The sequence below is a fragment of the Actinotalea fermentans genome (assembly GCF_007991475.1).
Taxonomy (GTDB): Bacteria; Actinomycetota; Actinomycetes; order Actinomycetales; family Cellulomonadaceae; genus Actinotalea; species Actinotalea fermentans.
The window spans coordinates 1-55107 of the sequence record NZ_BJYK01000011.1 but is presented as its reverse complement, the minus strand read 5'-3'; the positions used below and the strand labels follow the sequence as shown (position 1 = coordinate 55107).

At 75.3% G+C, this 55107-nt stretch carries 54 protein-coding genes and 1 riboswitch (1 of these 55 only partly in view); of the genes, 37 read left to right on the top strand and 17 right to left on the bottom strand.

Annotated elements, in window-relative coordinates; genetic code table 11:
- The 5 genes from AFE02nite_RS15580 to AFE02nite_RS15560 form a co-directional block, all read left to right on the top strand.
- Positions 1–257, top strand: partial view of a hypothetical protein gene (locus tag AFE02nite_RS15580; RefSeq protein WP_222594419.1) — the 3' end only. 913 nt of this gene lie to the left of the window's left edge; the window shows 257 of its 1170 coding nt (coding positions 914–1170); its start codon lies beyond the left edge, outside the window; the stop codon is at positions 255–257.
- A complete protein-coding gene (locus AFE02nite_RS15575; protein WP_222594418.1) occupies positions 254–1612 on the top strand; it encodes a multicopper oxidase domain-containing protein in 1359 nt (452 codons plus the stop codon). Before AFE02nite_RS15580 ends, AFE02nite_RS15575 begins: the two co-directional genes overlap by 4 nt.
- Complete coding sequence (locus tag AFE02nite_RS15570) at positions 1609–2046, top strand: hypothetical protein (protein WP_034248181.1); 438 nt, start codon at positions 1609–1611, stop codon at positions 2044–2046. The genes AFE02nite_RS15575 and AFE02nite_RS15570 overlap by 4 nt, the downstream gene beginning before the upstream one ends.
- A gap of 46 nt (positions 2047–2092) precedes the next feature.
- Positions 2093–2461: a ferredoxin gene (fdxA, locus tag AFE02nite_RS15565; protein WP_052113963.1), complete on the top strand. Its 369-nt coding sequence runs from the start codon at positions 2093–2095 to the stop codon at positions 2459–2461.
- A gap of 121 nt (positions 2462–2582) precedes the next feature.
- Positions 2583–2766: riboswitch (cyclic di-AMP (ydaO/yuaA leader) on the top strand.
- A 2-nt stretch (positions 2767–2768) separates the two neighbouring features.
- Entirely contained in the window at positions 2769–3542 is a 774-nt protein-coding gene (locus tag AFE02nite_RS15560; RefSeq protein ID WP_034248183.1) for a C40 family peptidase, read from the top strand.
- A gap of 31 nt (positions 3543–3573) precedes the next feature.
- On the opposite strand, the gene AFE02nite_RS15555 is transcribed toward AFE02nite_RS15560, so the two are convergent.
- Together AFE02nite_RS15555 and AFE02nite_RS15550 are read right to left on the bottom strand one after the other, a co-directional pair.
- The gene (locus tag AFE02nite_RS15555) at positions 3574–4488 is read right to left on the bottom strand and encodes a cation diffusion facilitator family transporter (protein ID WP_034248184.1); all 915 of its coding nucleotides are present in this window, start codon (positions 4486–4488) and stop codon (positions 3574–3576) included.
- Between the two features lie 84 nt (positions 4489–4572).
- Positions 4573–5484 (bottom strand): diacylglycerol/lipid kinase family protein, encoded by a 912-nt coding sequence (locus AFE02nite_RS15550; protein WP_034248189.1) that lies wholly within the window; start codon positions 5482–5484, stop codon positions 4573–4575.
- 178 nt (positions 5485–5662) lie between these two features.
- Between AFE02nite_RS15550 and AFE02nite_RS15545 the strand changes: the two genes are divergently transcribed.
- Both AFE02nite_RS15545 and AFE02nite_RS15540 read left to right on the top strand, forming a co-directional pair.
- Positions 5663–6631 carry a phytoene/squalene synthase family protein gene (locus tag AFE02nite_RS15545; protein ID WP_146819991.1) on the top strand — a complete coding sequence of 323 codons (969 nt, stop codon included), beginning with the start codon at positions 5663–5665 and terminating at the stop codon, positions 6629–6631.
- The gene (locus AFE02nite_RS15540) at positions 6628–8160 is read left to right on the top strand and encodes a phytoene desaturase family protein (protein ID WP_146819990.1); all 1533 of its coding nucleotides are present in this window, start codon (positions 6628–6630) and stop codon (positions 8158–8160) included. The genes AFE02nite_RS15545 and AFE02nite_RS15540 overlap by 4 nt, the downstream gene beginning before the upstream one ends.
- Here AFE02nite_RS15540 and AFE02nite_RS15535 read toward each other — a convergent pair.
- Together AFE02nite_RS15535 and AFE02nite_RS15530 are read right to left on the bottom strand one after the other, a co-directional pair.
- A complete protein-coding gene (locus tag AFE02nite_RS15535) occupies positions 8157–8840 on the bottom strand; it encodes an HAD-IA family hydrolase (protein WP_222594417.1) in 684 nt (227 codons plus the stop codon). The two genes, AFE02nite_RS15540 and AFE02nite_RS15535, sit on opposite strands and share 4 nt — an antisense overlap.
- Positions 8841–8853: 13 nt before the next feature.
- Positions 8854–10359 (bottom strand): MATE family efflux transporter, encoded by a 1506-nt coding sequence (locus AFE02nite_RS15530; protein ID WP_146819989.1) that lies wholly within the window; start codon positions 10357–10359, stop codon positions 8854–8856.
- 163 nt (positions 10360–10522) lie between these two features.
- Between AFE02nite_RS15530 and AFE02nite_RS15525 the strand changes: the two genes are divergently transcribed.
- The 3 genes from AFE02nite_RS15525 to AFE02nite_RS15515 all read left to right on the top strand — a co-directional run bounded on the left by AFE02nite_RS15525 (position 10523) and on the right by AFE02nite_RS15515 (position 14475).
- Positions 10523–11077, top strand: a complete 555-nt coding sequence (locus AFE02nite_RS15525) for a YqgE/AlgH family protein (protein WP_034247784.1) — start codon at positions 10523–10525, stop codon at positions 11075–11077.
- 102 nt (positions 11078–11179) lie between these two features.
- Positions 11180–11842 carry a TetR/AcrR family transcriptional regulator gene (locus tag AFE02nite_RS15520; RefSeq protein WP_034247786.1) on the top strand — a complete coding sequence of 221 codons (663 nt, stop codon included), beginning with the start codon at positions 11180–11182 and terminating at the stop codon, positions 11840–11842.
- A gap of 38 nt (positions 11843–11880) precedes the next feature.
- Positions 11881–14475 (top strand): MMPL family transporter, encoded by a 2595-nt coding sequence (locus tag AFE02nite_RS15515; protein WP_034247787.1) that lies wholly within the window; start codon positions 11881–11883, stop codon positions 14473–14475.
- 81 nt (positions 14476–14556) lie between these two features.
- Here AFE02nite_RS15515 and AFE02nite_RS15510 read toward each other — a convergent pair whose 3' ends face one another.
- Positions 14557–15573 carry a zinc-dependent alcohol dehydrogenase gene (locus tag AFE02nite_RS15510; RefSeq protein ID WP_034247788.1) on the bottom strand — a complete coding sequence of 339 codons (1017 nt, stop codon included), beginning with the start codon at positions 15571–15573 and terminating at the stop codon, positions 14557–14559.
- A 166-nt stretch (positions 15574–15739) separates the two neighbouring features.
- The gene (locus tag AFE02nite_RS15505) at positions 15740–17320 is read right to left on the bottom strand and encodes an ATP-dependent DNA ligase (RefSeq protein WP_146819987.1); all 1581 of its coding nucleotides are present in this window, start codon (positions 17318–17320) and stop codon (positions 15740–15742) included.
- A 150-nt stretch (positions 17321–17470) separates the two neighbouring features.
- Between AFE02nite_RS15505 and AFE02nite_RS15500 the strand changes: the two genes are divergently transcribed.
- The 9 genes from AFE02nite_RS15500 (at position 17471) to AFE02nite_RS15465 (ending at position 24721) form a co-directional block, all read left to right on the top strand.
- On the top strand, positions 17471–18538 hold the full coding sequence (locus AFE02nite_RS15500; RefSeq protein WP_034249861.1) for an LLM class F420-dependent oxidoreductase: 1068 nt from the start codon (positions 17471–17473) through the stop codon (positions 18536–18538).
- Positions 18539–18622: 84 nt separating this feature from the next.
- Complete coding sequence (locus AFE02nite_RS15495; RefSeq protein ID WP_146819986.1) at positions 18623–19882, top strand: alpha/beta hydrolase; 1260 nt, start codon at positions 18623–18625, stop codon at positions 19880–19882.
- Between the two features lie 147 nt (positions 19883–20029).
- Positions 20030–20191: a hypothetical protein gene (locus AFE02nite_RS17530; RefSeq protein ID WP_186814585.1), complete on the top strand. Its 162-nt coding sequence runs from the start codon at positions 20030–20032 to the stop codon at positions 20189–20191.
- 155 nt (positions 20192–20346) lie between these two features.
- Positions 20347–20508: a YHS domain-containing protein gene (locus AFE02nite_RS15490; RefSeq protein ID WP_146819985.1), complete on the top strand. Its 162-nt coding sequence runs from the start codon at positions 20347–20349 to the stop codon at positions 20506–20508.
- 8 nt (positions 20509–20516) lie between these two features.
- A complete protein-coding gene (locus tag AFE02nite_RS15485; RefSeq protein ID WP_034249571.1) occupies positions 20517–20690 on the top strand; it encodes a CsbD family protein in 174 nt (57 codons plus the stop codon).
- Positions 20691–20791: 101 nt separating this feature from the next.
- Complete coding sequence (locus AFE02nite_RS15480) at positions 20792–21211, top strand: OsmC family protein (RefSeq protein WP_034249572.1); 420 nt, start codon at positions 20792–20794, stop codon at positions 21209–21211.
- 118 nt (positions 21212–21329) lie between these two features.
- Positions 21330–22496 (top strand): ROK family transcriptional regulator, encoded by a 1167-nt coding sequence (locus tag AFE02nite_RS15475; protein WP_186814584.1) that lies wholly within the window; start codon positions 21330–21332, stop codon positions 22494–22496.
- Between the two features lie 93 nt (positions 22497–22589).
- The gene (locus AFE02nite_RS15470; RefSeq protein ID WP_052114058.1) at positions 22590–23522 is read left to right on the top strand and encodes a phosphatase PAP2 family protein; all 933 of its coding nucleotides are present in this window, start codon (positions 22590–22592) and stop codon (positions 23520–23522) included.
- A gap of 173 nt (positions 23523–23695) precedes the next feature.
- Complete coding sequence (locus AFE02nite_RS15465; protein ID WP_034248994.1) at positions 23696–24721, top strand: permease; 1026 nt, start codon at positions 23696–23698, stop codon at positions 24719–24721.
- Positions 24722–24760: 39 nt separating this feature from the next.
- Here AFE02nite_RS15465 and galE read toward each other — a convergent pair whose 3' ends face one another.
- Genes galE through AFE02nite_RS15445 form a run of 4 tightly spaced genes read right to left on the bottom strand, consistent with a single transcriptional unit; the run spans position 24761 to position 29008 of the window.
- Positions 24761–25729, bottom strand: coding sequence for a UDP-glucose 4-epimerase GalE (gene galE, locus AFE02nite_RS15460; RefSeq protein WP_034248995.1), 969 nt, complete (start codon positions 25727–25729; stop codon positions 24761–24763).
- Positions 25726–27048, bottom strand: a complete 1323-nt coding sequence (gene galK / locus AFE02nite_RS15455; protein WP_146819982.1) for a galactokinase — start codon at positions 27046–27048, stop codon at positions 25726–25728. Before galK ends, galE begins: the two co-directional genes overlap by 4 nt.
- Entirely contained in the window at positions 27045–28172 is a 1128-nt protein-coding gene (gene galT, locus AFE02nite_RS15450) for a galactose-1-phosphate uridylyltransferase (RefSeq protein ID WP_052114004.1), read from the bottom strand. The genes galK and galT overlap by 4 nt, the downstream gene beginning before the upstream one ends.
- A gap of 23 nt (positions 28173–28195) precedes the next feature.
- Entirely contained in the window at positions 28196–29008 is an 813-nt protein-coding gene (locus AFE02nite_RS15445) for a DeoR/GlpR family DNA-binding transcription regulator (protein WP_052114003.1), read from the bottom strand.
- Positions 29009–29115: 107 nt separating this feature from the next.
- On the opposite strand from AFE02nite_RS15445, the gene AFE02nite_RS15440 reads away from it, so the two are divergent.
- Together AFE02nite_RS15440 and AFE02nite_RS15435 are read left to right on the top strand one after the other, a co-directional pair.
- Positions 29116–30174, top strand: coding sequence for a zinc-dependent alcohol dehydrogenase (locus AFE02nite_RS15440; protein ID WP_034248560.1), 1059 nt, complete (start codon positions 29116–29118; stop codon positions 30172–30174).
- A complete protein-coding gene (locus AFE02nite_RS15435; RefSeq protein ID WP_146819981.1) occupies positions 30171–31643 on the top strand; it encodes a xylulokinase in 1473 nt (490 codons plus the stop codon). The genes AFE02nite_RS15440 and AFE02nite_RS15435 overlap by 4 nt, the downstream gene beginning before the upstream one ends.
- A gap of 6 nt (positions 31644–31649) precedes the next feature.
- Here the strand turns inward: AFE02nite_RS15435 and AFE02nite_RS15430 are convergent, their stop codons facing one another.
- Both AFE02nite_RS15430 and AFE02nite_RS15425 read right to left on the bottom strand, forming a co-directional pair.
- Positions 31650–33497, bottom strand: coding sequence for a DEAD/DEAH box helicase (locus AFE02nite_RS15430; protein ID WP_146819980.1), 1848 nt, complete (start codon positions 33495–33497; stop codon positions 31650–31652).
- Between the two features lie 123 nt (positions 33498–33620).
- Complete coding sequence (locus AFE02nite_RS15425; protein ID WP_034248919.1) at positions 33621–34385, bottom strand: TetR/AcrR family transcriptional regulator; 765 nt, start codon at positions 34383–34385, stop codon at positions 33621–33623.
- 71 nt (positions 34386–34456) lie between these two features.
- Here AFE02nite_RS15425 and AFE02nite_RS15420 point away from each other — a divergent pair, with 71 nt between their 5' ends.
- Both AFE02nite_RS15420 and AFE02nite_RS15415 read left to right on the top strand, forming a co-directional pair.
- Positions 34457–35269 (top strand): ABC transporter ATP-binding protein, encoded by an 813-nt coding sequence (locus AFE02nite_RS15420; protein ID WP_052114041.1) that lies wholly within the window; start codon positions 34457–34459, stop codon positions 35267–35269.
- Complete coding sequence (locus AFE02nite_RS15415; protein ID WP_034248920.1) at positions 35266–36108, top strand: ABC transporter permease; 843 nt, start codon at positions 35266–35268, stop codon at positions 36106–36108. The genes AFE02nite_RS15420 and AFE02nite_RS15415 overlap by 4 nt, the downstream gene beginning before the upstream one ends.
- Before the next feature lie 68 nt (positions 36109–36176).
- Here the strand turns inward: AFE02nite_RS15415 and AFE02nite_RS15410 are convergent, their stop codons facing one another.
- Positions 36177–36506 (bottom strand): NifB/NifX family molybdenum-iron cluster-binding protein, encoded by a 330-nt coding sequence (locus tag AFE02nite_RS15410; RefSeq protein ID WP_034250482.1) that lies wholly within the window; start codon positions 36504–36506, stop codon positions 36177–36179.
- Positions 36507–36618: 112 nt separating this feature from the next.
- Between AFE02nite_RS15410 and AFE02nite_RS15405 the strand changes: the two genes are divergently transcribed.
- From AFE02nite_RS15405 to AFE02nite_RS15385, 5 genes are all read left to right on the top strand, one after another.
- The gene (locus AFE02nite_RS15405; protein WP_146819979.1) at positions 36619–37074 is read left to right on the top strand and encodes a hypothetical protein; all 456 of its coding nucleotides are present in this window, start codon (positions 36619–36621) and stop codon (positions 37072–37074) included.
- The gene (locus AFE02nite_RS15400) at positions 37071–38300 is read left to right on the top strand and encodes an NRAMP family divalent metal transporter (protein WP_034246293.1); all 1230 of its coding nucleotides are present in this window, start codon (positions 37071–37073) and stop codon (positions 38298–38300) included. The genes AFE02nite_RS15405 and AFE02nite_RS15400 overlap by 4 nt, the downstream gene beginning before the upstream one ends.
- A complete protein-coding gene (locus AFE02nite_RS15395) occupies positions 38297–38719 on the top strand; it encodes a hypothetical protein (RefSeq protein WP_261765663.1) in 423 nt (140 codons plus the stop codon). Before AFE02nite_RS15400 ends, AFE02nite_RS15395 begins: the two co-directional genes overlap by 4 nt.
- Complete coding sequence (locus AFE02nite_RS15390) at positions 38706–39041, top strand: hypothetical protein (RefSeq protein ID WP_034246291.1); 336 nt, start codon at positions 38706–38708, stop codon at positions 39039–39041. The genes AFE02nite_RS15395 and AFE02nite_RS15390 overlap by 14 nt, the downstream gene beginning before the upstream one ends.
- A 151-nt stretch (positions 39042–39192) precedes the next feature.
- Positions 39193–40539, top strand: a complete 1347-nt coding sequence (locus AFE02nite_RS15385) for a sensor domain-containing phosphodiesterase (protein ID WP_052113696.1) — start codon at positions 39193–39195, stop codon at positions 40537–40539.
- A gap of 28 nt (positions 40540–40567) precedes the next feature.
- Here AFE02nite_RS15385 and AFE02nite_RS15380 read toward each other — a convergent pair whose 3' ends face one another.
- Positions 40568–42277: a DUF885 domain-containing protein gene (locus AFE02nite_RS15380; protein ID WP_034246295.1), complete on the bottom strand. Its 1710-nt coding sequence runs from the start codon at positions 42275–42277 to the stop codon at positions 40568–40570.
- Positions 42278–42467: 190 nt separating this feature from the next.
- Between AFE02nite_RS15380 and AFE02nite_RS15375 the strand changes: the two genes are divergently transcribed.
- From AFE02nite_RS15375 to AFE02nite_RS15350, 6 genes are all read left to right on the top strand, one after another.
- A complete protein-coding gene (locus tag AFE02nite_RS15375; protein ID WP_034246289.1) occupies positions 42468–44390 on the top strand; it encodes an oxidoreductase in 1923 nt (640 codons plus the stop codon).
- 124 nt (positions 44391–44514) lie between these two features.
- Complete coding sequence (locus AFE02nite_RS15370) at positions 44515–45831, top strand: TrpB-like pyridoxal phosphate-dependent enzyme (RefSeq protein ID WP_034246287.1); 1317 nt, start codon at positions 44515–44517, stop codon at positions 45829–45831.
- A 27-nt stretch (positions 45832–45858) separates the two neighbouring features.
- Positions 45859–46851, top strand: a complete 993-nt coding sequence (locus AFE02nite_RS15365) for an SDR family oxidoreductase (RefSeq protein WP_034246285.1) — start codon at positions 45859–45861, stop codon at positions 46849–46851.
- Positions 46852–47195: 344 nt separating this feature from the next.
- Positions 47196–48344, top strand: coding sequence for an LLM class flavin-dependent oxidoreductase (locus AFE02nite_RS15360; RefSeq protein WP_034246283.1), 1149 nt, complete (start codon positions 47196–47198; stop codon positions 48342–48344).
- Positions 48341–48982, top strand: a complete 642-nt coding sequence (locus AFE02nite_RS15355; RefSeq protein ID WP_034246274.1) for a CE1759 family FMN reductase — start codon at positions 48341–48343, stop codon at positions 48980–48982. Before AFE02nite_RS15360 ends, AFE02nite_RS15355 begins: the two co-directional genes overlap by 4 nt.
- 67 nt (positions 48983–49049) lie before the next feature.
- Positions 49050–49289 (top strand): TM2 domain-containing protein, encoded by a 240-nt coding sequence (locus AFE02nite_RS15350; RefSeq protein WP_052113695.1) that lies wholly within the window; start codon positions 49050–49052, stop codon positions 49287–49289.
- A gap of 21 nt (positions 49290–49310) precedes the next feature.
- On the opposite strand, the gene AFE02nite_RS15345 is transcribed toward AFE02nite_RS15350, so the two are convergent.
- The gene (locus AFE02nite_RS15345) at positions 49311–49997 is read right to left on the bottom strand and encodes an AMIN-like domain-containing (lipo)protein (RefSeq protein ID WP_034246272.1); all 687 of its coding nucleotides are present in this window, start codon (positions 49995–49997) and stop codon (positions 49311–49313) included.
- A gap of 101 nt (positions 49998–50098) precedes the next feature.
- Between AFE02nite_RS15345 and AFE02nite_RS15340 the strand changes: the two genes are divergently transcribed.
- Positions 50099–50956 (top strand): transglutaminase-like domain-containing protein, encoded by an 858-nt coding sequence (locus AFE02nite_RS15340; protein ID WP_052113693.1) that lies wholly within the window; start codon positions 50099–50101, stop codon positions 50954–50956.
- A 9-nt stretch (positions 50957–50965) separates the two neighbouring features.
- On the opposite strand, the gene AFE02nite_RS15335 is transcribed toward AFE02nite_RS15340, so the two are convergent.
- Entirely contained in the window at positions 50966–52813 is a 1848-nt protein-coding gene (locus tag AFE02nite_RS15335; RefSeq protein WP_146819978.1) for an ABC-F family ATP-binding cassette domain-containing protein, read from the bottom strand.
- A gap of 74 nt (positions 52814–52887) precedes the next feature.
- On the opposite strand from AFE02nite_RS15335, the gene AFE02nite_RS15330 reads away from it, so the two are divergent.
- Positions 52888–53685, top strand: coding sequence for a sulfite exporter TauE/SafE family protein (locus AFE02nite_RS15330; RefSeq protein WP_034246252.1), 798 nt, complete (start codon positions 52888–52890; stop codon positions 53683–53685).
- A gap of 13 nt (positions 53686–53698) precedes the next feature.
- Here the strand turns inward: AFE02nite_RS15330 and AFE02nite_RS15325 are convergent, their stop codons facing one another.
- On the bottom strand, positions 53699–54166 hold the full coding sequence (locus AFE02nite_RS15325) for a VOC family protein (RefSeq protein WP_186814583.1): 468 nt from the start codon (positions 54164–54166) through the stop codon (positions 53699–53701).
- Between the two features lie 204 nt (positions 54167–54370).
- On the opposite strand from AFE02nite_RS15325, the gene AFE02nite_RS15320 reads away from it, so the two are divergent.
- Positions 54371–54973, top strand: coding sequence for a carboxymuconolactone decarboxylase family protein (locus AFE02nite_RS15320; protein ID WP_034246253.1), 603 nt, complete (start codon positions 54371–54373; stop codon positions 54971–54973).
- Positions 54974–55107: the final 134 nt, after the last annotated feature.

Genomic DNA, 55107 nt, shown 5'->3' with positions numbered 1-55107 from the left:
GCCACGCGCCGGTGATCGTGCCGGCCGTGCTGCGCGTCCGCCTGCCCTTCCACCGGTCGTTCTACGCCCACCTGGCGCTGCTGCACGGCGGCCTCGTCGTCCGCCTGCTCGGCGGCGACGCCCTTGGGTCGCCGGCGGCGTGGCGGGTCGGCGGGGTCGCCACGGAGGTGGCCGTGCTGGCGTTCCTCGCGGCGTCGGCCGTCGCGGCGAGGAGTGCGCGACGGCGCGCGCGCCGCGCGGCGGGGGTGGTCGCGTGAGCGGGGCGCAGGTCGGCGACCGGCGAGGGCTGCTGGGTGGGCTGGCGCTCGGGGCGGTCATGCTCGCCGTCGCGCTGGTCGTGGCGTTCGGCGGCGGGGCCGGCCCGGCCGCGCAGACGCTCGCGCTCGCGGGGGGCTCGGGCACCCAGACGGTCCAGGTGACCCTCGCGGGGATGCGGATCACGCCGTCCTCGGTCGAGGTCCCCGCCGGTACGCACCTGGTGCTGGAGGTCACCAACGCGGACGGCATGCGGCACGACCTCGTGCTCGACTCGGGCGAGCGGACGCCGCTCCTGGCGGAGGGTGAGTCGGCGACCCTAGACCTCGGAGCCGTCGACGCGGCGCGGTCCGGCTGGTGCACGGTGGCCGGCCACCGGGTCGCGGGGATGACGATGAGCGTCGTCGTGACCGGGGCCGCCGCCGAGGCGGACGCGCCGCCGGCGCACGCCACGGACGGCCCCGCGGACCCGGAGGTTGTCGTCCTCGACCCGCTGGCGTCGCCGGGCCCGGACTGGCGCCCGTACGACCCGCACCTGACCCCGCTGCCGGGCGGGACCGAGCACACCCTCCGGCTCGCGGTCACCGACTCCGACGTCGAGGTCGCCCCCGGCGTCCGGCAGACGCTGTGGACCTTCAACGGGACCGCGCCGGGCCCGACCCTGCACGGCCGGGTCGGCGACCTCTTCACGATCACCTTCGTCAACGACGCGAGCACCGGGCACGGCATCGACTTCCACGCGGGGTCGCTGGCGCCGGACGAGCCGATGCGCACGATCGACCCGGGCGAGGAGCTGACCTACCAGTTCGTCGCGCGCGGCTCGGGCGCGTGGCTCTACCACTGCAGCACGATGCCGATGGCGCTGCACATCGCCAACGGGATGTTCGGGGCGGTCGTCATCGACCCGCCGGACCTGCCGCCGGTGGACACCGAGCTGGTGCTGGTCCAGTCCGAGCTGTACCTCGCCGCGCAGGGCGGCAGCGCCGACGAGGCGGCGCTCGCGGCGGAGCGGCCGACCGCGGTCGTCTTCAACGGCTACGCCGACCAGTACGTGCACGCACCCGTGACGGTGGGCGTCGGCGACCGCGTGCGCATCTGGGTGGTCGACGCCGGCCCCCAGCGCGGGACGTCCTTCCACGTCGTCGGCGCCCAGTTCGACACGGTCTTCAAGGAGGGCGCCTACCTGCTGCGTCCGGGGAACGCCGAGCACGGGCTCGCGCAGGCGCTCGACCTCGCCCCCGGGCAGGGGGGGTTCGTGGAGCTCGTGCTCCCCGCGCCGGGCCACTACCCCTTCGTCGACCACGCGATGGTCGACGGCGAGCGGGGTGCCCGCGGGATCCTGGAGGCGGTCCCGTGAGCGTCTGGTCCCTCGTCCGGTTCGTGCACGTCGTCGGCGCGGTGATGTGGCTCGGCGGCCAGCTCACGGTCTCCGCGCTCGTCCTGCCGGTCGCGCGCCGGCGCCTCGACGAGCGCGTCCGGGCGGACCTCATGCGCACCCTGGGCACGCGCCTCGGCATCGCGACGGTCGTGGCGTTCGTGCCGCTGCAGCTCGCCACCGGTGTGCTGCTCGCCGCGCACAAGGGCGTCACCTGGGCGTCGCTGGCCGACCCCGGCTACGGGCGACTGCTGGCGGGCAAGCTCGTCGCGTTCGTCCTCGTCATGCTCGCCGCCGGGCTCCACGGCTGGGCGAACGGCGTCGGGCGGCGCACGCTGGCCCGAGCGCTCGCCGTCGGCTCGCTCGCGGGGTCGTTCGTGGTCGTCCTGCTCGCCACGGCCCTGCCGGCGAGCTGAGTCGGCGCCCGGGCCGCGGGCGCCGCGTCCAACGAGAGGAGGAGCCGTGACCTACGTCATCGGGGCACCGTGCATCGACGTCAAGGACCGTGCCTGCGTGGAGGAGTGCCCCGTCGACTGCATCTACGAGGGCGAGCGCTCCCTGTACATCCACCCCGACGAGTGCGTCGACTGCGGGGCCTGCGAACCGGTGTGCCCGGTCGAGGCGATCTACTACGAGGACGACCTGCCGACGGCGCTGATGCCCTACCTGGCGGACAACGCCGCGTTCTTCGAGCAGACCCTGCCCGGCATGCCCGCGCCGCTCGGGTCTCCGGGCGGCGCGGCGAAGCTCGGCACCGTCCCGTCCGACACGCCGCTCGTGGCCGGTCACGTCGTGCGCTCCGGGCTCGCCGGAGACGTGCACACCGAGTAGCGGGGCCCGGCGCGACGGCCCCGCGTTCGTGAAGGTTCTTCGAAGATGGCCGCCCCAGTTGCCCGATCGGCGGACTCTCGGGTTACCGTGTGCCCACCCCGCCACCGTTGGTGGGGCGTCGAGACGGCACGCCGAGTCCTGCCGCCCGTCTCGTCCCTCCACGTCAGTGCGGCAGGAGCGGGGGACCCAACTTCCGGGCGCGCAAGCGTCCTCGGGGTGAAGCCGGGGTCCTTCTCGAAGGGCCCGGCCGGGTGTTCTCCCACCCGAATCCGACAGCTCACCTCGTAGGCGGCAGGAGAGGTACTGCGTGTCCGAGTCGACCTCGCACGCCCGCCACCGCGCGGCGTGCCGTCCCCGAACGCCCCTGCAGGACGCGGTGCGCACCGCTGCGCGCGTCGCCGTCGCCGGTCGGCGCTACGGCATCGCCGTCGCGTCCTCGGGTCTGGTCATGTCCGTCACCCTGCCGGCGTCCGCCGCCGTGCCGGCCGACCACCCCGCCGACAGCACCCAGACCGTGCCCGGCGGCGCTGCCGCGGCCGTCGACGTCACCCAGCTGACGGCCGAGGCCCGGTCCGCGCTCGCGACGTCGCCGGTCGTCGAGGTGCCGACGGAGGTCGCCGCCTGGACGTTCGAGGCGCCGGCCATCACCGTCACCGCCAACCCGAAGCCGGAGCCCGTCGTCGAGCGGGCCACGTCGACGTCGCGCTCGCAGGCCCGCGCGACGGGCGGCGCGATCCCGGCGTCCGCCGTCGGCAGCGCGGTCATCGAAGTGGCTGCCCGCTACGTCGGAGTGCCGTACGTGTACGGCGGGACGACGCCGGACGGCTTCGACTGCTCGGGCTTCACCTCGTACGTGTACGCCCAGCTCGGCATCACGCTGCCGCGGACGTCGGGCGACCAGCGCTACGCCGGCGTCGAGGTGCCGCGCGACCAGGCCCAGCCCGGGGACCTCGTCTGGAGCCCGGGGCACATCGGCATCTACGCGGGCGACAACATGATGATCGACGCCCCGAGGCCGGGGAAGACGGTCCAGTTCCGCACGATGTGGCAGAGCAACCCGATCTTCATCCGCGTCGGCTGAGCGCCGCCGGCCCGGCCGGTCGCGGGTCGGGTCAGGCCGGCGCGTCCTGCGCGTGCGGCTCGACGTGCACGAGCGTCACGCACCGGGGGAGCGCGGCGGCCATGGCCGCCTCCAGCCGGTCGCTGAGCTCGTGCGCCTCGTGCACCGTCCAGGTGCCGGGGACGGCGATCTCGAGCGCGACCAGGCGCTGCCGGCCGGACTCGACGCTGCGCACCGAGCGGACCTCGACGCCCTCCTCCCGGAACTGCGCGAGGACGCCGTCGACGAGCTCGAGGTCCGCCGCCGGCAGGCGCGCGCTGAGCAGGCCGGCCAGGGACCGGCGCGCGAGCCCGTAGCCCGTCACGAGGATGTTCACGCCGACGGCCAGGGCGACGATCGGGTCCAGCGGCGCCCAGCCGGTCACCGCGACGAGCACCATCCCGACGAGCACGCCCGCAGACGTCCAGACGTCGGTGAGCAGGTGCTTGCCGTCGGCGATCAGGGTGATCGAGCGGTGCCGCGTGCCGACGCGCACCAGCAGCAGGCCGACCGCCAGGTTGATGAGCGACGCCCCGGTGGTGAGCACCAGGCCGATGCCGGCGCGCTCGATCGCGACGGGGTGGATGAGGCGGTCCACGGACGTCCAGACGATCGCGGCCGCGGCGACGAAGATCATGGTGCCCTCGACGAGGGCGGACAGGTACTCGGCCTTGCCGTGGCCGAAGTCGTGGTTGTGGTCCGGCGGCTTCTCCGCCACGCGCAGGGCGATGATCGCGACGATCGCCGCGACGAGGTTCACGCCCGACTCCAGGGCGTCGGACAGGAAGCCGACGGAACCCGTGATGAGGGCGGCGAGCGCCTTGAGCCCCATCGTGATCAGGGCCGCCACCAGGGACAGCCACATGTAGCGGGCGAGCTTGACGTGCTCGTCGTGGGCCGGGCCGGTGCCCTGGCTGCGGTCGCTCATCGTCTCCCGTTCGTCCTCGGCGGGCTCGCGCCCGCGCGGACGATCCTGCCACCGCGCACCCGGTGCGGTCAGGGACCCGGGCCGTCAGTCGTCCGTCGCCCCGGCGGGCACGCACACCGTGATCGAGGCGGGGTGCACCTCGATCTCCAGGAGCCGCGCGGGGTCGCGCTCGCCGCCGTCGAGCTCGTACGGCACGGCCCGCCCCAGCTGCACCACCACCGACGCGCCGTCCGACGTCGTCAGGTGTGGTGACGCGTCGGCGCTGCCCAGCAGGGCGCGGGCGGCGGTACGCACGAGCTGGAGCGGTCCCTCGGCGGTGACCACCCCGACCTCGAGCACACCGTCGTCGGCGCTCGACGACTCCGACAGCTCGAGGCCACCGACGCCCTCGGGCAGGTTGGCGACGAGCACCGACGTCGCCCGCCCCCGGAAGGCGCGCTCGCCGTCCACCTCGACGTCCGCCTCGAAGGCCTCCTCGCCCAGGTGCTTCAGGCCGGAGTACACGTACGCGGCGCGGCCGATGCGCCCCTTGAGCTCACTGTCGGCGTCGGCCACGAGGAGCGCGTCGAGACCGGCCCCGGCGACGACGGCGAAGTGCTCGCCGTTGACGCTGCCGGTGTCGAGCCGTCGCCGGGCGCCGTCGAGGGCGACCCGGGCGGCGTCGGCGGGGTCGTCCGGCAGGCCGAGCGCCGTCGCGAGGAGGTTGCTGGTGCCCGCGGGGATCACGGCCAGGGCGGCGTCCCGCCCGGCGAGCGCGTCGACGCACCGCTGGACCGTGCCGTCCCCGCCCCAGGCGACGACGACGTCGGCGCCCTTCTTGACGGCCTTGCGGGCCTTCTTGCGGGCCTTGCGGCTCTTCGGCACCTCGTACCAGAGCAGGTCGACGCCCGCCGCGAGGAACACCTCGCGGACCACCTGGCGACCACGTGCGCGCCCCGTGCCGTTCTTCTTCCCGCGCACCTTCTTCCGGTGCAGCACCACCGCGACAGTCGGCACCTCGGCTCCCTTCGTCCCCGCAGCCCTCGCGGGCAGCGGGCCCGGGCCCATCATCATCGGGGCGGGCCGGGCGCGCGCGTCGAGACGTGGCGTAGGTCACAAGGCCCGTGCTCGCGGGGCCGGGCGTCACTAGCGTCGCTGGGGGACTCGTGCACCTCGCCGACGGAAGAAGGTGGCCATGCCGGGCATCGCCGGCGCGCCGCAGCACGTGCTCGCCGCGGGTATCACCCGGGCCGCCAGCAGGCAGTCGTACCTGACCATCCGGTGGCTCGCGGACCCGCGGTACCGCGCGGACGCCTTCGCGCTCTACGCCTGGTTCCGGTGGCTCGACGACATGGTCGACGAGCGGCTGCCCGGCGGCGGCAGCCGCCTCGCGTTCGTCGCCCGGCAGCGACGCCTGCTGGCGCTCGCGACCGACGGCGCCCCGCTGCCCGACGCGCGGGACGGCGCCTGGGCGCCCGTGACGCCCGAGGAGGGGCTGCTCGTCCGGCTCGGTGCCGCCGGGGCGGCGCTCGGCGTCGACGGCGAGCCCTTGCTGGGTTCGCTGGGCGCGATGCTCGACGTGATGGAGCTCGACGTCCGTCGCCGCGGCCGACCGGTCACCCAGCGCGAGCTCGACGAGTACACGCGCCTGCTCGCGGTCGCGGTCACCGAGGCCCTGCACCACTGCATCGGGCACGGGTGCCCGAGCCCGCACGACGACACCCGGTACGCGGCCGTCACGGGCGCGCACGTCGCCCACATGCTGCGCGACCTCGTCGAGGACCTCGACGCCGGATACGTCAACGTGCCGGCCGAGGTGCTCGACGAGCCGGGTGCGTCGCTGGCGGACCTGCACGCGCCGGCGATGCGCGCGTGGGTCCGCGACCGGGTCGAGCTCGCCCGCGCGTGCTTCGCCGTCGGGCGGCAGTACCTCGAGCGGGTCGAGGACCCGCGGTGCCGCGTCGCCGGGCACGCGTACACGGCGCGGTTCGAGTGGGTGCTCGACGCGATCGAGGCGGACGGCTACCGCCTGCGCGCCGGCTACCCCGAGCGCGCGACGCTGCGCGGCGGCCTGCGCATCGCCGCCGACGCCGCGCGGTCGCTGCTGGCGAGCGACGCCGTCGGGCCCCGGCAGGCGCCGCGCGCGCTCGCGGTGGCCCGATGAGCGCGCCCACCGCCGTCGTCGTCGGCGCCGGCATGGCGGGGCTGTCCGCCGCGACGCACCTCGCCCGCCGCGGTCTTCAGGTGACGGTGGTCGAGAAGAACGGGGAGCCGGGCGGCCGGGTGGGCCAGTTCACGCGCGAGGGCCACACGTTCTCGACCGGCCCGACGCTGCTGATCATGCCGCTGCTCTACCGCGGGGAGCTCGAGCGGCTGGGCGTCGACATGGACGCGGCGCTGGCGCCGGTCCGCGTCGACCCCACCTACGACGTCGTGTTCGACGACGGCACGCGGCTGGCCATGACGTCCGACCTCACGGCCATGCGGAGCCGGCTCGAGGCGATCGAGCCCGGCTGCTTCGGCGGCTTCCTGCGGTACGTCGAGGAGGGTCGGCGGCACTACGAGCTGGGCATGTCCGGCCTGGTCGACCGCGACTTCCGGCGCGCGACGCAGTTCTTCACGCCCGCGAACGCGGTCCTCGCCCTGCGGATCAAGGCGCTCGCGCCGCACTACCGGCACATGGGTCGCTTCTTCGACTCCGACCGGCTCCGCGCGGCGTTCACCTACCAGGACGTCTACATGGGCCTGAGCCCGTTCAGCGCCCCGTCGACGTTCTCCCTCACGCCGTACAGCGAGCTCGCCCACGGCGTCTGGTACCCCACGGGCGGCATGTACCGGATCGCCGAGGTGATGGCCGACGCGGCGACGGCGGCGGGCGCCGCGATCGAGTACCGGGCGCCCGTCGGCGCGATCGAGGTCGCCGGGAACCGCGCGACCGGCGTCGTGCTCGAGGACGGCCGGCGGCTGCCGGCCGACGTCGTCGTCGCCAGCGCGGACCTCCCCTACGTGTACCGGCGGCTGCTGCCGGACCGGCGCCCCGCGCAGCGCCTGGCGCGGCGCACCTACTCCGGCTCCACCATCAGCTTCTTCTGGGGGACCGACCGCGAGTACCCCGAGCTCAGCCCGCACACCCTCTTCCTGGCCGACTGCTACCGCGAGAACTTCGACCGCATCGAGCGGAACGAGCCGCTGCCCGACCTGCCCTCGGTCTACGTGCACGCGCCGACGCGGCTGGACCCGGCGACCGCGCCGCCCGGGCGGGACACGCTCATCGCCGTCGTGCCGACGGGCCACATGGTCTACGACGGCGACGACCCGGAGCTGCGCGCCGCCGAGGACGCGCAGTGGGCGGTCCAGCTGGACCGTTCCCGGCGCGCGGTGCTGGCCCGGCTGGCCCAGCTCGGCCTGACCGACGTCGCCGACCACATCACGGTCGAGGCGACGGCCACCCCGCCCACCTGGCGCGCGCACCACAACCTCGAGCGCGGCGCGACGCACGGGCTCGCGCACACGCTGTTCCAGCTGGCGTACCTGCGCCCGCACAACCGGCACGCCCAGTACCGGAACCTGTACTTCGCGGGGGCCAGCACGCACCCCGGCACCGGCGTGCCGACCGCGCTCGTCTCCGGACGGCTCGCCGCCGAGCGCGTCGCCGACGACCTCGGCCTGCGCCGGCCGGGCCGCGGGGCCTAGCCGGCGAGTCCGGGCGCGGCCCCGCCCGCGTGCTCGAGCGGGTCCGTCACGGCCAGCCCCCGGCCGGACCAGCGCAGGTGCTCCAGGTCCGCCACCACGACGTCGCAGCCCTGCCCCAGCGCGGAGGCCCCGATCCCGACGACGGCGCCCACCCCTGCTGCGCGGGCCGCCCGGATGCCGCTCGCGCTGTCCTCGAGCACGACGCACGCGGCGGGCGCGAGGTGCAGGCGGGCCGCCGCGGCGAGGTACGGGTCGGGCGCGGGCTTGCCCCGCGTGACGTCCTCCGACGCCACGATCGTCGCGGGCACCGGGATCCCTGCGGACCGGAGCCGGGCGACGGCCAGGGCCTGCGGCGCGGAGGTCACGACGGCGCGGGCCGGCTCCGGGAGGGTGGCGACGAACGCCGCGGCGCCCGGGATCGCGACGGTCCCGGCGGTCGACGCCAGCTCGAGCCCGTCGATCTCGGCCGTCGCCGCGTCGACCTGCTCCGGCGGGACGAAGCGTGCGACCGTCTCGCGCGAGCGCACGCCGTGCACGAGCGCGATGACGGCCTCGGGGTCGAGCCCGTGCCGGACCGCCCACGTGCGCCACGCGACCTCGCCGGACTCCTTGGAGTCCACCAGCACGCCGTCGTTGTCCAGGAGGACGGCGGCGGCGGTCAGGTGCAGCGGGTCGGTCACGGCGGGGTCCTCGTCAGCGGGCGGCGGATGCGCCCGCGTACGCGGTCGCGTCGTCGGCCGCGTCCCCCGGCGCGATCGCGTCGAGCAGCACGCCGCCGTCGGACGACTCTCCCACGACGACCACGACCGGCGGGGCGTGCCGCGCGTCGGCGGCCGGCCGCGCGTCGGGCGCCGGCTCCTGCGTCGGGCGCAGGTCGTCGAGCCGCCGGTGCGCACGCCGGTAGGCGGGCACCAGGACGGCGACGGCGGCGAGCCACGCGAGCGGGTTGCCCCACACGAGACCCTGGTAGCCCCAGACGGCACCGAGCGCGATGGCGGCGAGGACGCGGCACGCGAGCTCGAGGGCACCGGTGATCGTCGGGACCGAGGTGTAGCCGAGGCCCTGCAGCGCACCCCGGAGGGCGAACAGCACCCCGAGCACGACGTACCAGGAGCCGTTGACGTGCAGGTAGTACGCCGCCATGTCGACGACGGTCTCCTCGCCCGGGCCGACGAAGAGCCGGACGAGCGACGGGCCGGCGAACGCGATGAACGCGCCGAGGAGGGCGGCGCCGCCCGCGGTGATCGCCACGGCCTGGCCGATGCCGGTCCGGATGCGGTCGGGCAGGCGCGCGCCCAGGTTCTGCGCCGCGTACATCGACGCCGCGATGCCCATCGAGCCGAGGAAGGCGATCGTGAAGTTGTCGACGCGCGTGGCCGTCGTGTACGCGGCGACGGCGTCGGGGCCGAGGTCGTTCAGGCGCACCTGCACGGCGAGGATGCCGATCGCGATGATCGACGCCTGGAAGCCCATGGGCAGGCCGAGGCCCAGGTGCCGGCGCAGCTCCTCGCGGGTCACGTGCCAGTCCTCGCGACGGACGTGCAGCGTGGGGACGCGCCGGCGGATGTGGACCAGGCACATCGCGACGGCACTGGCCTGCGAGAGGCCGGTGGCCAGCGCCGCGCCGCCCACCCCGAGGCCGAGCCCGGGCACCGCGCCGAGCACCAGCACGATGTTCAGCACGCAGCTGACGACGAGGTAGATCAGGGGCGTCCGCGAGTCGCCGATCGCCCGCAGGATCGCGGACAGGAAGTTGAGGAACATCATCGTCGAGCCCGCGAGGAAGCTGACGACGGCGAACGTGGTCGCCTCGTCGAGCAGCTCCGGCGGGGTGCGGAGCAGGCGCAGCGCCGGCTCGGCGAGCAGCGGCGCGACGATGGTGACGACCACGCTCACGGCGCCGGTGAGGATCGTGCCGGCCGCCACCGAGCGGCGCACGGCCCGCGCGTCGCCCGCGCCGAACGCCTGCGCCGTCGGGATGGCGAAGCCCGAGGTCATGCCCCAGGCGAAGCCCAGCAGCAGGAAGATGAAGCTCCCGGTGGCGCCGACCGAGGCGAGCGCGTCGACGCCGAGCACCCGGCCGACGACCATCGCGTCGGCGATCTGGTACGCCTGCTGGACCACGTTGCCCAGCAGGAGCGGGACGGCGAACGCGAGGATGACGCGCCACGGTCGTCCGGTGGTGAGGGCCTTGGCCATGCGTGGGTGCTCCGGGATCTGGGGAAACGGTGGGGCGCGCGTCGCCGTCGACCGCTCGCCCCTATCGAATCGTTCCGACCCCCCGGAACGCAAGCGGAAACCGCGGGTGATCCTCGTCACCCCGGGGTGCGCGGTGCGTCGTGTGGCGGGCGATGATGGAGGCATGGCGGACGAGCTCGCGGGCAAGCTCCTCGTCGCGACGCCGGGCATGCTCGACCCGAACTTCCGGCGCACGGTCGTCCTCGTGCTGCGGCACGACGACGACGGCGCGCTCGGGGTGGTGCTCAACCGCCCCGTCGCCGTGCCGACCGGGGAGGCGCTGCCCGCGTGGCACGACGCCGTGACGCCGCCCGCGACGCTCTTCCAGGGCGGGCCCGTGGGCCTCGACGGCGCGCTCGGCGTCGCCACGCTCGTCCCGGGCGCCTCGAGCGAGGCGGTCGACCCCCTCGTCGGCCCCTTCGGGCTCGTCGACCTGGACGCGGACCCTGCCGACGCGCTGTCCGGCGTCACGGGGGTGCGGGTGTTCGTGGGGTACGCGGGGTGGTCCGGCGGCCAGCTGGAGGCCGAGGTGGCAGCCGGCGACTGGTACGTGCTCGATGCCCGCCCCGGCGACCTCACGACGCCCGAGCCCGGGCTCCTGTGGCGGCGGGTGCTGCGCCGCCAGGGCGGGGCGCTCGCCATCGTGTCGACGTTCCCGGAGGACCCGAGCCTCAACTGAGCGTCCGGGGGAGGCGGGCGGTCGGCGAGGGCGTGACGGGCGCCTGCAGCGAAGTGGTCCTACGTTTGCACTGAGTGCAAGGATGCACTTAGTGTCATCCCCATGTCCGATGTCGTCCCGATCGACCGTCGCGCCGCCCTCAAGCAGCGGTCGCGGCAGGCCATCGTCGACGCCGCCGCGGCGCTCCTGGAGGAGCACGGCGGCCTGCGGTTCACCGTCGACCAGCTCGCCGAGCGTGCCGACGTCTCGCGGCGCACCGTCTTCAACCACTTCGCCACGCTCGACGACGTCGTGACCGCGGTGTGCAGCGACGTGCTCGGCGGACTCGTCGACACGTTCGTCGAGAACGCGCTCGCGGTGCCGGCGGTGGACGACACCCCAGCGGCGATGTTCGCCGAGGTGGCGAGCGCGCTGCGCAGCACCGAGCTCGTCGGGCCGATGGCGTACCTCACCCAGTCGCTCGGCGGCGTGGAGATGCGTGTCGACCTCGAGTCCCCGTGGGCGGCCACGCTGCTCCTGCGCTCGTTCAACGAGGTCAGCCGGCGCTTCTCCGTCGCGATGGCGGTGCGGCACCCCAGCGCCGACGAGCTCGAGGTGCACCTGCTGGTCAACGCCCTCACGAGCGGCCTCATCGTGCTCTACCACCACTGGCTCGCCGCCACGGGAGCCACCGACGACGAGGAGTCCCGCACCGTCTGGGACGGCTACCTCGAGCGTCTGCTCACCGCGGTCGGCACCGGCTACGGCGCCGGGCCGACCATCTGACCGCAGCATCCCTGCTCCGCACCTCGAAGAAGGACGACATGGCCGAGCTCCTCTACCGCCTGGGCCGCTTCAGCGCGCACCACGCCCGCATGGTCGTCGCCGCGTGGCTCGCCGTGCTGGCGCTCGCCGGCGGCGCATACCTCGTCGCAGGCGGCACGCTCGCCAGCGGGTTCTCGATCCCGGACACCCCGACGGCGGAGGTCACCGCGCGGCTGGAGGCCGAGTTCCCGGAGGCCGCCGGCGCGACGGGCACCGTCGTCATGAGCACGCACGACGGCGCCGCCTTCACGGCCGAGCAGCAGACGGCCATCAGCGAGCTCGTCACCCAGGTCGGCCGGCTGGACGGCGTCGCCCGCGTCGTCGACCCGTTCGCCACCGAGGCCGAGCGTGCGGCGCAGGCCGAGCAGATCACCGGCGGTCGCGCCAGCCTCGAGGAGGGGCGGGCCCAGCTCGAGCAGGCCAGCGCGCAGGTGGAGGCGGGCCGGGCCCAGCTCGACGCCGGTCAGGCCCAGCTCGACGAGGGCCAGCGCCAGCTCGACGACGCGCAGGCCCAGCTCGACGCCGCCCGGGCGCAGGCGGAGGCCGCGGGCATGACCGCGCAGGTCGCGCCGCAGCTCGACGCGCAGCAGGCCCAGCTCGACGCCCAGCGGGCCCAGCTCGACGCCCAGCAGGACGCCGTCGACGCCCAGCGGGCCGAGCTCGACCAGGGCGCCGCGGACGTCGAGACGAGCTACGCGACCCTCGACCGCGAGGAGCAGCGGCTCGAGCTCGGGGCCGGGCTCCTGGAGATGGCCGAGCAGATCCGACAGGTCTCGCAGGACGGCTCGGCCGCCGTCGTCACCGTGGTCTTCGACGACGCGACCTTCGAGGTGCCCGAGGAGGTCCAGCAGTCGGTCCTCGACGAGTTCCGCGGCGCCTCGATCGACGACGTCGACATCGACTTCACCTCCGGGATCGCCATGGAGGTCCCGAAGATCCTCGGGTTCGGCGAGGCCGTCGGTGTCCTCGTCGCGGCCGTCGTGCTGCTGGTCATGCTCGGCACCCTCGTCGCGGCCGGCCTGCCGATCCTCACGGCCGGCATCGGCGTCGCCATCGGCGCGCTCGGGGCCCTGGCGTTCTCCGGCGTCGTGGACATGGTCTCGGTCACGCCGGTGCTCGGCGTCATGCTCGGCCTCGCCGTCGGCATCGACTACTCGCTGTTCATCCTCAACCGGCACCGGCGCCAGCTGAAGCAGGGCTACGACGTCGACGAGTCCATCGGCCTGGCGAACGGCACGTCCGGCAACGCCGTGGTGTTCGCCGGCTCGACGGTGCTCATCGCGCTGCTCGCGCTGAACGTCACCGGCATCCCGTTCCTCGGGCTCATGGGCACCGTCGGCGCCGCGAGCATCGCGATCGCCGTGCTCGTCGCCATCACCCTCACGCCCGCGCTGCTGGGCCTGCTCGGCACGCGCGTGCTGCGCCGTCGGGAGCGGGCTCACCTCGAGACCGCCCCGGCGCCCGCCACGACCCCGCTGCGCCCGATGTCGACGGGCCGGGCCATCGTCCGTGCCCTCGTCGGCGTCGCGGCCCTCGGGCTGCTCGCGCTGCCCGCCACGAGCCTGCGCATCGGTCTGCCCGACGGCTCGTCGGAGGCGAAGTCGTCCACGACCTACCAGGCCTACCGGACCATCGAGCAGAAGTTCGGGGCCGGCCAGAACGGCACGCTCCTGGTGATCGCGGACCTGCCCGCGGGTGCCGACGAGAACGAGTCGCTCGCCGCCCAGGCGGCGGTCGCCTCCAGGCTGTTCGAGGTGCCCGACGTCGCGGCCGTCGCGCCCGTCGCCACCTCGCAGGACGGCTCGCTCGCCGCGTTCCAGGTGGTGCCGGAGGAAGGCCCGAACGCGGAGTCCACGGAGGCGCTCGTCAACGACCTGCGTGACATGTCGCCCCTCGACGGCGACATCCCGATCGCCGTGGCCGGCCAGACGAGCGGCGCGATCGACGTGTCGGCGAAGCTCGCCGAGGCGCTGCCGACCTACCTCGCGGTCGTCGTCGGGCTGTCGCTGATCATCCTCATGCTGGTGTTCCGCTCGATCCTCGTGCCCCTCATCGCGACCCTCGGGTTCGTCCTGTCGTTCTTCGCGGCGCTCGGGGCCGTCGTCGTGATCTACCAGTGGGGCTGGCTGGGCGGGCTGTTCCAGGTGCACGCGCCCGGACCCGTGCTGAGCTTCCTGCCGACGGTCCTGGTCGGCATCCTGTTCGGCCTCGCCATGGACTACCAGCTGTTCCTGGGCTCGGGCATGCGCGAGGCGTACGCGCACGGTGCCTCGCCGCGCATGGCGATCGTCCAGGGCGTGCGGGCCGGCCGGGCCGTCGTCACCGCGGCGGCGCTCATCATGACCTCGGTGTTCGGCGGCTTCATCTTCGCCGAGTCGACGATGATCCGGCCGATCGGCTTCGCGCTCGCGTTCGGCGTGCTCGTGGACGCGTTCGTGGTGCGGATGCTCGTCGTGCCGTCGCTGCTGCACCTGGCCGGCGACCACGCGTGGTGGCTGCCGCGCTGGCTCGACCGTCTGCTCCCGGACGTCGACGTCGAGGGCGCCAAGCTCGAGCGCCGGCACCCGCACGTCGAGCACCACGAGGTCGCGTAGCGCGCCACGGCTCGCCCGTCAGTCGGGTCTGCGGAGGATCCGTCGCGGAAAGCGCGACGGATCCTCCGCAGAGGGCGGGCGTCAGAGTCCGCGGGGGTCCACGTGCGTCTTCGGGCCCGCGCCCGCGCCGTCCGGCGTCCGGCCCGCGAGCACGTCCGCGACGTCGTGCAGGCCGACCGTGGCCGCGACCAGCGGCCGAGGGTCCACGCGGCCGGCGGCGTAGAGGTCGACGGCGCCCGCGAGCCCGCCTGACCCGGACAGGATCCCGACGGCGGTGACGTCGGCGAGGACGAGGTCGCGGCTGTCGACGACGCTGGGCTCGCCGGAGATGCCGATGAACACCGCGCGGCCGCCCGGCTCCACGCGTTCGACGGCGAGCCGCGGCATGTCGGGGTGGTTGGAGGCGTCGACGACGGCGTCGAAGGCGAGCGCGGGCAGCGTCTCGCGCGTCCAGACGCTGGCGACCCCGAGCGAGGCCGCGAACGTCCGTGAGCGCTCGCTGCGGCCGAGCACGTGCACCTCCGCGCCGTCGGTCGCGGCCATCTGGGCCACGAGCAGGCCGATCGTGCCCGCGCCGAGCACGAGGACGCGCGCACCCGGCCGCGCGTCGGCGGCGCGCACCGCCCGGAAGGCGTTGCCGCCGGGCTCGACGAGCGCACCCATCGCCTCGTCCACCGCATCGGGTAGCGGGACGAGCGCCGACGCCGGGACCGCGAGTCGCTCGGCCAGCGCGCCGGGCCAGCCGCGCCGGATGCCGATCTCGTACCGGTCGGCGCACAGGTGCTGGCGGCCGCCGGTGCACCGCGCGCAGCGCCCGCAGCCGAGCATGGTGTCGCCGGTGACGCGCCGCCCCAGCCACTCCTGCCCGACGCCGTCGCCCACCGCGCTCACGCGACCGCACCACTCGTGCCCGATGCGGATGGGATAGGCCGCGTCGCCGGTGCGCAGGTAGGCCATGTGCCCGGAGAAGAACTCGGCGTCCGTGCCGCAGACGCCGGCGCGCTCGACGTCGACCACCACCTGGCCGGGCGCGGCCTCGGGCTCGGGGACGTCCTGCACCTCGCCGTGGCCCGGGCCGGTGATGACGAACGCACGCATCGGTCCTCCTGTTCGGCGACACTGCCGCGCTCAGGCTAGCCGTGGCGGACGGGGCCGCCGACGACGCCGCAGGCGGGCCGCGCGGGGCCGCCGCCTGGCCCTGTGTGGAAGGTTCCCCGCGGATATCGCGGCGAACTCTCCGCGCAACGCCCGACGAGCCCGTCGCCTACGCCCCCGGGTCGGGATCCTCCTGGGCGACAGGGCCGCGTGCTGCCAGGGCCCGGACGGTATCGATCGTGTCGGCCTCGGCGGCCGCCTTGTCGTCGCGGTACCTGACCACGCGCGCGAAGCGGAGCGCGAGGCCGCCGGGGTATCGGGTCGACCGTTGGAGGCCGTCGAACGCGATCTCGACCACCTGCTCGCGGCGCAGGGTGACCACCCACCCGTCGTCGGACACCTCGAGCTCGCGGAAGCGCGCCGTCTGCCAGGCGAGCATCTCGTCGGACATCCCCTTGAACGTCTTGCCCAACATCACCCAGCCGCCCGCCGGGTCGCGCGCCCCGAGGTGGATGTTCGACAGCAGGCCGCGGCGTCGACCCGAGCCGCGCTCGACGGCGAGCACCACCAGGTCGAGCGTGTGCCGCGGCTTCACCTTGACCCAGGCCGCACCGCGGCGGCCCGCCTCGTAGGGGGCGTCGGCGTCCTTCACGACGACGCCCTCCTGGCCCTCGCGGACCCAGCGCTCGAACGCGTCCTGCGCGGCGGTGGCGTCCGCGGTCGTCACGCGCCCGACGACGTGCGCGGCGCCCGGCCCCCCGAGCACCGCGTCCAGCGCCGCGAGCCGTGCCGACAACGGCTCGCCGAGCAGGTCGCGGCCGTCCAGGTGCAGCACGTCGAAGAAGAACGGGGTGAGCGTCACGGCGGCGGCGAGCTCGGCGTCGCGCGTCGCGGACCGGGACGCGGTCTCCTGGAAGGGCCGCGGACGGCCGTCGGGCCCCAGGGCGAGCGCCTCGCCGTCGAGCACCGCCGTGCGCACCGGCAGGGCCCGGACGACGGCGACCACCTCCGGCACGCGCGCCGTGATGTCGTCGAGGCTGCGCGTGAAGACGCGGACGTCGTCGTCGTCGCGGTGCACCTGGATGCGGATGCCGTCGAGCTTGGCGTCGACCACCACGGGCCGCCCACCGAACCCGGCCACCGCCGCCGCGACGTCGGGCGCGGACGCCGCGAGCATCGGCCGCACGGGCCGGCCCACCGTGAGCCCGAAGGCTCCGAGCACTGCGAGGGCAGCCTCCGGCGACGCCGCGCCCAGAGCCGCCGTCGCGACCGGCTCCGTGGCCCCGGCGAGCATCGCGGCCCGGCGGACGGCGTCGGCGGGCACGCCCGCGGCCTCGGCGACGGCGTCGAGCAGCAGCGCGTCGAGCGCCCCCTGGCGCAGCTCCCCGGTGACCAGGCCGCGCAGGAGCGCCTGCTCGGGCTCGGTCGCGGCGGCGAACAGCTCCGCGGCCAGGGCCGTGCGCGCGGTCGCCGAGCCGGGCCCGGCGAGCGCCGCCATCCGCTCGAAGGCCGCGTCGACGTCGAGCACCTCGAGCGAGGGCTCCGCAGCCGGCCCCGGCAGCCCCGCGAGCGACCGCCAGCCGAGGCCCGTGCGGCGTTGACGCAGCTCGCCGCCCAGGTACCGCGCCACCACCGGCACCTCCTCCGGCGCGGCGCGGCGCAGCAGCGCGGCGAGCAGCGCCCGCTTGGCCAGCCGTGAGCGGGTGGCGGCCAGCGCGGCGGAGGTCGCGGCGACGTCGGCGAGCAGCACCTGCCCATCCTCGCGCGCCCCACCGACGCGGCCACCCGAGCCGACACCTCAAGTGGAGCATCGCGGCGGGGAATCGGCCCACCTGGTGCACGGTGGCGCCACCGCGCTCCAGTTGAGGGGGGAGGGGGGCGGCTCGCGTACGGTGAGGCCGTGCGTCTCGGCATCGTCGTCGACTACTCCGACGACTTCCGCGCGGCCGTGCCCGCGGTGCAGCAGGCGGAGCGGCTCGGGGTCGACGTCGTCTCCGTCGCGGAGGCGTACTCCTTCGACGCCGTGAGCCGGCTCGGGTACCTGGCGGCCGCGACGGAGCGGGTCGCGCTGCAGTCGGCGATCCTGGGCGTGTTCTCGCGCACGCCCGCCGCGCTCGCGATGACCGCTGCCGGGCTCGACGACGTCTCCGGCGGCCGGTTCGAGCTTGGGCTGGGCGCGTCAGGCCCGCAGGTGGTCGAGGGGTTCCACGGCGTCCCGTACGCCGCCCCGCTCACGCGGATCCGCGAGACCGTCGAGGTCTGCCGGATGGTCTGGCGCCGCGAGCCCCTCGCGTTCGAGGGGCGCCGCGTGCGCGTCCCGTTGCCGCCCGACCAGGGGACCGGCCTGGGCAAGCCGCTCAAGCTGGTCAACCGGCCGCGGCGGGAGCGGATCCCGATCGCCATCGCCGCGCTGACGCCCAAGAGCGTCGCGCAGACCGCCGAGATCGCCGACGGCTGGATGCCGGTGTTCTACCTGCCCGAGCGCGCGCACCTGGCCTGGGGCGACGCGCTCGACGCCGGACGCGCGGCCCGCGACACCGCGCTCGGCCCCCTGGACGTGCAGGTCACGATGCCGCTGCTCATCGGCGAGGGCCCCGCGCTCGACGCCGCCCGGGCGGCCTACCGGGACCGCCTCGCGCTCTACGTCGGCGGCATGGGCGCGCGGGACGCGAACTTCTACGCCGACCTGGCGGCGCGCTACGGCCTGGGCGAGGCGGCCGCCGTCGTGCAGGACCGGTACCTGGCCGGCGACAAGGCGGGCGCCGCCGGCGCCGTCCCGGGCGAGCTCGTCGAGGGGACGGCGCTCATCGGCGACGAGGCGCACGTGCGGACGCGGCTGCAGGCGCTGGCCTCGAGCGGCGTCACCACGCTCACCGTGCAGCCGCTCGCCCCCACGCCCGACGGGCGTCTGGAGCAGTTCGCCGCCGTGCGCGCGCTGCTGGACGAGCCCGCGCCGCCGCGCGCCTGAGCGCCCGCCGCACCCGTCCCGGGGACGTCCGGCGCGGCGACCGACGGGAACGTACGCTGGCAGCATCGTCGGGCAGGGGAGCGCATGGGATACGTCGTCACGATCCTGCTCGTCGCCGTGCCGACGTTCTTCGCGGTCGTGGCCCCGCGCCGCACGCCGCTGCAGGCGCGGCTGAGCTTCGTGGGCGGGCTCGTGGTGAACGAGATGCCGCTGTGGCCGGCGCTCTGGGTGGCGGGTGCCACGGTGCTCGCGGCCGTCGACGGCACCCTGCGGACCGCGCCCGGCGTCGTCGGGGCGGGACTGGCGGCCCTCACCCTGATCGGGCTCGGCGTGATCCTGCGGCGGGGCCTCGCGGCGCGCCCGGTCCTGGTGCGTGCGCTCGCCGACGCCGGGCTCACCCGCGCGGCCGACGCCAGCCGCCGCGGCCCGTGGCGCGACCTCGCCGCCGGCCTGTTCCCGTTCGTCGTGCGCAGCCCGCGCGTCGTGCGGCGACGGGACGTCCCCTACGGACCGCACGGGCGCCGGAACCTGCTCGACGTCTACCTGCCCCGCCGGGCCGCCCGGGCGTCCTCGCCCGCCCCGGCGCCGGTCCTCGTGTACTTCCACGGCGGCGGGTACGCCTCCGGGCGCAAGGACCGCGAGGCGCGCCTGCTCATGCACCGGGCCGTCCGCGCGGGCTGGGTGGCCGTGAGTGCCGCGTACCGCCTGCGGCCCGACGCCGGGATGGCCGAGCACCTCGCCGACGCCGACGCCGCGATCGCCTGGGTCCGCGCGCACGCGGACGAGCTGGGGGCCGACGCGGACCGCGTCGCCGTGGCGGGCAGCTCCGCGGGCGCGCACCTGGCCTCGGTCCTGGCCCTCCGGCGCCCCGGCGCCCCCCTGGCCGCCGCCGGTGCCGACGGGGGAGTCCGGCCCGTCGCCGTCGTCGGCCTGTACGGCTGGTACGGCGGCTACTTCGGCGGCGGGACCGCGTCCGCGAACCCCGGCGACCTCGCCCACGCGGGCGCTCCGCCGTTCCTGCTGATCCACGGCGACCAGGACACGTACGTGCCGCCGGCGATGGCGCAGCGCCTCGCCGAACGCCTCCGCTCGGTGTCCCGGGCGCCCGTCGTGCACGCCGAGCTGCCGGGCGCGCAGCACGGCTTCGACCTGCTCCGCTCGCCGCGTTTCTCGGCCGTCACCGACGCCGTGCTGGCGGCTCTGGACGAGCTGCTCGCCAGCTGGGACGGACCGTCCACTACCCAGGGCGTCGTGGACGTGCGGAAGGCGCCGTCGAACGGCCCCACGACAACGGATCTCTACGCCACGGAGCCTCCCGGCGAATCACCCGGTCGATCTTCCTGACGACCCTCGAAAAAAGCCTCTGACCAGTGGGAACATAGGTCACGTGAGGCCGCGAGGCCTCGCCGGCCGGCGGGCCACAACCCGGCTCCGGCGGCCGCCAGGGTGGCCCACTCCCGCCACCTGCCCGACGTCGTGCAGGAGGATCCCATGCACCCGGACCTGTATCTGCGGGTCTACCAGCAGCAGGAGCGCGAGCTCACGCAGCGCCTCGCCAACCGCCTCGCGGCACGTAGCCGGACCGCCGGCGCCCGCGGCCGCGCGGCGCACCGCCTGCACCTGCGCTCCCACCGCACGACGTCGCACAGCTGACCTGACCCTCGCGGGCCCCGGGCGGCGCGGATCTCCGCAGCCGTCCGGGGCTGTCGCGCGTCCGCGCGTCGGCCGCTCCGGGTGACCGCGCGTCGGCCGCTCCGGATGCCGCCCGCGCCCTCGCGACGCAGACTGGCCGGGAAGGGAGGCTGACGATGACTGACACCGACACGATGCGTGACCCGGTCTGCGGCATGGACGTCTCGCCGGTGACGTCCGTGACCAGCACCGAGTACGACGGCACGACGTACCACTTCTGCTCGGAGGACTGCTACCACACGTTCTCCGAGAACCCCGCGCAGTACGCGAGCGCCTGAGGAGGGGAGTGACTGTGGACGACAAGATGGAGCACAAGGCCGAGGAACTCGGCGGCAAGGCCAAGGAGGCGCTCGGCAAGGCGTCCGACGACGAGAAGCTCGAGGCGGAGGGTCGCGGCGAGCAGACGAAGGCCAACCTCAAGCAGGCCGGTGACAAGGTCAAGGACGCCTTCGACCACTGACCGTCGCCGATTCACGCTCGAGTGGAACGAGATGCCACCATCTCGTTCCACTCGAGTCGTGTTCACGACCGTGTCGTTCCACTCGAACGGGGAGCCACCTCATGTCGGACACCCACCGATGGGTCGAGATCGAGCGGGTCGAGCCCGGGGTGTTCCGGGCGCGCAACGCGCGAGGCGGTGAGCTGCACGTCGCCGGGGATGGCGGCGAGCTGTTCACGCCCGTCGAGCTGCTCATGGTGGCGATCGCCGCGTGCTCGGCCGCCGACGTCGACGTCATCACGAGCCGGCGCGCCGAGCCCGAGGAGCTGCGGGCGCGCGTCGACGCGCACAAGGTGCGGGACGAGACCGGCAACAGCCTGCGGGACATCCAGGTGACGTTCACCGCGCGCTTCGCGGAGGGCGAGGCCGGCGACGCCGCGCGCGCCGCGCTGCCGCGCGCGGTGCAGACGTCGCACGACCGGAGCTGCACGGTGTCGCGGACGGTCGAGGCGGGGACGCCCGTCCAGGTGCTGCTCGCCTGACGCCGGGGCGCTCCGGGGGTCGCTCCTCCGGCGCGCCCGCTCACCGAGCCGTGCGGGTGTCGATGCTGTTCACCGCTTTCTCTGCTCCTTATACTGAGGAGCGAGGAAAGTGGGCCCAGTGAGCGCTGGCACGTCGCGCGGCCTCCGGGTCGCGAACCGGGGGGCGGTGCTGCGCGCCCTTGTCGCGGCCGGCGAGCTCAGCCGTGCGGAGATCGCCGACGTCTGCGAGCTGTCGGCCGCGGCGGTCGCGACCATCGTCGCCGACCTCCTGCGGGCGGGCCTCGTCGAGGGCCGCGGGTCCGTGCCGTCCGACGGCGGTCGCCCGATCGGCCGGCTCGGGGTGCGCGCGGGTGCCGGTCATCTCCTCGGGGCCGAGGTGGCGGACGACGGCGTCGTCGTCGAGCTCGTGGACCTCGCCAGGCGGCGCCTGGACGTCGAGCGCATGCCGGTCGACCCGGCGCAGGCCAGCGCCGTCGCGGTCACGGCCGCGCTGCGCCGCGCCCTGCGCGCGGTGCGCTCGCGTCATCCGGCCACCGAACCGAGCCTGGTCGGCCTGGGGCTCGCCCTGCCGCGCGACCTGCTCGACGGCCCGCTGGTCGACGTGCTCGAGGAGCCTGGCCACGCCGGCGAGCTCCCCGTGCACGCGGTGGCTCGGGCGGCTGCGCTGGCGGCGGCCCAGGTGTGGCACGACGCCGCGGGGGCGCCGGCCGCGTCCTCGGCGGCCCCGGCCCTCGTGGTGTCGCTCGGGCGCGACGTCGACCTGGCGGTGGTGACCCTCGGGCGCGTCGCCGCGGTCCCGGGCCGGTGGGGGCACACGACGGTCGTCCCCAACGGGCGGCGGTGCGCGTGCGGTGGCCGGGGGTGCCTGGTGGCCTACGCGGGCGCGGACGCCTTGGTCGAGGCGTGGCGGACCCGGGGCGGGGAGCCGCCCGAGGGGGACAGACGCGCGCTGGAGGCGCTCGTCGCGGCCGCCGACGCCGGCGAGGCGGGGGCGGCCACCGCGCTCGAGCTCGGCCTGGACCTGCTGGCCATCGCGATCGGGACGGCCCTCACCCTGACCGGTGCCGACCGGGTGGTGCTGGCGGGCTGGGCGGGCGAGATCGTCGCGCGGACGCGCGGTGCCGTGCTGGCCACCCGCGCACGCGAGGCGGCCGCGTCCCCGGACGCCCACCTGGTCGGTCTGACGGCGTGCCGGGTCCCCGACGCCGGCGCCTACGGCGCGGCCCTGCTGGTGCTCGACCGGGTCCTCGACGCCGGTGGTGCGGTCCCTGCCCGTCGACCCTGAGGGCCGGCATCCTCCTCGAGACGGAGGCCGGCAGTGAAAAATCCACCCCTAGGTCCCCGCGCGTCGTCGGCGGTTGCTGGTACCAATGGGCACGTGCCCATCCCTGCTGCCTCGGACGCCCCCACGTCCGAGCCTTCCGACACCGCGCTCGCGGACCCCGCACAGGCGGAGACCACGCTCGCGGAGACTGCGCTCGCGGAGACTGCGCTCGCGGAGGACGTACTGGTCGAGCCCGAGACCGCCGTCGTCGTCGCCGAGGCGTCGGCCCCGGCGTCGGGCCGCCGGACCTGGCCGGGCTGGCTGCGCGAGCTCGTCATCGTCGCCGCGGTGTACTTCACGTACTCGATCAGCCGCAACCTCATCCCCGACCAGGTCGAGCAGGCCCAGCGCAACGCGCGGTCGATCCTCGACGCGGAGAAGCTGCTCGGGCTCGACATCGAGCTCGGCATCAACCACTGGGGCGCGGACCGGCTCTGGCTGATCATCCCGGCGAACTACTACTACGCGACGCTGCACCTGTCGGTCACGCTCATCGTGATGATCTGGCTGTACCGGCGGCGCAAGGCCGTCTACGCGCGCTGTCGCAGCGTCCTGCTGACGATGACGCTCATGGCGCTCGCCTCGTACTGGCTCTACCCGCTCGCCCCGCCGCGCCTGATGGCGGGCGCCGCCTACATTGACACGGTCAAGGAGCACGTGCTCTGGGGCTTCACGCCCTCGGACGACATGGTCTCCCTGTCGAACCAGTACGCGGCGATGCCCTCGATGCACGTGGGCTGGGCGCTCTGGGTGGGCGTCATCCTCGTCGCCTACGGGCGCCATCGCCTGGTGCGCGGCCTGGGCGTCGCGTACCCGCTCGCGACCGTCTTCGTCGTGATGGTCACGGCCAACCACTTCATCCTCGACGCCATCGCGGCGGTCGTCTTCTTCCTCGTCGCCATCGCGGCGGTGGACGTCGTCGGGCGGGTGACGGGCCGGCGGTCGTGGGTGGCCGAGGCACCAGGCACCGTCCTCGAGTCCCGCTAGTCCTCTCCGCTCCGACGGCGGCGGTCCCCGGTGGGGCCGCCGCCGTCGTCTGCGTGCCCGCCGTCGGGCACCGCTCCGACACCCGCTCGCCCGGGACCCTTGCGCAGACATTGATGATCGTCTATGTTCTCGTGCTGCAAGACATAGATGAACTTCGATGAGTGGAGAAGGTCATGGGCGACGTGCTCGGTGCCGTGGTGAGTCAGGTGTGGCTCTCCGTCGTGCACAACTGGCCGTTCCTGCTGGCGAGCGTCGTGGTGGCCTCCCTGGTCCAGGTGTACGTGGGCCCGGACCGGCTGGCCGCGTGGCTCCGGCGGCGGGTCTGGGTGGCCGTCCTGGGTGCCGTGGCGCTCGCCTCGTTCACGCCCTTCTGCTCGTGCGGCACGACGGCCGTCGTGCTCGGGGCGCTCGCGTCCTCGGTGCCGTGGGCGCCGGTGGTCGCCTTCATGGTGTCCTCGCCCCTGACCAGTCCCTCGGAGTACGTCCTGTCCACGGGTCTGTTCGGGAGTGCGTTCGCGACGACGTTCTTCGTGGCGGCGATCGTCATCGGACTCGGGGCAGGGGTGGTGACGCACGTGGTCGAGAAGGCCGGTCTGCTGGTCGGTCAGGCGCGGATGGCGCAGGGCCTCGCGGCCGGGGCGCCGGCCCGGGCGTCGGCCGCCGCCGTGGGCGCGCCGGCCGCCGAGGGTCGCACGTCGTTGGCTGTCCTCGAGGCGCCGGCCCCCGTGTCGTCCTGCTGCGGGCCGGAGGGCGGGTCCGCGGGGGCGTGCGGGGCGGCGGACGTCGTGGTCGACCGGCGACGCCTGTTCGTCCGGGCGCTGGTGGAGAACGGCCGACGCCTCGCGCTGTACTTCCTCGGTTTCGCCGCGGTCGGCTACCTCATCATCGAGCTGGTGCCGACGGAGGCGATCACGACGGCGCTCGGCGGCGACTCGTTCTGGTCGGTCCCGCTCGCGGCCCTGCTGGGCATCCCGGCCTACATCAGCACCGAGGGCTCGTTGCCGATGGTCGCCTCGCTCATGGACGGGGGCATGGGCGTCGGTCCGGCACTGGCCTTCCTCGTCACGGGCGCCGGCACGAGCGTCGGCGCGATCTCCGGGATGCTCGTCATCGCCCGGGCGCGCGTGGTCGCGCTGGTGGTGGGCTCGTTGGTGGTGGGTGCCGTCGTCCTTGGCTGGTTGGCACCACTCTGGCTGTGACGCCGCGCGGGTACTAGAGCGAATGCACTAATCTCAGCGTCAGCCCGCCGCGCGCTGGCGGGCCACCCAGGCGCTGGTCACCATCTCGGTGACAGAACCCGACGGGGCCCAGCCCAGGTCGCGCCGGGCGAGCTCGCCGGAGGCGACGATGCGCGGCGGGTCGCCCGGGCGCCGGGGCGCGACGCGCGGCGTGAACGCGATGCCCGTCGCCTCGGCCACGGCCGTCATCACCTCGCGCACCGAGGTGCCGGCACCGGCACCCAGGTTGTAGACCCGCTCGAGCGGGCGCCCCTCCTCGAGCGCGCGCGCGGCGGCGACGTGCGCGGCCGCGACCTCGGCGACGTGCACGTAGTCCCGCACGCAGGTCCCGTCGGGCGTCGGGTAGTCGTCGCCGTTGATCTGCGGCGTGCGGCCCTCGACGACGGCGTCGAGCACCAGGGGGACGAGGTTGTGCGGGCTCGTGTCACGCAGGGCCGGGTCCCCGGAGCCGACCACGTTGAAGTACCGCAGCGACGTGTGCCGCAGCTCTGAGGCGCGGGCCTGGGACGCGATGAGCCACTCGCCGATGAGCTTCGTCTCGCCGTACGGCGACTCGGGCGCGGTCGGCGTGTCCTCGGTGACCACGTCCACGTGCGGCGTCCCGTACACGGCAGCGGACGAGGAGAAGACGATCGCGCGCGTGCCGGCCTCGGCCATCGCGCGCAGCAGCGAGACCGTGCCGTTCACGTTCTGCTCGTACGTGTGCAGGGGTCGGCGCACGCTCTCGCCGGCGTACTTGAAGCCCGCGAGGTGCACGACACCCGACGCGTCGTGCTCGCGCAGCGCGGCCGCCACGGTCGCCGTCTCGCCGATGCCCGCCGGCACGAACGGGACGCCGTCGGGCACGAACTCCGCGTGCCCGGACGACAGGTCGTCGAGGACGACGACGTCGAAGCCGCCCGCGCGCAGTGCGTGCACCACGTGCGAGCCGATGTAGCCCGCGCCGCCCGTGACCAGCCAGGTGCTCATGCGTCCCCCTCGGATGTGCCGACGTCGTCCACGCGGCCGGCCGCGCCCGCGGGCTCGGCGACCAGGAAGGCGGGTGCGGCGAAGCCGGCCGCCGCGAAGGCGGCCGCGACGGCCGTCGCCACGGTCTTCGCCGCGGGCCGCGGCACCAGCGCCAGGACGGAGCCGCCGAACCCGCCGCCGACCATGCGCGCGCCGAGCGCGCCCGCCGCGGTCGCGGTGTCCGCGGCCAGGTCGAGCTCGGGGCACGTCACCTCGTAGTCGTCGCGCAGCGAGGCGTGCCCCGCGGTGAGCACCGGCCCGACGTCGGCCGGCCGGCCTTCCTCGAGCAGCGCGGCCACCTGGCGCACGCGCGCGTTCTCGGTGACGACGTGACGGACCCGCCGGACCAGGACCTCGGCGTCGGGGTCGCCCGCGGCGCGCAGGCGCTCGGCGACGCCGTCGAGGTCCGCCAGGACGCCGAGCGCCGGGACGCCCAGGATCTCCGCGGCCCGCACGCACGACCCGCGGCGCGCGCCGTACTGGCCGTCGACCAGCCGGTGCGGGGCGCGCGTGTCGATGACCAGCAGCGCGAGGTCGCCCAGGGCCGCGGCGACGTGCCGCGCGGCGCCCCCGCGGCCGAAGTCCACGAGCAGCGCGTGGTCGGCCCGGCAGCGGAGCGCGGACGCCTGGTCCAGCCCGCCGGTCGGGGCGCCGGCGATCTCGTTCTCGGCCCGGACGCACAGCGAGGCCAGCAGCGCGCGGCCCTCGTCGTCGCCGCCCAGGCCGGTGCCCGTGAGCTCGTCCAGGGCCACCGCCACCGCGCACTCCAGCGCCGCGGACGACGACAGCCCCGCGCCGAACGGCACGCACGAGTCCACGGCCGCGTCGAACCCGGGCATCTGAGGGCCGGGCGCCTCGGCGCCGGACCCCGGTGCGCCGTCGGCCCGCAGGTGCCCCGCCAGCGCCCAGGCGACGCCGACGACGTACCCCGCCCAGCCGTCGACCCGCCCGGGCCCGACGTCGGCCAGCTCGCCCTCCCACGGCGTCGGCTCCTGCGCCGAGACCAGGCGGACGCGTCCGTCGTCGCGCGGGCGCAGCGCGACGTACGTGCGGTGGGGGAGCGCCACGGGCAGGCAGAGCCCACCGGCGTAGTCGGTGTGCTCGCCGATGAGGTTCACGCGGCCGGGAGCGGCCCAGACGCCCGCCGGCGCACCGCCGAACGCCTCGGCGAAGAGGGCCGACGCGCGGGCCGCGCCGTCCGCGGGCCCCCAGGCCGGGAACCACTCGAGCGGGGCGGGGTTCGCGCCGTCGTCCGCGGCGCCGTCCGCTGCCTCGTTCACCGGCCCACCTCCTGCAGCCGGGCGGCGATCCGCTCGGGGGTCGTGTCGCTGATCCACGCGCCCATCCCGGACTCGACGCCCGCGAGGTACTTGAGCTTGCCCGGGGCCCGCAGCACCGAGAACACCTGCAGGTGCAGGCGGCCGAGCTCACGGCCCTCGCCGACGACGGCCTGGTGCCAGCCCGCGATGTAGGGGAGCGGGATGGGGGCGCCGTCGTCGGTCACGAAGAAGCGGTCGAGGCGCCGCAGGAGCTCCGGGTAGACCGCGGCGAGGTCGTCGCGCTCGGCGTCGTCGAGCGCGGGCAGGTCGGGGACGTCGCGGTGCGGTGCGAGGTGCACCTCGACCGGCCAGCGTGCCGCGGCCGGCACGTAGGCGGTCCAGTGCTCCGAGGTGAGCACGACGCGCGTCCCGGCGCGGCGCTCGGCGTCGAGCACGTCACGCAGGAGGTTCCGCCCCGTGCGGGCACGGTGCTCGGCGGCCCGGTCGAGCATCAGGCGCGTACGCGGCGTGACGAACGGGAAGGCGTAGATCTGCCCGTGCGGGTGGGGCAGCGTGACGCCGATCTCCCGGCCGCGGTTCTCGAAGGCGAACACCTGGCGGATGCCGGGCAGGCGGGAGAGCTCCGTCGTGCGGTCCGCCCAGGCCTCGATGATCGTGCGCGCGCGCCGGGGCGACAGGTCCGCGAACGACGCGCGGTGCTCGGCGGAGAAGCAGACGACCTCGCAGCGCCCCGCCGCCGTGCGGGCCGGCCACAGCGGGTCGCCGTCGACGGACCAGGCCTCGCCGGCCGTGCCGTCGGGCGGCGCCAGCAGCGCCGGGAACCGGTTCTCGAAGACGACGACGTCGTAGTCGGTGTCCGGCACCTCGCCGTCGGAGTACGCGGCGCCGGGGCGGGCGGGGCATAGCGGGCAGGAGTCCGCGGCCGGCAGGAACGTGCGGTTCATCCGGTGGGACGCCATCGGGATCCACTCGCCGGTCAGCGGGTCCTGCCGCATCTCGGGGAGCGAGGGCTCCGGGCCGAAGCGGTCGGGCAGCGGCCGCGGGTCGTCCAGGCGCCGCGTCGCGCCGCCGGAGACGTACGGCTCCGAGTCGTCGAAGTAGATGAGCTCGCGGCCGTCGGCCATCCGGGTGGCGGTGCGGCGGGTGATCACGTGACGGCTCCGAGGTCGGTCGGCACGCGGTCGCGTGCGGGGACGAGGACGAGGTCCACGGCGTCGGACGCCGCGTCGGCGGCGTCGGCCGGGACCTCCTGGTCGGTGATGACGAGGTCGACGTCGGACAGTCCGACGATCCGGGCCAGGCCGACGACGCCCCACTTGGAGTGGTCGGCGACGACGACGGTGCGCCCGGCCGCGGCGACCAGGGCCCGGTCGGTCTCGGCCTCGAGCAGGTTCGGGGTGGTCAGGCCGGCCCGCAGGTCGATGCCGTGCACGCCGAGGAACAGCACGTCGACGCGCAGCGTCTCGAGCGCGTGCGTGGCCACGGGCCCCACGAGCGCGTCCGACGGGGTGCGCGTGCCACCGATGAGGACGACGTTCAGCTCCGGCGCGCCCGCCTGGTGCAGCACCTCGGCCGCAGGCAGGGAGTTGGTCACGACCGTGAGCGGGCGCAGCGCGGGCGTCTCGGCGATGAGCCGGGCGACCAGGTGCGTCGTCGTGCCCCCGGAGAGGGCGACGGCGCCGCCCGGGGAGATCTCCTCGATCGCCGCCGCCGCGATGGCGGCCTTCTCGGGCGAGAACAGCTCGGCCTTGACGTGGAACCCGGGCTCGTCGGCCGCGCGTCGGGCGTCGACGGCGCCGCCGTGCACCCGCAGCACGAGGCCGCGGCGGGCGAGCTCGCCGATGTCGCGGCGCACCGTCATGTCGGAGACGCCGAGGGACTCCACGAGGTCGGCCACGCGTGCGGCGCCGTACCGGCGGATCGCGGCCAGGATGGCCTCCTGGCGCTGGCTCGCGAGCATGTGAACAGGATCGTTCGAATTCGAACATAAGTCAACACAACCCGACACGCGGCGGGGCGGAGGGGGTCCCGGTGGGGGGCGGCGGGCGCTCGTCTAGGCTCGAACCCATGAAGGTGGCGCGGCTGCACGGGGTGACGGACGTGCGGGTGAGCGAGGAGCCGGCGCCGCAGCCCGGGCCCGACGAGAGCCTCGTCCGCGTGAGCGCCGTCGGCATCTGCGGCTCCGACCTGCACTGGTTCACCGCCGGGACCATCGGCGACGCGGCGCTGGACCGTCCGCTGGTCCTCGGCCACGAGATCGGCGGAGTGGTCGAGGGCGGCCCGCTCGACGGGCGGCGCGTGGCGGTCGACCCGAACCGTGCCTGCGGCGTCTGCGAGACGTGCCTCGAGGGCCACCGCAACATGTGCCCGCACGTCCGCTTCGCCGGGCACGGCCACAACGACGGCGGGATGCGCGAGCTCATGGCCTGGCCGACGGCCCTGCTGAACCCGGTCCCGGACGCGCTGTCCGACGCCGACGTCGCCATGCTCGAGCCGCTGGGTGTCGCGCTGCACGCGCTGGACCTCGGCAAGCCGCGCGTGGGGTGGACGGTCGTCGTGGTCGGTGCCGGGCCCATCGGGCTGTGCGCGGTCCAGCTCGCGCGGGTCGCGGGCGCGGGGCGCGTGATCGCCGTCGAGCCGCTCGAGCACCGGCGCGCCGCCGCGGCCGCGCTTGGTGCCGACGTCGTCCTCGACCCCGGGGACCCGGACCTGCTCGCCCGACTCGCGGACGCCACCGCGGGCCGCGGCGCGGACCTCGCCCTGGAGATCGCGGGCACCGACGACGCCGTGCGCATCGCGTGCGAAGCCGTCCGGCCCGCCGCGACGGTCGTCCTGGCCGGGATCCCGGACGAGGACCGCACGACGTTCCCGGCCTCGACCGCGCGCCGCAAGGGCCTGACCCTGCGGCTCTCGCGCCGCATGGGCGAGGTGTACCCGCGGGCGACGGCGCTCGTCGCGGACGGCGCGGTCGACGTGCGTGCCGTGGTCTCCCACACGTTCGGCATCGACCGCGCGGGCGAGGCCTTCGCCGTCGCCGCGGCGCGCACGGGGCACAAGGTCGTCGTCACGCCGGGCGCGTCGGCTGCGCCGGGTACGCCCGGTGCACCCGGGGCGGTGACCGCGTGAGCGCGCTCGTCGTCGCCGTCGACTGCTCGACCACCGCGGCGAAGGCGGTCGTCGTCGAGGCCGACGGGACCGTCGTCGGGCAGGCCGCCCACCCCATCGCCACCGCGACGCCGCACCCGGCGTGGCACGAGCAGGACCCGGGCGAGTGGTGGACGGCGACGCGGGCCGCCATCGCGGGGGCCGTGGCGGCCAGCGGGCGGGCGGCCGACGTCGCCGCCGTGTGCCTCACGCACCAGCGGGAGACGTTCGTCTGCACCGACGACGCCGGGAACCCCCTGCGCCCCGCGATCCTGTGGCTGGACGGGCGGGCCCACGCGGAGATCGCCGAGCTCGGCTCGACGCAGGTCCACGCGCTGTCGGGCAAGCCCCCGGACACCACGCCGGCGATCTACAAGCTCGCGTGGCTCGCGCGCCACGAGCCCGACGTCCTCGCCCGGGCGGCGCGCGTGGGCGACGTGCACGCCGTCCTCGCGCACCGGCTCACCGGGCGCTGGGCGACCGCGACGCAGTCCGCGGACACGCTCGGCCTGTTCGACCTGCGGCGCCTCGACTGGTCGCCCGAGCTGCTCGCGCTCGCGGGCGTGCGCGCCGAGCAGCTCCCGGCGCTGGTCCCGGCCGGGGAGGAGATCGCGCCCCTGCTGCCCGACGTCGCCGCCGACCTCGGCCTGCCCGGTCCGGTCCCGCTGGTGGCGGGTATCGGCGACGGGCAGGCGGCCGGGCTGGCGCTCGGGGCGACCCGGCCCGGCATCGCGTACCTGAACCTGGGCACCTCGATGGTCATGGGCGTGCAGTCCCCGCAGTACGCGACCGACGACGCGTTCCGCACGCTCGCCGGCGTACCGACGGGTGAGTACACGCTGGAGACGGTGCTGAACGCCGCGGCGTACCTGGCCACGTGGACGCGGGAGCGGTTCGGCGGCGGGCGCACGACGGTGGCCGACATGGAGGCCGCGGCCGCGCAGGTCGCGCCCGGTGCCGAGGGCCTGCTCGTGCTGCCGTACTGGAACGCCGCGCAGACGCCGTACTGGGACCCGTTGGCGCGCGGCGCCGTCGTGGGCTGGCACGGGCGCCACACGCCGGCGCACCTGTACCGCGCGGTGCTCGAGGGCGTCGCGTTCGAGCTGCGGCTGCACCTGGAGCGCCTGGAGGCCGCGACGGGCCGGCCCGTCGAGCACCTGCGTGCGGTCGGCGGCGGGGCGCGCAGCGAGCTGTGGGTGCGCATCGTGGCCGACGTCGTGCAGCGGCCGGTCCGGGTGTGCTCGGCGGGCGAGGTGAGCGCGGCGGGCGCGGCGCTGCTGGGTCACGCGTTCCTCACGGGCGGCGACCCGACGGCCGTCGGCGAGCCCCCGGGCAGCGAGGTCGCGCCCGACCCCGCCGCCGGGGACGCCTACGCCCGGCTCGCCGGGGTGCACCGCCGGCTCTACCCGCAGCTGCGGGACGTCTTCGCGGACCTGTCCGCGCTCGCCTGACCCGGCTCAGCGGCGGGGCGGCTTGCCCGCCCCGCGGTCCTCGCCGGCGCGCGGGCTGCGCGGGCCGCGGTCGGTGGCGGGGTTGCGCGGGCCGCGGTCGACCGCGATGCGCAGCGGGCGGCCGGCGACGCGCGCGCCGCCGATGCGCCGGAACGTCTCGGGGGAGAGGTCCCCGGCGATCTCGATCAGGCTGAACGAGGCGAAGATGTCGATCTTGCCGAGGTCGGCGCCCCGCAGGCCGCCCTCCTTGGTGATCGCGCCGACGATGTGCTCCGGCCGTGCGCCGTGCGTGTGCCCGACGGCGACGCGGTAGCGGGTGCCCGCGACGGCGCGCGACGCGCGGCGGCGCGGCTCCTCGGCGAAGCCGACCTTGCCGTCGCCCGAGCGCGCACCCCGCGCCTGCTGCAGCGGCGTGGCGGTGATGTCCTCGGGGATCGGCCCGACCGCGGCGGCGAGCAGCGCGGCGGCGAGGCCGGCGGCGTCGGTCCCGGTCGCGGCGCAGTGCTCGGCGACGGCGCGGCGGAACAGCCCCTCGGGCTCCCGCCCGGCGGCCTCGGCGAGGAGCTGGCCCACGCGGTGCGCAGTGACCTGCTCGCCCGTCGGGATCGAGGTCTCCTCGAGGGTCGCGCGGATGGTGCGCTCGATCGCCCGCAGGCGTCCGCGCTCGGCGGGCGTGACGAACGTCAGCGCCTGGCCCGCGCGACCGGCGCGACCGGTACGGCCGATGCGGTGCACGTAGCTCTCGGGCTCGGTCGGCACGTCGAGGTTCACCACGAGCCCGATGCGGTCCACGTCCAGGCCGCGCGCCGCGACGTCGGTGGCGACGACCACGTCGACCGTCCCCGCGCGGAGCCGCTCGACGATGCGCTCGCGGTCCTTCTGCGCGACGTCGCCGGACAGGGTCGCGGCGGCGATGCCCCGCGACACGAGCGCGGCGCCGGTCTCCTCGGCGCCCGCCCGGGTGCGCGTGAAGACGAGCGTCGCCTCGGCGTCGGTGGTCGCCAGCACCCGCGTGAGCGCCTCGACCTTCTGCTTGAAGGGCACGACGGCGTACGACTGCCGCACCCCGGCGGCGGTCGTGGCCTGCCGCGCGACGGCGACCCGCTCCGGGTTGCGCAGGTGCCGCTCGGCGACGGCGACGATGCCGGGGGGCATGGTCGCGGAGAACAGGGCGACCTGGCGCTCGGCCGGCGCGGACGACAGGACGCGGTCCACGTCCTCGGCGAAGCCCATGCGCAGCATCTCGTCGGCCTCGTCGAGGACGAAGGTGCGGACGTCGTCGAGCACGAGCGAGCCGCGGTCGAGGTGGTCGATCACACGGCCCGGCGTCCCGACGACCACCTGCGCGCCGCCCGCGATCGCGCGCTGCTGCGGCAGGTAGGGGGCGCCGCCGTAGACGGCGACCACGCGCACGCCGGGCAGGTGCTTGGCGAAGGAGGCGACGGCGTCGGCCACCTGGAGGGCGAGCTCGCGGGTGGGGACCAGGACGAGCGCCTGCACCCCGCGGACGCTCGGGTCGACGCCGGCGAGAAGGGGGAGGCCGAAGGCGGCGGTCTTGCCGGTGCCGGTCTGCGCGACGCCGATGAGGTCGCGGCCGGCGAGCAGCGCCGGGATCGTCTGCTCCTGGACGGGCGTCGGGCGCACGAAGCCGAGGTCGCCCACGGCGCGCAGGAGCGGCTCGGGCAGGCCGAGGTCGGCGAGGTCGACGCCGTCGGCGCCGGGGATCACAGCGGTCTCGGGGATGGTCTCGGGGATGGTCTCGGAGACGGTCTCGTGGAGGGTCTCGGGGGCCGTCTCCGCCGCCGTCCCAGGGGTGTCGAGGGCAGCAGAGGGCGCGGACAGGGCAGCAGTCATCAGGGATCCAAGTCGTCGGTGGCGTCGTCGCCCATCCCGAACACTCGGCCGGTCGTCCGGCTGCACACCCGCGCGTTTCCCGCAGAGCGGGGGCGCGACACAGGGGAAAGCGACGGCCCTAGTCTACCGGAGCCGCGCGGCGACCCCGTCCAGGAGCCGTTCGACGCCGTAGCGCATCGAGAGCTCGGGGTCGTCGGCGGCCTGCACGGCCTCGCCGACGGCGCTCCCGACGCGCTCGGCGAGGGGGAACGAGCGGCCGCCCATCGCCGCGCCCAGCGCGGGACCCACCGTCTCCCACCACTCGAGCTCGGTGAGCGCCGTCTCGGCCCGCACCCGCTCCACGCCGATGGTCCACCGCGCGGCGTGGCCGACCAGGCCGAGCACCGAGGACAGCACGTGCTCGATCTCGAGGTCGGACAGCCCGATGCCGTCGAGCGGCGCGAGCTCGAGCTCGTACTTCGAGGTGACGCCCGGGCCGAGCACGGGGCGGGCGGGCGGGACGTCGATGGTCCACGGGTGCCGCAGGTGGTGGGCCCAGTTGGCGTCGACGACGCGCAGGACCCCCGCGCGCCACCCGGCGGCCTCGCGCACGTCGCGCGGCAGGTCGCCGCCGTCGTAGACCTGCGCGGCGACGCGGTCGAGCATGAGCTCGACGAGCTCGGCGCGGCCGGGCACGTAGGTGTACAGGGACATCGCGCCGACGCCGAGGGCGTCGGCCACCCGGCGCATCGTGACGGCGGCCAGGCCCTCCTCGTCGGCCAGCGTGACGGCGACGTCGACCACCCGCGCCGTCGACAGCCCGGTGCGGCCCGGGGCCGCGCCGGACCCGCTCGCGGCCCACAGGAGACCGACGAGCCGGGCGGGGTCCCCGCTTCCGCGCGCTGCCATGGCCGCATCCTAGGGTTGCCGAGCCGTACGCCGTACCGTACAGTGTACGATCCAACCCATCCGGAGGTGCCATGAACCCCAGCCCACCCTCGAACGCGGGCGTTGCCGCTGCCCTCGCCACCGACGCCCTGGCCATCGACGCCCGCGGCGTCCACAAGACCTTCCCCGGCATGGACCGCCCGGCGCTCGACGGCGTCGACCTCGCCGTCGCGCGGGGCCGCATCTGCGCCCTCCTCGGCGCGAACGGCGCCGGGAAGACCACCCTCGTGCGGGTGCTCACGACGCTCACCCAGCCGGACGCGGGCGAGGTGCACGTCGCGGGACGCGACGTGCGGCGCGAGCCGGCGGCCGTGCGCGCGGCGATCGGCCTCGTCGGCCAGAGCGCGGCCGTCGACGAGGTGCTCTCCGGCCGGCGCAACCTCGTCCTCTTCGGTCGCCTGAGCGGGCTGACCGGCGACGACGCGCGGTCCCGCGCCGACCAGCTGCTCGCGTGGGCGGGCCTCGTGGACGCGGCCGACCGGTCCGTCGCGACCTACTCGGGCGGCATGCGCCGGCGGCTGGACCTCGCCGCAGGCCTCGTCACGACGCCGGAGGTGCTGTTCGTCGACGAGCCGACCACCGGGCTCGACCCCCAGGCGCGCCGCGAGATCTGGCACGCCGTCCGGGCGCTCGCGGACGACGGCGTGACCGTCCTGCTGACCACCCAGTACCTGGAGGAGGCGGACGAGCTCGCGGACGACGTCGTCATCCTGCGCGACGGCCGCGTCATCGCGACGGGCACGCCCGCCGAGCTCGGGCGGCTGGTGGGTGAGCCGCAGATGGTGCTGCGCCCCCCGACCCTCGAGGACGTCTACCTGCACCTGCACGCGGAGGTGGCCCGATGAGCCAGTCCCTCACCCACCTGCCCCTCGTCGGCGCGTCGGGCGGCCCGGCCGTGCGTCGAGCGCCCACCCTCTGGCGCGACGCCTGGACGCTGACCGGCCGGACCTTCGACCACTGGCGCACCCGGCCGGGCGCGCTGGCGGTCCAGCTGCTCTTCCCGGTGCTCATCGTGCTCATGATGGGCGGCCTGTTCGGCGGGGCGATCGCCGGGACGGCCGGCGCCTACATGCCGTTCGTCGTGCCCGGCGTGCTGACGCTCACCATGCTGTTCGGCGTCGAGGCGACGATGACGGCCGTCGCGACCGACGCGGCCCGCACCCTCACCGACCGGTTCCGGTCGCTGCCCATCTCCTCGGGCTCCGTGCTGCTCGGGCGGGTGATCGCCGACCTGGCGGCGTCGGTGCTCGAGCTCACGGTGATGAGCCTGGCGGGCCTCGCGCTCGGCTGGCGCCCGGAGGGCGGGTTCGGCGCGGCCGTGCTGGCCTACGTCCTGCTCCTCTGGCTGCGGCTGGCGGTGCTCTGGCTGGGGCTGCTGTTCGGTCTCCGGGCGTCGGGGCCGGAGTCGGTCGCCGCCGTGCAGATCCTGGTCTGGCCGGTCGGGTTCCTCTCGACGGTCTTCCTCGACCCGGCCACGATGCCCCGCTGGCTCGGCGTGGCCGCGGAGTGGAACCCCCTGTCGTCGACGGCGTCCGCGGTCCGCGAGCTGTTCGGCAACCCCGGCGTGACCGGGCTCACCTGGGCGAGCGAGCACGCCGTCGCGCTGGCCGTGGCCTGGCCCGCCGTCCTCCTTGCCGTGGCGGTGCCGCTGGCCACCCGCGCGTTCCGGCGGCTCGGCGCCTGAGCACGGGCGGCGGCGTGCGGGGGGCGCCCGCACGCCGCCGCCCGCGGTCCAGGTCGGTCCTGGGCGGTTCAGCCCTGCGCGGCGGCCACCGCCGCGGCCCGCGCGTCGCCCGTCGCGTCGAGCACCAGGCGGACGCCGAGCTTGCCGAGCGTGTGCTGCATCGGCGGGCCTATGTGACCGGTGACGATCACCTCGCCGGCGTTCTCGCGCACGAACCGCACGATGCGGGCGTGGTGGGACCCGTGCTCGCCCTCGTCGTGCAGGCGGTCCCACTCGACGTCGTGCTCGGTCCAGGCGGTCACGGCGCCGTCGGTGACCTCGGCGACCGCGATGCGCGGGGCCTTGCCCCAGCCGCCGCCGACCTGGCCGTCCGGGGTGACGTTCACGAGCACGATCATGGGTCTCTCCTTGTCCGGGAGGTCCACCGTAGGCAGGTCGTCGGCCCGCGGCACAGGACCGTCGGCCACCGCTCGACGCGCGGGCACCGGGGAGCGCGATCATCCTGGGACGATGCGCGCGCGTCGGCGGGTCGTCCGGGCGGTCGTCGCCCTGGTCGCAGCCGTGGGCCTGGCATCGGGCTGCGCCACCCACGACGGCGGCACGCCGGGCGCGTTCGCGCGGGCGGCGCAGGAGGCGGCGTCGGCCGCCACGAGCGGCGCGCTCGCCGTGGAGCTGACCGGCGAGGGCCGTGCGACCACGAACCTGCTCGACACGGTGCTCGCCGACGGGTTGGCCGACGTCCTCGCGGCCGAGACCGCCGTGGCCGGCCGCCAGGTCACGACCGGGGCCGACGCCGACGACCAGCAGCGGGTGCTCGCCGCGACCGACGACGCGCGGGCGGCCCTGGTCGAGGCCCGCGCCTGGGCGACCGGCGGGCGCGACGGCGACGGCGCGGGCGTCGCGCGGGCCCTGCGCGACGCCGCCGACGCGCTCACCGCGCTGGCCGACGAGATCGAGCCGGCATGAAGCGGCTGCTCGGCGTCGCCCTCGGGATCCTCACCGCGATCGGCGGCTTCCTCGACATCGGGGACATCGTCACCAACGCGGTCGTCGGGGCGCGGTTCGGCATGTCGCTCGCGTGGGTGGTGGTGCTCGGCGTCGTGGGGATCGTCCTGTTCGCGCACATGTCCGGTCGGGTCGCGGCGGTCAGCGGGCGGGCGACGTTCGAGATCATCCGCGAGCGGCTCGGCGCGCGGGTGGCCCTCGCGAACCTCGTCGCCTCGTTCCTGGTGACCCTGCTCACGCTCACGGCCGAGGTCGGCGGCATCGCCCTCGCGCTCCAGCTCGCGACGGCCGTCGAGCCGAGGCTGTGGATCCCGGTGGCCGCGTTCGCGGTGTGGCTGGTGGTGTGGCGTGCGGGGTTCAAGGTCATGGAGAACGTCACCGGCCTGCTGGGTCTGGCGCTCGTCGTGTTCGCGGTGGCCCTCGTGCAGCTCGGCCCGGACTGGTCGGCCCTGCTGCAGGACGCCGTCGCCCCGGCGATCCCCGCGCAGGAGCACGCGAGCACGTACTGGTACTACGCGGTCGCCCTGTTCGGGGCCGCGATGACGCCGTACGAGGTGTTCTTCTTCTCCTCCGGCGGCGTGGAGGAGGGCTGGACCGAGAAGGACGTCGCGCAGTCCCGCGCGGACGTCCTCGTCGGCTTCCCGCTCGGTGGGGTGCTGTCGATCGCCATCGCGGCCTGCGCCGCCGTCGTGCTCCTGCCGGCAGGCATCGAGGTGACGTCCCTCTCCCACGTCGCGCTGCCGGTGGTCACCGCGGGAGGCGTGCTCATGCTGGCGTTCCTCATCGTCGGCGTGGTGGCCGCGACGTTCGGCGCGGCACTGGAGACGGCGCTGTCGAGCGGCTACATGGTCGCGCAGTACCTGGGCTGGTCGTGGGGCAAGTTCCGCCGGCCCGCGCAGGCGGCCCGGTTCCACCTCACGATGATCGTCGCGCTGCTCGTCGGCGTCGGCGTCCTCATGACGGGCGTCGACGCCATCAAGGTCACTGAGTACTCGGTGGTCTTCTCGGCGGTGGCCCTCCCGCTGACCTACCTGCCGATCCTCGTCGTCGCGAACGACCCGCAGTACATGGGGGACGAGGTGAACGGTCGCGTGGTCAACGCCCTCGGGCAGGTGGTCCTCGTCGTCGTGCTGGCGGCGTCGCTCGCGGCGATCCCGCTCATGCTCTGGTCCGGGGCGGGCGCGTGAACGCGGCCCGGCGCAGGGAGCGGGCGCGGCGCCGTCCCGCGGCGCCGTACCCGCTGGACGAGCCGAGCACCGGCCGCCTCCTCGACGCGCGACTGCACCTGCTCGACCGTCAGGTGCTCGACGTGGACGGCACCCCGGTGACGGTGGTCGACGACGTCGAGCTCACCGACCCGGGGCCCGACGACGGAGCGCCGCGCGTCGTCGCGCTGCTCAGCGGCTCGGTGCTCAACACGCGCCTGCTCGGCGGCCACCAGCCGGGCGCCCGCTGGTACCGGATCCCGTGGTCGGCCGTCCGGCGCGTGGGCGTCACGCTCGAGCTGGAGGTGCGCGGGGAGGAGCTCGACGTGACGTGGACCGAGCGGTGGCTCCGCGACCACCTCATCGCGCGCATCCCCGGGGGACGCCATGATCCTCGGTGAGCTCCTCGGCACGCCGGTGCACGACGCCGCCGGCCACCGGGTGGGCCTCGTCGTCGACGTCCGATTCCTGCTGCCGTCGGGCGAGCGCGGTCCGGCTCGGGTCCACGGCGTCCTCGTCGGTGACAGGCGCCGCGTCCCGTTCCTCGGCTTCGAGCGCAGCGGCGCGCGCAGCCCGTGGCCCGTCGCCCAGTGGCTGCGCCGGGGGAACGCCGGCGCGTTCCTCGTCCGCTGGGCCGACGTCGTCGAGGTCCGGCCGGACCGGGTCGTGCTCGCCCGGGGGGCGCGCCGGTGGTCCACCGACCTGCCGGAGCGCAGCGCCTGAGGTCTCCCGGGGCACGGCCCCGTCGATGAGCGCTGTTCTCTCCGCGTGGACCGCTTAAAAGGGCCGCGCGCCGGTCGATACCCACGGCGACCGGCAGCAGCGGCCGGTGTGCCGCACCCCCCGCGGCGCGAGCACGACCCGGAGGTGGGCCATGGAGGCGACCAGCACGACGACGACGGACATCGGCGCGGTGATCGACGCGCGCGCCGTCACTGTCGTGTTCCAGCCCGTCGTCGACCTGCGCACGATGCAGGTCGCGGGTCTTGAGGCCTTCGTGCGCGGCCCCGAGGGAACGGAGATCGAGCGCCCCCGGGAGCTCTTCGCCGCGGCGGCCGCCGCGGGCCGCGTCGCCGAGCTCGACTGGGTGGCCCGAGCGGCTGCCTTCCGCGCCGTCCTCGACGCCAACCTTCCGCCGTCGCTGTCCGTCTTCGTGAACACCGAGCCGGGATCCCTCAGCACCGAGTGCCCGGCCGACCTGCATGCGGAGGTAGCCCGCGCCGAGGCGCAGCTGCGGGTGTTCGTCGAGGTCAACGACCGAGCGCTCGTCGCCGACCCCGCCGGGCTGGTCGCCGCCGTCGACCGGGCCCGCGCCATGGGCTGGGGCGTCGCCGTCGACGACGTGGGTTCGAGCCGTGCCCCGATCGTCGTGCTGCCGGTGGTGCACGCCGACGTGGTCAAGGTCGACCTCGGCCTGCTCCGTGAGGCCCCGCAGACCGATGCGTCGGCCGTGCTCGCGGCCACCTTGCGGCACGTCGAGCGCACGGGTGCGGCGCTGTGCGTGGAGCGCATCGAGACCGACGCGGACCTGCGGTGGGCCCGCGCGATGGGCGCCGCCTTCGGCCAGGGCCGCCATCTCGCGCCTCCCGGTCCGCTGCCCGAGGCGGTGACCGCCCCCTGGTCCCCGATCCCGCTCGTCGCACCGTCCGCGGAGGACGCGCCGGTCAGGTCGCCGTTCGACCTGGTCTGCGACGGGCAGCCCCGGCGCGTCGAGCGCCGGCACTTCCTGGAGCTCGCGCGCATGCTGGCCTTCGGTTCCATCGCGCCGGGTGCCGCGCCGGTGGTGCTCGTCGGTGTGGGCCGCAGCGGCTTCGACCCCGCGGTCGCGGCCTCGTTCCCGGACGGGGCGATGCCCGTGCTGTACGTCATGTTCGGCACCGACCTGCCGGCCGAGCCGCTGCCCGGTCTCCGGGCGGTGTGCCTCGACCACGACGACCCCCTCGCGGAGACCGAGTTCCTGGTGCAGATCAACGAGAAGGGCGCTTCCGCCCTCCTCGCCCGCTCGTTGCCGGACGGTGAGCTGGAGGTCGTGCTCACGCAGGACCGGGAGGTGGCCCACGGGATCGCGCGCCACCTGGCGCGGCGCATCCCACCGCTCGGCGGGGACGGCCGGGCGCTGCCCCTGCCCGAGGTGTGGGAGGTCGCCGAGCCGGAGCCGGACCTGCCTGAGGCCCCCACGCCGGAGCCTCGCCGCCGGGGCGTCTTCGGGCGACGCCGGTGACGCCGCCCTCCGCCGGCCGGCCGCGGACCTAGAGCGTCGCGAGCTCCCGCTCGAGGTCGGCGAGCCCTAGCGAGCCGAGCCCCAACGCGGCCGTGTGCCACGCCCGGAGGTCGAACGAGCCGCCCGTGGCCTCGCGCCGACGGCGCGCGGCCGCGCGGCCTGCGAGCCAGGCGCGCTCGCCGAGCTTGTAGCTGATCGCCTGCCCCGGCCAGCCGAGGTAGCGCACGACCTCGCTGTGCACGAACGCCGCGGGCGACCCGCTGCGTGCCGCGAAGAACTCCTCGCCCAGCTCGGCGTTCCACGTGGCCCCCGGGTGGAAGCCCGCCGCCTCCGCGGACGCCGGGATCCGCAGCCCCAGGTGCATGCCGATGTCGATGACGACGCGCACCGCGCGCATCCGCTGGTTGTCGAGGTACCCGAGCCGCACGCCGGGGTCCTCCAGGTAGCCGAGCTCGTCCATCAGCCGCTCGGCGTACAGGGCCCAGCCCTCCGTGGTCGCGGAGATCGAGCCGACCGACGTCTGGAAGCGGGAGAGGGCGCCGGAGCGGTACGCCCAGGTGCCGAGCTGCAGGTGATGACCGGGGACGCCCTCGTGGTACCAGGTGCTCACGAGGTCGTGCAGCGGGAAGCGCGTGCGGCCGAGCGTCGGCAGCCAGGTGCGGCCGGGGCGCGCGAAGTCCAGCGACGGGCGCGTGTAGTACGGCGCGGCGGCGGCCCCGGGCGGGGCGATCATCGCCTCGACCCGGCGCACCGGCTCCGCGACGTCCACGACGCGCCCGTCCAGGTCCCGGATCGCGTCGTCCATCAGCCCCTGCAGGTAGGTGACGACCTCGTCGACCCCCTCGATGGCCGCGCCCGCGGCGTCGAGGTACGCGAACGCCTCGGCGGCGCTCGCGCCGGCGCGCACGCGGTCGGCCTCGGCGACCATCTCCGCCTCGATGCGCGCGAGCTCGCCCCAGCCCCACGCGTAGGCCTCCTCGGGGTCGACCGTCGTCCCGAGGAAGGACCGCGCCGAGCGGAGGTAGCGGTCCCGCCCGACGCCGTCGGGCACGTCCGCGACCGCCGGCAGGTAGGTGGCGGTGAGCCAGTCGCGCAGCTGCGCGACGCCGTCGGCCGCCGACGCGGCCGCGCGGGTCAGCTCGCCCTCGAGGGTGGGTACGCCCGCCCGGGCGACGAAGTCCGCGAACCAGCCCGCGCCGTCGGCTGCCGACAGCCACTGCGTGAGCTGCTCGGCGACGGCCTCCGCCTGCCGGGGGGCGCTCCGCACGCCCGTCCGCAGGCCCTCGGCGAGCGAGGCCTGGTACGACGCCGCCGCGTCCGCCACCCTGGCCATCCGCCGCGCGACGACCGCCCAGTCGTCGGGGGTCGCCGTCGGCATCATCAGGAAGATCGACTGCAGGTTGTGCACGGGGCACGCGACCGGCCGCAGGGTCGCCAGGAGCTCGCCGGCGTCGTGCAGCGCCAGACGCGTCTCCAGGCGCTCGCGCAGCAGGGCGGCGCAGCGGCGGTCGTCGTCGTCGAGGACGCGCGCGGACGGCAGCGCGGCGAGGACGGCGCGCTCGGCGTCGGCGAGCGCAGCCAGGCCGTCGGGGCCGAGGTCCGGCAGCCGGTCGTCGCCCGGGCGGACGCCGAGGGAGGTCGCGACGACCGGGTCGAGGTCGGCGAGGGTCTCCACCCAGGCGTCGGCGAGCTCCCGGACGGTGGGGGTGGGCTCGGGGTGGTCGCTCGCAGTGCTCATGCCGCGACCGTAGTCGCCCGCGCGCCCGTGCGGCGGGGCCGTCGCGCGCCGCACCGGGACGAACCACCACGTCGGGACCATTGACCCGTCGTTCACGCGGTACCTCGTCCGGAGAATGAGGAGTCCTGGGCTGCGCCGCCGGAGCGACGGTGGCCACGCCCCGCGCTCGACGACGAGAGGCGCCGCCCTGATGGCTCCCTTCCCGCACCTGCTGGCCCCGGGGGCGTTCGGTGCGCTCGAGCTGCCCAACCGCATCGTGATGCCCCCGATGCGGCTGCGCCTGGCGCACCCCGACGGGACGCCGAGCTCGCGGGACCGCGCCTTCTTCGCCGCCCGGGCGCGCGGCGGGGCGGCCCTCGTCTTCGTCGGCGGCATGCTCGTCGCGACCGAGCACGAGGCTCCGGGGCGCTCGGCGACGCGCGTCGACGCCGACTGGTACGTGCCGCACCTGCGCTACCTCACCGACGGCGTGCACGACGCCGGCGGCCGGATCGGCGCCCAGCTCACCGTCGGCGCCGGTCGGGCCGGTGGGCCGGAGCCCGGCCGGGACGTCCCGGTCTCCGCGTCGGACAACTCGTGGACGGCGAACCCCGTCGAGACGTGCCGCGCCCTGGGCGCCGACGAGATCCGCGCCCTGGTGGTCCGCTTCGGCGAGGCGGCCGCGCGCGCGGCCGAGGCGGGCTTCGACGCCGTCGACGTGAACGCGCGCGGCGGGCACCTCGTGGACCAGTTCCTGTCGCCGGTGTGGAACCGCCGCACGGACGCCTACGGGGGCTCCGCGGAGAACCGCGCGCGGTTCGCCGTCGAGCTGATCCGGGCGGCCAAGGAGGCGGCTCCCGGCCTGCCCGTCAGCGTGCGGCTCAGCCTCACGCACCACGTGCCCGGTGGGCGCGAGCTGCCGGAGTCCATCGAGATCGCCCGGCTGCTCGTGGCCGCGGGCGCGGACGTCCTGGTGACGGACGACGGCGCCGCCGAGTCCATGCACTGGTCAGTCCCGCCGATGTACCTCAGCCCCGCGCCGTCGCTCGGGGACGCCGCCGCGCTGCGCGCCGCCGTCGGGGCGCCGGTCATGGCGACCGGCTCCCTGCACCCGGAGATCGCCGAGAAGGCGCTCGCCGACGGCGAGATCGACTTCGCCGGCATGGGGCGCTCCCTGGTCGCCGACCCGCAGCTGCCGCGCAAGCTCGCGGCGGACGCGCTCGGCGCCGTGCGTCCGTGCGCCCGCTGCAACGTCTGCCTCGGGCACGTCCAGGGCGGCATGCCGATCATGTGCGCGATGAACCCGCAGGCGGGCTACGAGACCCTGCGCGCGGTGACGCCTTCGTCCCGGTCCAAGCGGGTCGTCGTCGTGGGCGGCGGGCCGGCGGGGCTCGAGGCGGCGCGCGTGGCGGCGCTCCGCGGGCACTCCGTGCACCTGTACGAGCGGTCGGAGCGCCTGGGCGGGCTGCTGCGGCGGGCCGCCGAGCCGGACTTCAAGGCCGAGGCCCGCGCGACGGTCGACTGGTGGGCCGGGCAGCTGCGGTCCCTGGGGGTCACGGTGCACCTGGACCGCGAGGTCAACCCCGGCTCGTCCGTGCTGCGCGACGCCGACGAGGTGGTCCTGGCGACCGGTGGTCAGCCCGTGCACCCGCGCGAGGTGTCCGGTCTGGACCGCCCGGGCGTCGTGGACGTGCTGCGCATGGGCGACGACGTCGCTGGGCCGCGCGTCGTCGTGGCGGGCGGCGGGTCGTCGGGCGCGGACGCCGCGCTGTACCTGGCGACCAAGGGGTACGACGTGACGGTCCTCGAGGCGGGCGACGAGATCGGCGCCGACATCTTCGAGGTGAACCGCAACGCGCTGCTGCGCGGCCTCGTCGAGGCGGGGGTGGGCGTGCTCACGGGCTGGCGCGTGGTCGCGATCGAGGACCACGGGGTGCTCGCGGAGGGGCCCGACGGCCCGGTGCACCTGCCGGCGGACACGGTCGTGACGGCCTTCGGCACGCGACCGGACACGGCGCTGTCCGGCGCCGCATACCGCGAGGACCCGCGGGTGCACGTCGTCGGCGACTGCGTGGAACCGGGCGACGTGGGGGACGCCGTGCACAGCGCGTTCGAGGCGGCCGTCACCCTCTGAGAGGGCCGGCCGCGCTCCCGCGTCACCGCTGGGTGACCGCTGGGCGGAAGGGGCCGTCTCGCGGGCCGGGCGCCGCACTATGCTCGCCGCGTCATCCTCCCCGTGACCCCAAGGACGGCGTCCCGTGACCAGTGCAGCGACCCCCGCACCCGCCCCTCGTGGCATCGAGCCCCTCGGGGTCGACGTCCCGGCGACGGTCCCCACGCACTGGTACAACCTCAACGCCGACCTGCCGGAGCCGGTGCCGCCGCACCTGCACCCGGGCACGCGCGAGCCGCTCGGGCCGCAGGACCTGGCGCCGCTGTTCCCGATGGCGCTGATCATGCAGGAGGTCTCGACCGAGCGGTACGTCGAGATCCCGCAGACCGTCCGCGAGATCTACGCCCAGTGGCGGCCCTCGCCGCTGGTCCGCGCGCACCGGCTGGAGCGCTCGCTCGGCACGAAGGCGAAGATCTACTACAAGTACGAGGGCGTCAGCCCGACGGGTTCGCACAAGCCGAACACCGCCGTCGCGCAGGCGTACTACAACGCGGTCGAGGGCATCACGAAGCTGACCACCGAGACCGGTGCGGGGCAGTGGGGTGCCTCCCTCGCGATGGCGTGCGCGCTCATCGGCATCACCTGCGAGGTGTGGCAGGTCCGCGCGTCGTACGACGCCAAGCCCTACCGCCGCTACCAGATGGAGGCGTACGGCAGCGTCTGCCACCCGTCGCCGTCGGACCTGACCGAGGCCGGTCGCGCGATGCTCGCGAAGGACCCGGAGACCACCGGCTCGCTGGGCATGGCGATCAGCGAGGCCGTCGAGGTCGCCGCGCAGGACCCGAACGCGCACTACTCGCTGGGCTCCGTGCTCAACCACGTGATGCTGCACCAGAGCGTCATCGGCCAGGAGGTCCTCGCGCAGCTCAAGGCTGCCGGCGAGGAGCAGGCCGACATCGTCTTCGGCTGCGCCGGCGGCGGCTCGAACCTCGGCGGCCTCGCCTTCCCGCTCATCGGCCAGAACCTGCGCGAGGGCACGACGACGCGCGTCGTCGCGTGCGAGCCGGCCGCCTGCCCGTCGCTCACGCAGGGCGAGTACCGGTACGACTTCGGTGACGTCGCGGGGCTCACCCCGCTGCTCAAGATGCACACGCTCGGTCACGACTTCGTGCCGTCGGCCATCCACGCGGGCGGTCTGCGCTACCACGGCATGTCGCCGATGGTCTCGCACGCGGTCGAGCTCGGGCTGATGAGCGCCATCGCGATCGAGCAGGACGACACGTTCGCCGCCGGCCTGGAGTTCGCGCGGGCCGAGGGCATCGTGCCGGCGCCCGAGTCGACGCACGCCATCGCGGGCGCGCTGGACTACGTCCGCACGCAGGCGCGCGACGGCGAGGTCGTCGTCATCGGCGTCTCCGGCAACGGCGTCCTCGACCTGGTGGCGTACGAGGCGTATCTCTGAGCCCGGGCGGGGTCATATCGTTTCGGCATGACCCTGCGCGTCCTGTTCATCGGCGGTACCGGCACCATCAGCTCGGCGTGCGTGCGCCTGGCGGTGGAGCGGGGCATCGCGCTGACCGTGCTCAACCGTGGCGCGACCGCGACGCGGCCGTTGCCCGACGGCGTCGAGGTGCTGCACGCCGACGTCCGGGACCCGGCCTCGGTGCGTGGCGCGCTGGGTGACCGCGAGTTCGACGCGGTCGTCGACTGGGTGGCGTTCACGCCCGAGCACGTGGCCACCGACGTCGAGCTGTTCGCCGGCCGGACGGGGCAGTTCGTGTTCATCAGCTCGGCGTCCGCGTACCAGACGCCTCCGGAGCGGCTGCCCGTCACGGAGTCCACGCCGCTGCGCAACCCGTACTGGCAGTACTCGCGGGACAAGATCGCGTGCGAGGACCTGCTGGTGCGCGAGTACCGCGAGCGGGGGTTCCCGGTCACGATCGTGCGGCCCTCGCACACGTACGACCGCACGAGCGTGCCGCTCGACGCGGGCTGGACCGCGATCGAGCGCATGCGGGCGGGCAAGGCGATCGTCGTGCACGGCGACGGCACCTCGCTGTGGACCCTCACCCACCACACGGACTTCGCCCGGGGCCTCGTCCCGCTGCTCGGCAACCCCCGCACGGTCGGCGAGGCGTTCACGATCACCGGCGACGACGTCCTCACGTGGGACCAGATCGCGCGCACCCTCGCGCGGGCCGCCGGGGTGGCCGAGCCGCGCATCGTGCACGTGCCGAGCGACGTGCTCGCCGCGGAGGACCCCGAGTGGGGGCCGTGGCTGCTGGGGGACAAGGCCCACTCGATGGTGTTCGACACGAGCAAGCTGCGCGCGGTCGTGCCGGACTTCACGACCCGGGTGCGCTTCGAGGAGGGCGCGCGCGAGATCGTCGCCTGGCACGACGCCGACCCGGCTCGCCGCGTGGTGGATCCCCGGTTCGACGCCCTGTTCGACCGGATGGTCGAGCGCTTCCGCGTGGGCTGAGCGGGGCGGCTCCGGCCCACGCGCCGCGCGGGCCGGGACCCGTACTGGCCTGCGCGTCCCCGTTCCGTCGTCTCCGGTCACCCGCCGCCGCTCTTGTGACGGGGGTGACGTGAGGGACGGATGGTTCGCCTCACCCGGCACACGAGCCCCCTGCGTCCCAAGCGCGGCGGCTCGTGCTCGCCGAGGGGTGTTGCCTCGCCGTCGGTGGGCTCGTGTGCGGTGTGGTTCGAGGCTGCGGCATCGCGCACCGTGCGCCGCTGTGGCGGAATAGACGGTGGGGGCCTTGTGTTCTGTCGCCAGATGGTTGAAGATTGAACAACCACAGGACAGCGGGAGCACTCATGATGCAGTTCGGCGTCTTCACGGTCAGCGACATCACGCGCGACCCGACCACGGGGCGCATCCCCACCGAGCACGAGCGCATCCGCGCCGTCGTCGAGATCGCCAAGAAGGTCGAGGAGGTCGGGCTCGACGTCTTCGCGCTCGGCGAGCACCACAACCCGCCGTTCTTCTCGTCCTCGCCGACGACGACGCTCGCCTACATCGCTGCGCAGACGCAGCGGGTCATCCTGTCCACGGCCACGACGCTCATCACCACGAACGACCCGGTGAAGATCGCCGAGGACTACGCGATGCTCCAGCACCTGGCGGACGGCCGCAACGACCTCATGCTCGGCCGCGGCAACACCGGCCCGGTCTACCCGTGGTTCGGCCAGGACATCCGCAACGGCCTCGGCCTCGCCATCGAGAACTACGCGCTGCTGCACCGGCTGTGGCGCGAGGACGTCGTCGACTGGTCCGGGAAGTTCCGCACGCCGCTGCAGTCGTTCACCTCCACCCCGCGCCCGCTCGACGGCGTGGCGCCCTTCGTGTGGCACGGCTCGATCCGCACGCCGCAGATCGCCGAGCAGGCCGCCTTCTACGGCGACGGCTTCTTCCACAACAACATCTTCTGGAACATCGAGCACACCCAGGCGATGGTCCAGCTCTACCGCGAGCGGTTCGAGCACTACGGCCACGGCAGCGCGGACCAGGCGATCGTCGGCCTGGGCGGGCAGGTGTTCATGCGCCCGAACAGCCAGGACGCCGTGCGCGAGTTCCGGCCCTACTTCGACGTCGCGCCGGTCTACGGCCACGGCCCGTCGCTGGAGGAGTTCACCGAGCTCACCCCGCTGACGGTCGGCAGCCCGCAGCAGGTCATCGACCGGTACGCGGGCATGCGCGACGCCGTCGGGGACTACCAGCGCCAGCTGTTCCTCATCGACCACGCCGGGCTCCCGCTGGAGACCGTGCTCGAGCAGATCGAGATCCTCGGCACCGAGGTGGTCCCGGTGCTGCGCCGCGAGCTGGCCGTCGGCCGGCCCGCCCACGTCCCGGACGCCCCCACCCACGCCTCGCTCGTCGCGGCGGCCGGCGGCCCGCAGGACTCCACGGTCTACGCCGACGCCGACGGTGTCACCGGCCGCTCGCCGAAGGTCGAGGCGACGGCATGACCGGCCGGCGAGAGGCGACCATCGCCGTCGTGAGCGCGGGCGTCAGCGAGCCCTCCTCGACGCGGCTGCTCGCGGACCGCCTCGGCGAGGCCGCCGTGGCGTCGCTGGCGGCCCGCGGGATCCCGGCGCAGGTCGCGCTCGTCGACGTCCGGCTGCTGGCCCAGGACCTCACGACGATGCTGCTCACGGGCGTCGCGTCGCCGGCCCTGGGTGCGGCGATGCGCGCCGTCACGCACGCCGACGGGCTCGTGGCCGTCTCGCCCATCTACTCCGGGTCCTACAACGGCCTGTTCAAGACGTTCTTCGACCTCGTCGAGAAGGACGCGCTCGCGGACGTGCCAGTGCTGCTGGGTGCCACGGCGGGTACCGCGCGGCACTCGCTCGCGATCGAGCACGCGCTCCGCCCGCTGTTCGCCTACCTCGGCGCCGTGGTCGCCCCGACGGGCGTCTTCGCGGCCACCGACGACTTCGGCCACTCCGCCGGCGTCCGCGCCGACGACGACGTCGCCCCGCTCGCGGACCGCGTCGCCCAGGGCGGTGCCGAGCTGGCCCGGCTCGTCGCGGCGAGCGAACGTCGGCCGCCCGCGGACCCGTTCGCGCTCACCGAGAGCTTCGAGGACCTGCTCCGAGGGCAGTGAGGGCGTACTAGCGTTGTCGGGCGGTCCCGGTCGCGGGGCCGCCCGAGCGTCATCCGAGGAGCCCCTCATGTCCTACGCGTACGCGCCCGTCGGGCCCGTGAGCCCGTGCAGCCGTACGGCCGCCGCCCTGCTCGCCTTCTTCCTCGGCGTGCTCGGCGTGCACCGCTTCTACGTCGGCAAGGTCGGGACCGGCGTCCTGCAGCTCCTCACCGGGGGCGGCCTCGGCCTGTGGACGCTGATCGACTTCATCGTGATCCTCGTCGGCGGCTTCCGCGACAAGAACGGCCTGCTGGTCGCCCGCTGGTGACCTGCCCCTGACCCCGGCGCGCTACGGGTTCTGGACGTCCAGGATCAGGCGCGTCGGGCTCTCCAGCAGGTACGCGCGGAACGGCGTCTCCGCGGCGACCCCCACGAAGATCTCCATCGTCCCCTCGAACACCGAGTCGACGACGACCTCGCGGATCGCCCCGCCGGGCGGCGGCGCGATGACGTCCGGGCCGGTGTAGTCGGCCGCGCCGTCCTCGCCCGGGTACATCACGCCCTGCACGTCCATGCGCAGGACGGCGTCGCCGCTCAGCACCACGAGCTCGCCGGAGGCCTGGCCGCGCGCCTCGCCGACGTACTCGACGCGCCACGACGGCTCGCCGGACCCGCCGAGGTCCAGTACGAGGCGGTCGTAGCCGTCGTGCCGGCCGAAGCGCAGGTTCGTCGCCTCGACGAGGCCGGACCCGCTGTTGGTGTCCGGCTCGGTGTTCGCGACGAACGGTGCGTCGTCGGCGCCCGGCTCGTTCAGCGGCTCCGCCGCGGGGCTCTGGGTGACGGGCGTCGACGGCTCGGCGGAGGGCGTCGGCGACGCGCTCTGACCACCGTCGTCCTCGCCCTGGTCGGGGCCGACGGTCACGGTGACCGTCTCGGGAGGTGTGTCGCCGTCGTCGCCGGTGCAGGCGGCCAGCGGCAGCGTCAGCGCCATCGCGGAGAGGAGGGCGGGAACGGGTGCTGACCTGCGAGTGCGCATGGTGGCCTCCGTGGGCTGATGAGCCCGACGCTACGCCGGTCGGTACGGTCCGGGAACGGCTTTCGGGGCCGGTGTCGGGCGCCGGTGCCAGGATGGCGAGCATGATCAGCGCGGACCTCGCCGACACCTTCCGCCAGCAGAGCGCCGTCACCGACCCGGGTCCGCACGCGGCCGCGTTCAGGGCGCTGCCCGACGACGTCCCGGGCCTGGTCAGGGCGGTGCAGGGCGTCATGGTGCACGTCTTCTGGGCCGGCCGCTACGGCGTCGAGCTCTCGCCGGAGCGCCAGGGCGAGGTGAACCTGCGCACGGTGCGGCGGATCGTCGACCGAGCGCTCGAGCTCGACCCGGGCGCGCTCGGGGCGACGCGACCGCCGGGGCGCCGGGTGGTCGGCAACTGCCGCGACCACACGGTGCTGCTCACGGCGGCGCTGCGGGCTGCGGGCGTGCCGGCCCGGGCGCGGTGCGGGTTCGCGACGTACTTCGTGCCGGGGCACTACGAGGACCACTGGGTGTGCGAGCGATGGGACGCGGCCGCCGGCCGCTGGGTGCTGACCGACGCCCAGCTCGACGAGCTCCAGCGCGAGGCGCTCGGCCTGGACTTCGATCCGCTGGACACGCCGCGCGACAGGTTCGTCGTGGCCGGCGAGGCGTGGCGGCTGTGCCGCACCGGCGCGGCGGACCCCGACGACTTCGGGATCCACGACATGAAGGGCCTGCCGTTCGTGCTCGGCGACCTCGTCCGTGACGTCCTCGCCCTGACCGGCGAGGAGATCCTGCCGTGGGACCCCCGCGCGCTCATGGTGCCGCTCGAGGCGGAGGTGCCCGCGGCGGACCTTCCGCTGCTGGACCGGCTCGCCGAGCTCTCGTCCGCGTGCGGCTCGGCGGACGTCACCGCCGGCGAGGCCGCGTGGCGCGAGCTGCGGTCCGTCGTCGCCGCGGAGCCCAGGCTCCACGCCTGAGCGCTGTCGTCAGTCCGCGGCGTCCGCGAGGGCCAGCCAGCGGTCCTCGAGGTCGGCGATCTCCGCGGTGAGCGCGTCGAGCCGCCCGTGCAGCGCGACGAGGCCGACGTGGTCGGTCGGGTCGTGCTCGGCCATCGCCGTCTCGAGCTTCGCCGCGTCGGCGTTCAGCCTGGACAGGCGCCGCTCGACGGCGGCCAGCTCCTTGCGCGCCGCGCGCTGCTCCGCCGCGGTCGGGCCGGCGGCCCCGCCGCCCCCGGGGCGGTCGGGCGACGCGCCCGGGCCCGACGTCGGTGCCGCGGCCCCGCGCGTCGCCCCCGCGGCGTCCCGCCTGGACAGCAGGCGCAGGTACTCGTCGACGCCGCCCGGGACGTGCCGCAGGTGGCCGTCGAGCACCGCGTACTGCTGGTCGGTGACGCGTTCGAGCAGGTACCTGTCGTGCGAGACGACCACGAGCGTCCCCGGCCACGTGTCGAGGAGGTCCTCGATCGCGGCGAGCATGTCGGTGTCCATGTCGTTGGTCGGCTCGTCGAGGACCAGCACGTTGGGCTCGTCCAGGAGCGTGAGCAGCAGCTGCAGGCGGCGCCGCTGGCCGCCGGAGAGGTCGCGCACCGGCGTCGCGAGCTGGGCGTTCGTGAACCCGAGGCGTTCGAGCAGCTGCCCGGGCGTGAGGTCGCGGGCCGAGCTGCCCGAGCCCGTCGCGTAGGTGGTCCGGTAGCGCGCGACGACGTCGCTCACGCGCTCGTCCGCCACGTCGGCGAGCTCGGCGAGGTCCTGGGTGAGGGCGGCGACCTTCACGGTGGTGCCGCGCTTGACCCGGCCGGTCGTCGGCGCCACCTCGCCCGTGACCAGCCCGAGCAGCGTGGACTTGCCGGCGCCGTTCGTCCCGAGGATGCCGGTGCGCTCGCCGGGCCCGACGAGCCAGGTGACGTCGCGGAGCACGGGGTGCTCGGTCGGGGTGCCCGGCTCGCCGTAGCTGACGGACACGTCGACGATGTCGATGACGTCCTTGCCGAGCCGCGCCGTCGCGAGCCGCGCCAGCTCGGTCGGGTTGCGCAGCGGCGGCACGTCCGCGATCAGCGCGTTGGCGGCGTCGATCCGGAACTTGGGCTTGGAGGTCCGCGCGGGCGCGCCGCGGCGCAGCCACGCGAGCTCCTTGCGCATGAGGTTCTGCCGCCGCGCCTCGGTCGCGGCGGCCATCCGGTCGCGCTCGACCCGCTGGAGCACGTAGGCGGCGTACCCGCCCTCGAAGGGCTCGACGACGCCGTCGTGCACCTCCCAGGTGGCCGTGCAGACCTCGTCGAGGAACCACCGGTCGTGCGTGACGACGAGCAGGCCGCCGGCGTTCGGCGCCCACCGCGCCTTCAGGTGCCCGGCGAGCCACGTGATCGCCTGCACGTCGAGGTGGTTGGTCGGCTCGTCGAGGAAGAGCACGTCGTGGTCACCGGCGAGCAGCGCGGCCAGGGCCACGCGCCGGCGCTCGCCGCCGGAGAGGTTCCCGACGAGCCCGTCCCAGGGCAGGTCCGCGACCAGGCCCGCCAGCACGTCGCGCACCTTCGCGTCGCCGGCCCACTCGTGCTCGGGCCGGTCGCCGACGACGGCGGCCCCCACCGTGAGCGCCGGGTCCAGCACGTCGCCCTGCTCGAGCACGCCGAGGCGGACGCCGCCGCGCACGGTGACCCGTCCGCCGTCGGGCTCCAGGCGTCCTGCGAGCAGCCGCAGCAGGGAGGACTTCCCGTCGCCGTTGCGCCCGACGACGCCGATCCGGTCGCCCTCGGAGATGCCGACGGTCACGGACTCGAACACGAGCGTCGTCGGGTACTCCAGGCGGAGGGACTCGCCGCCGAGCAGATGGGCCACGGTGAGAAGGGTAGGTGCCGGGCGAGGGGTCGGCGGAACGCGGTCGGGCCCCGACGGTCGTAGAGTGGCCGCCCGTGACCGAACCCGCCCTCGACGGCGCCCCCGCCGGTCCCGCGCTCAGCCGTCTCGTGCTCGTCGGCCTGGCCGGCGGACTCCTCTCCGGGACGTTCGGCGTCGGCGGCGGCATCGTGATGGTCCCGCTGCTGCTGCTCGTCGCGCGCCTGGAGGACCGCCGGGCGGCCGCCACGTCGCTGGCGGCCATCGTCCCGGCGTCCCTCGCGGGCGTCGTCACCTACGCGGTGCGCGGCGACGTCGCGGTCGGCGTGGCCGTGGTCGTCGCGCTGGGCGCCATGGCGGGGTCGACCATCGGGACGCGCATCCTGCGCCGGGTCCGCGTCGACGTGTTCCGGTGGCTGCTGGCCGCGCTCCTGGTGGCCGCCGCCGTGCAGCTGTTCGTGTCGCTGCCCGAGCGCGACGGCTCGATCGCGCTGACCTGGGCGCTCGCGCCCGCGCTGCTCGCCCTGGGCCTCGTGACGGGCATCCTGTCCGGCCTGTTCGGCATCGGCGGGGGCATCGTCATCGTGCCGGTGCTCATCGCCGTGTTCGGGGCGAGCGACCTCGTCGCCAAGGGCACGTCGCTCCTCGTGATCATCCCCACCGCGATCACGGGGACGGTTGCGAACGCGCGGGGCGGCATGGTGGACGTGCGCAGCGGCCTGGCCGTCGGGGTCGCCGCAGCGGTCGCGTCCGCGCTCGGCGCGAGCCTCGCCGGGCTGCTCAGCCCACGGCTGTCCAACGTGCTCTTCGGCGTGCTGCTGATCGCCTTCGCCGGCCAGATGGTCCAGCGGGCCCTGCGGGGCCGGCGCCGCTGACGCGTCCGGCGGCTCAGCCGGCCTGGAAGACGGCGAACGTCGCCCCGGCGGGGTCGCGCAGCACCGCGTAGCCGGAGCCGCCGTCGCGCTGCGGCCCGGCGACGACGACGCCGCCCGCCCCGGTCGCGGCGCTCACGGCGGCGTCGAGGTCGGTGACGGCGAAGTAGGGGATCCAGACGGGCGGCAGCCCGGCGTTCTCGCCGCGCGCGTAGCAGATCCCGGCCGCGGCCTCGCCGTCGGCGCTCGCCATCGTCCAGTCGTCGTAGCCGTCCATGGGCGCCGGCTCGGCGGTCCAGCCGACGACGCCCGAGTAGAAGTCCCGGATCGCCGCCGCCTCGGGGACCGACAGGTCCAGCCACGCCATGGTGCCCGGCGTCGGGCCGTGGTCGTGGTCGTGGCCGTCGTGGTCGTGCGCGTGGTCATGCGCGTGCGCGTGGCCGTCGTGCGCGTGGCCGTCGTGGTGGTGGTCGTGCTCGGGCATGGTGTGCTCCCAGGTCGCTCGGCGGTTCCGGCCAGGGCACCAGCATGGTCGGCGGGCGCCGGTGCGGCCAACGTGGACGCGCAGGCCCGCGCGCGCCGTCGCCGGACGCGAGCCGGCGGCAGACCTCGACGTGCGGTACCGCGCGCGGGCATCATCGGCACTTGAGACGGTCACCGGCGGTGCAAACAGGGGACGGTGCGGGCGATGGCGTGGATCAGCGGGCCGGACGAGGCCGAGCCGGACGTCCAGGCCCTGTTCGAGGCGGACCGGGAGGCGCTCGGCTTCGTCCGGGAGTACACCCGGGTGTTCGCCCACCGGCCCGCCGTCTACGCCGCGTGGGCGCAGCTCAACGGCGCGGTCAAGGCGTCGATGGACCTGCGCACGTACGAGCTCGCCACCGTCGCGGCTGCGCGCCGGCTCCGGTCGAGCTACTGCTGCCTCGCCCACGGGCAGGTGATGCTGCGTCGCGGGATGCTCGACGCCGACGGCCTGCGCTGCGCCGTCGCCGACGAGCCCACCGACCAGCTCTCCGAGCGCGACCGTGCCGTGATGGCGCTCGCCGACGCGGTGGCCGCCGGCGCGGCGGACATGACGGACGAGCACCTCGCGCCCCTGCGGGCGCTGGGCGTGCCCGACGACGAGATCCTCTCGGTCGTGCTGGCCGCCGCGGCGCGGTGCTTCTTCAGCACGGTCCTCGACGCCGTCGGCGCGCAGCCCGACCGCGACTTCCTCGAGCTGCCCGACGCCGTACGCCGCGCGCTCGTCGTCGGCCGCCCGATCGCCGGCGAGGTCGCCCCACCGGCGTGACGCCGCCCGTCGGTCGCCTCCCGGCACGTGTGCCGCCCATCCCGCCGAGGTCGAAGGTTTCGATCGAGGTCGAGGGTCCGAACCTTCGACCTCGATCACAAAGCTCGACCTCAGGGCCCGGTGGGTCGATGCCC

Bases quoted from the DNA above. Each gene is read 5' to 3' on its own strand.
- AFE02nite_RS15380 (WP_034246295.1), bottom strand. From the start codon at position 42,277: ATGAGCACTGCGAGCGACCACCCCGAGCCCACCCCCACCGTCCGGGAG.
- AFE02nite_RS15555 (WP_034248184.1), bottom strand. From the start codon at position 4,488: ATGAGCGACCGCAGCCAGGGCACCGGCCCGGCCCACGACGAGCACGTC.
- AFE02nite_RS15530 (WP_146819989.1), bottom strand. From the start codon at position 10,359: ATGGCCAAGGCCCTCACCACCGGACGACCGTGGCGCGTCATCCTCGCG.
- AFE02nite_RS15520 (WP_034247786.1), top strand. From the start codon at position 11,180: ATGTCCGATGTCGTCCCGATCGACCGTCGCGCCGCCCTCAAGCAGCGG.
- AFE02nite_RS15490 (WP_146819985.1), top strand. From the start codon at position 20,347: ATGACTGACACCGACACGATGCGTGACCCGGTCTGCGGCATGGACGTC.
- AFE02nite_RS15340 (WP_052113693.1), top strand. From the start codon at position 50,099: ATGATCAGCGCGGACCTCGCCGACACCTTCCGCCAGCAGAGCGCCGTC.
- AFE02nite_RS15390 (WP_034246291.1), top strand. From the start codon at position 38,706: ATGATCCTCGGTGAGCTCCTCGGCACGCCGGTGCACGACGCCGCCGGC.
- AFE02nite_RS15325 (WP_186814583.1), bottom strand. From the start codon at position 54,166: ATGCCCGAGCACGACCACCACCACGACGGCCACGCGCACGACGGCCAC.
- AFE02nite_RS15480 (WP_034249572.1), top strand. From the start codon at position 20,792: ATGTCGGACACCCACCGATGGGTCGAGATCGAGCGGGTCGAGCCCGGG.
- AFE02nite_RS15525 (WP_034247784.1), top strand. From the start codon at position 10,523: ATGGCGGACGAGCTCGCGGGCAAGCTCCTCGTCGCGACGCCGGGCATG.
- AFE02nite_RS15510 (WP_034247788.1), bottom strand. From the start codon at position 15,573: ATGCGTGCGTTCGTCATCACCGGCCCGGGCCACGGCGAGGTGCAGGAC.
- AFE02nite_RS15345 (WP_034246272.1), bottom strand. From the start codon at position 49,997: ATGCGCACTCGCAGGTCAGCACCCGTTCCCGCCCTCCTCTCCGCGATG.
- galT (WP_052114004.1), bottom strand. From the start codon at position 28,172: ATGGCCGACGGCCGCGAGCTCATCTACTTCGACGACTCGGAGCCGTAC.
- AFE02nite_RS15400 (WP_034246293.1), top strand. From the start codon at position 37,071: ATGAAGCGGCTGCTCGGCGTCGCCCTCGGGATCCTCACCGCGATCGGC.
- AFE02nite_RS15365 (WP_034246285.1), top strand. From the start codon at position 45,859: ATGACCCTGCGCGTCCTGTTCATCGGCGGTACCGGCACCATCAGCTCG.
- AFE02nite_RS15425 (WP_034248919.1), bottom strand. From the start codon at position 34,385: ATGGCAGCGCGCGGAAGCGGGGACCCCGCCCGGCTCGTCGGTCTCCTG.
- AFE02nite_RS15495 (WP_146819986.1), top strand. From the start codon at position 18,623: ATGGGATACGTCGTCACGATCCTGCTCGTCGCCGTGCCGACGTTCTTC.
- galE (WP_034248995.1), bottom strand. From the start codon at position 25,729: ATGAGCACCTGGCTGGTCACGGGCGGCGCGGGCTACATCGGCTCGCAC.
- AFE02nite_RS15515 (WP_034247787.1), top strand. From the start codon at position 11,881: ATGGCCGAGCTCCTCTACCGCCTGGGCCGCTTCAGCGCGCACCACGCC.
- AFE02nite_RS15430 (WP_146819980.1), bottom strand. From the start codon at position 33,497: ATGACTGCTGCCCTGTCCGCGCCCTCTGCTGCCCTCGACACCCCTGGG.
- AFE02nite_RS15420 (WP_052114041.1), top strand. From the start codon at position 34,457: ATGAACCCCAGCCCACCCTCGAACGCGGGCGTTGCCGCTGCCCTCGCC.
- AFE02nite_RS15385 (WP_052113696.1), top strand. From the start codon at position 39,193: ATGGAGGCGACCAGCACGACGACGACGGACATCGGCGCGGTGATCGAC.
- AFE02nite_RS15410 (WP_034250482.1), bottom strand. From the start codon at position 36,506: ATGATCGTGCTCGTGAACGTCACCCCGGACGGCCAGGTCGGCGGCGGC.
- AFE02nite_RS17530 (WP_186814585.1), top strand. From the start codon at position 20,030: ATGCACCCGGACCTGTATCTGCGGGTCTACCAGCAGCAGGAGCGCGAG.
- AFE02nite_RS15405 (WP_146819979.1), top strand. From the start codon at position 36,619: ATGCGCGCGCGTCGGCGGGTCGTCCGGGCGGTCGTCGCCCTGGTCGCA.
- AFE02nite_RS15545 (WP_146819991.1), top strand. From the start codon at position 5,663: ATGCCGGGCATCGCCGGCGCGCCGCAGCACGTGCTCGCCGCGGGTATC.
- AFE02nite_RS15440 (WP_034248560.1), top strand. From the start codon at position 29,116: ATGAAGGTGGCGCGGCTGCACGGGGTGACGGACGTGCGGGTGAGCGAG.
- AFE02nite_RS15540 (WP_146819990.1), top strand. From the start codon at position 6,628: ATGAGCGCGCCCACCGCCGTCGTCGTCGGCGCCGGCATGGCGGGGCTG.
- AFE02nite_RS15355 (WP_034246274.1), top strand. From the start codon at position 48,341: ATGACCGGCCGGCGAGAGGCGACCATCGCCGTCGTGAGCGCGGGCGTC.
- AFE02nite_RS15465 (WP_034248994.1), top strand. From the start codon at position 23,696: ATGGGCGACGTGCTCGGTGCCGTGGTGAGTCAGGTGTGGCTCTCCGTC.
- AFE02nite_RS15415 (WP_034248920.1), top strand. From the start codon at position 35,266: ATGAGCCAGTCCCTCACCCACCTGCCCCTCGTCGGCGCGTCGGGCGGC.
- AFE02nite_RS15375 (WP_034246289.1), top strand. From the start codon at position 42,468: ATGGCTCCCTTCCCGCACCTGCTGGCCCCGGGGGCGTTCGGTGCGCTC.
- AFE02nite_RS15350 (WP_052113695.1), top strand. From the start codon at position 49,050: ATGTCCTACGCGTACGCGCCCGTCGGGCCCGTGAGCCCGTGCAGCCGT.
- AFE02nite_RS15360 (WP_034246283.1), top strand. From the start codon at position 47,196: ATGCAGTTCGGCGTCTTCACGGTCAGCGACATCACGCGCGACCCGACC.
- AFE02nite_RS15320 (WP_034246253.1), top strand. From the start codon at position 54,371: ATGGCGTGGATCAGCGGGCCGGACGAGGCCGAGCCGGACGTCCAGGCC.
- AFE02nite_RS15445 (WP_052114003.1), bottom strand. From the start codon at position 29,008: ATGCTCGCGAGCCAGCGCCAGGAGGCCATCCTGGCCGCGATCCGCCGG.